A 57,671-nucleotide genomic window follows, 5' to 3' on the forward strand; every position below is an offset into this window, starting at 1 on the left:
CAGGTTCCCGAACGCGTCGTAGTCATACGTGTCCGTCACCGTGCCATACTGGTCATACAGCTGGCGCACGCTCCCCTTCCCATCATACCCGTAGAAGCTCGGCACCCAGTCATTCCCAGACACCTGGTCCATGCTCACCAACTGATGTCCCCACACATACACCCGCATCACGTCGAGTTGCGCGGTGTTCTGCGAATTCGTCGCCAGTTCTTCGACGACCTGCGCGTAACCGGTCGGGTTCAGGTCATCCACCAGATACCACGTGGCGACGCCGTTCACGGTCTTCTTCACGCGGTTGCCATCACCGTCATACACGATGGTCACCTGGCCATTGCCGCGATCCACCAGCATGTCCTCGGAGTCATACTTGTCATTCACCGGCACAGAGGTGCTGAAGGCGGACCACACGTTCGTAGAGGTGAGCGTGTTGCCGTTATGATCGTAGGTCTCGCCGTTCAGGCGGTCGTTCGCATCATAGGTGAAGGCCTGCAATGGCAACTGCGGCAGGTTGGAATTGCGGGAGAGGCGGTTACCGGTGGCATCGTATCCATAATCCACGGTGCCAGCACTCGGCCAGCCAGGCACATTCACCGTCTCATTCGTGAGACGATACGTGGCGTCGTAACCATAGGTGACCGTGCGGCCCGAAAGTTCCTGCACACTCTGGCGATGGCCAGAAGGCAGGAGTGTGTAAGCGTAGCTGGAAACATTCGTCAGCACCGTACTGGCAGTCAGATTCGTCAGGCGATCCAACGGATCGTACTGATGATAGTGGTTGATGCCGTTCGGATAGGTGAATCCCTGGAGATTGCCGACTGGATCAAACGTGTAGGTGGTTCGGCCCGTGTGCTGATCCACCACCGCGTTCATGCGGTTCAGCAAGTCGTATTCATACTCCACATCCACGCCGTTCACGCGGGCGGACTGCATCGTGCGCAGATTGCCGTTCAGATCGTAGGTGTAGTTCAGCGTGCCGTGCGGAGCCGCTTTTTGCAGCAGACGGTCACGCAGATCGTAACCATACGTGGTGGTGCCGAGGGCATCCGTCATGCTCTGGCGCGCACCCGTGACAGTGTAGCCATACTGCACCGGCGCCTGACCGAACACGGCATCCGGGATCTTGGAAGTCAGGCGGTTCAACGCATCGTAGACGTACGTCGTGGTCCGGCCATTAAAGTCCGTGCGGTTCGTCAGGTTGCCATTGAGATCGTAGCGGTAGATCTCCTCCTTGTTATCCGGCAGGATGCGCTTGGTGCGACGGCCCATCGAATCATACTCATAACGCGTGATGCGATTGCTCGCATCGATCTGCGCTGTCATCTGGCCCTTGGCATCAAACTCGTAACGGGTCACCTGGCCCAAGGAGTTCGTCACAGAAGTCATGCGGCCCAGGCTGTCGTAGCCGAACCAGGTGGACTTGCCGGATTGATCCGTCACTGCCGTGCGACGGCCCAGATCATCATAGAAGGTATGCGCCTCCGTCAGGTCAGGGCGTATCGCACTGACCGGACGTCCCAAGGTATCGTAAACGAAGTAGTTCGTGCGGTTGTTCGCATCCACAGAAGCCACCACGCGGCCCATGGGGTCATAGGCGAAGTAGCTCGTCTCGCTCAGAGCATTCGTGACAGCCACCACACGACCCGCTTCATCATAGCCGAAATGAGTGCTGCGGCCCAAGGCATCCGTCTCCACGATAGCCAGACCACGGGTATCGTACGTAGTGGTGAAATTGGCGCCATCAGCATAGGTGACACCCGTGCGGCGGCCCATGGCATCATAGGTGAAGGTGGTGGTGCGGTTCGCCGCATCCGTCATCGTCACCATCTGATCCAGCACATCGTAACCGAATTGCGTGACTTGGTTCAGCGCATTGGTAATGGCGACAAGGCGGCCCTTCGTGTCATAAGCAAACCATGTGGCATTGCCGTTTGGATCGATTTGGACGGTCTTCTGGCCACGAGCGTTGTAAACCCATGAAACGCTCCCGCCATCCGGATACACGACGTTGGTCCGACGACCGAGGGAATCATAGCCATACGTCAGCGTGAAGTTCGCCGGGTCCGTCTGCGAGATGAGCTGGCCCTTGGAGTCGTACGCAAAACGCGTCACCTGGCCTAGGCTGTTCGTGCGAGCCACCGTCCGGCCCAAGGCATCGTAACCGAGGTAAGAATTATTCCCCGCCTCATCCTTCACGGCCACCACACGGCCCAAGGCATCGTATGTCGAGACGATGGATTTGCCATCCGGGCGGAACACATGCGTCTGACGGCCCAAGAGGTCATAGGCATAGCCCGTCACAGCACCATCCGCCGCCGTCTGCGTGAGGACTTGCCCTTCGCTATCATAAGTGAAGGAAGTCGTGGCACCCGTTGGCCCAGTGACCAGAACCATGCGGCCCAGCTTGTCATAGGCATAATGCGTCTCATTGCCGGCACGATCGATCTTCGTCATCAACCTGCCGCAATCGGAATACACATCCTGTTCATTGCTGCCATCGGGATGATTGGTGCGGATCTTCCGGCCACCGTTGTCATAGATGTAACGCGTCACCTCATTGTTGGCATTTGTGACGCTGATCAGCCTGCTGCCCGCATCATAACCATACTGCGTGACATATCCTTGCGGATCGACCTTCATGATTAGTCGATCGCGCAGATCATAGGTGTAGAACGTCGTGGCACCGGCCTGATCGGTTTCCGATATTTTCTGGCCGGTAGCGTCATAAGCTGACGCCGCGAATGTGCCATCCGGGAAGATCACCTTCGTGCGGCGGTTCATGATGTCGTACTCGAACCGCGTGATATCGTTGTTCGGCGCGACCTCAGTGATCACATTTCCCGCCTCGTCATACTCATATCTGCGCACTTCCCCGAGCGCATTGGTGATCGCGATCAAGCGTCCGAGAAGGTCATAGCCGCGGTAGGTCTTGTTCCCGAGCTGGTCCGTCTCGCTCATCAACACCCGTCCATCATACGTATAGGAGCTGGTGCTGCCGTCCGGATGCATGCTGTTGGTGTGACGATTCAGGAAATCGTATTCGAACGCCTTGGTTCGTCCGAGCCGGTCCACTTGTGCCACCACCGCACGATGTTCGTTATAGGTGTAAGTGGTCGTATTGCCGTAAGTGTCCGTATCGGTGATCCGGTTTCCGGCACCATCGTAGGTGTAGGTGTTCGTGGCTCCGTGACGGTCGATCTCCATGATCAATTCACCGCCCAAGTTGTAGAACGCCTGGATATGGCAGCCATCCGGGAATGTGGTGCGCGTCAGCTTACCACGCGGATCATACTCGTAACAGGTCTGGCGACCCAACTCATCCGTGGCACAAGCGACACGGCCTTCCGCATCATAGGTGTAGCTGATGCTGGTGCCATCCGGATTGATCTGCTCGGCCAGACGTCCCATCGTGTTGAACTTGCGCTGGGTCGGGCGACCTTTCTTGTCTGTATGAATCTCCTCATCCGGCAGATAAGCGATCTGCTCGGAAACTTCCCCTTGAGGATCTGGGAACAGAGTGGTGACAGGACGACCTGCCGCATCGTAGTAAAGCCTGACGCGAACCGGCTGGGTGCTGCCGCTGGACAAGGCGAAGCGGCCCATTTTACCAGTGGAAACAGCCTTGTTTTTGACACCGAACGACAGCAACTGCAACTGCTGCGGTGCTGTCCGATACGATGTCATGGAGAGCATTTTCCCATTGGCATCGATTTCATAATTTATCTCATAGCCGAGCGAATTCACTTCATTGGTAAGATTGCCGAAACCGTCATAACGGAAGGTAGAAAGACCCCCTTTAGGATCGGTCATGGTCACCACCTTACCCTTCGAGTCATAGGTGAACAGCGTTAGTTTTCCTGCGGTATCGCTGGAGGACAACATGTTGCCCTTGCTGTCATACGTGTTGGTAACGGTGCCGGAAGAGTCCTTCATTGTGAGCACTTTTCCGTAAGCGTTATAAGTGAAGTGCGTGGCCACGCATCCGCATGCTTCATTGGTCACCGCGATGCGATTATCCAAAGCATCATAGGCATAGGTCATGCGACGTCCCAAGGGATCCGTCTTGGACAGGAGATTGTCATTGAGGTCATAGGTCGAGACCGTCTCTGCACCTATTGCATCGATAAAGCGCGTGATGTTACCACGTTCGTCATACTCCTTCATGGTCACATGACCGAGGCGGTTGGTCGTGTAATCTCTGCGATTCACGAGGTCATGATTGTGTCCTATGGAGAATCCGTCTGCATCCGTTTGAACAATCAGGCGTCCCGCCGCATCGTAATCATTTGATGAGCTCTGAACACCGCGTTTATCTGTCACCGTGAGCAGATTATGCTTCCCATCATACGTGAACGAGTTCGTCTCCCCTGCCCGGTCGATGAACGTCATCAGATTCCCGTTCGTATCGTACTGGTAATGCATCTCATTACCGGCGGCATCCACGATGTTCGTTATCATGCCCGCCACATTGCGCTCAAAGATCACGCTCTTGCCCGTGGAATGCAGGATGCCATTCGCTGTGAAAGTCAGCGTGTTATTGTTCGGGTCCGTGATGCTCCGCAGACCATTCGTTTCACTGATGATGTAGGTGTAACCCTCCTTCGTCTTGAACTCGAACAGGTCAGGATTGAAGTAGATATTATCTGCCGCACCCGGAGGCGGATTCAGCAACAGTTCATAACTCAACAGCGGACCAAACCCCGGATTGTCTCCGGCATAAACCACCTGATCGTCCGGATACAACTGGCCGTCAATTTCCACCAACGGCGTCAACGTTCCTTGGGTGCCTTGGAACGGCAGGAACTTGATCTTCGGATAGATCAACGGCAGGCCGAATTGTCCCGAAGGACTCGGCACGGCACCGAATTTGTAGACATTACCATCTGGGAACGTGACCGTGACTACGCGAGATTTGGTGGTTCTGATGCCATACACAGGGAACAACCCCGGCTCCACCGTCTGTTCCCAGTTGATGCCCAGGTGACGGTTCTTTTGCAGGCGGATGTTGTTGATGTCCATCGTCCAGCCCACGCCGAAGTCACCCGTCTCCTTGTTACGACTGTCGTAACTGCGCGTGATGGTGATCGGGATGCCCGCCACCGGAATCGTCAGATCGTTGAACGAAAACGCGAAGTTACCGATCTTCATATTCCGGTCGAACACCACCGTGATCGGTTCCGTTGTTGAGGTGCGGTTCCGCACATCCATGGCGCGCACACGCAATTCATAGATGCCGTTCAATGAGAGCGTCGGGTCCAGCGTACCCAAGGTGCCGTTCACCACAGACACCGTGTTGCTGCTCAGAGTGATCCACGCATTCGCGTTATTCGGCGAAATGGCGCGATATTCCAATACAGAGTAAGCTAGGATGGCGCTGTTGGCGGTGCCGTTCACCACTGTGGGTGCGGTGACTTCAGTGGCATCCGCCGGAGAGGTGATCTCAACCACGGGAGGTCCGTTATCCACATACACATAAGCATGAGCGACCGCTGAAGTGCTTACCAAGCCGTCATCATCTGTAGCCACCGCAGTGAATGCATAAGCACCTTCCCCGAGGCCGTTCAACGTCACCGAGTAAGGCGCGTTCGTGAACACACCGAGGCTGGTGTTGCCCTGGAACAATTCCACTTGAGCCACCGCACCATCAATGTCAGTGGCAGTGGCGGTCACGGTGATATTGGCCGCTCCGCCGGATGAAACCGCCACCAGCATGGGATCAGCCGGACTGCTCAATGACACCACCGGTGCCACGCGCGGATCGGCCAGCACCTTGATCGTCACCGTATCATAGTCCAAGTATTCCCCATCGTAGGCAGTGAGCTCGAATTCATAGACACCCGGCTGCGTGAACTGCACCGTGGTGACCGGCGCGTTTGTATCACCGATGACCACCGGTGCCGGACCGGAGACATAAGTCCAGTCCGTGTCCAATGTGCCGCCCACCGGACGACCGTCATCATAAACGGCGCCATTCAACGTCGCAATATGGGGCAGGTAATGAGTGCGGTTTGCCCCGGCAAAGACGAATGGCGCGTCGTTGCGCGGTGTCTGGCATTTGCCTACGCTACCTGCAGCGTGCAAGGTCCCGATCTCGGAAACACTCAACTCGCGATTGTAGAGGGACACTTCATCCAGCGCGCCCCAGAACGGACGGCCTTGATCCAAATGACCTCCCAGGTAGAAATCTCCCGTCGTCTTGACCTTGAAGGAGCCGCGGTTCTGGGAGAACCGCTCCGCGCCGTTCACATACATGTGGGCCATGCCGCTGGCGCTGTTGTAAGTCAGCACCACATGCTGCCATGTGTTGGCAGAGAGCGGTCCGCCTGCCGTCATGGCATGATTCACTCCGTTCGTCTGCATGAGATGCCAGGTAAAGCTGCTGTAGTGATACAGCATCGTGCCATCCCGCCAGCCCATCACCATGCGCGGCTCCCAAGAATTATAAGCCGTTGTCCCTGGATTGAACCAGAACTCCACGCTGAACGCATCGTTAGTGCCGATGTTCACACCCGCCGAAGCCGGGATGCGCACATAGTCATTCGCGCCATCGAAGGAAAACGCGCTCGCCACCTTGCCCGTCGTGTAGCTGGCACCGTTCGCGAGGATGCCATCCATGCCTTCCGTGATGTCGCGTGCATGCTTGTTCGCCGGCCACCAGCCCACGAGTCCGCTCAGTTCACCCACCACACAATTCGTATTCACGCGCACCTCCACCTGATCAGTCGTGCGTCGTTCACCATCCGTCGCCGTCAACTCCAGCAGGTAAAGTCCGTTCGTGCTGAAGGTCGCCGTGCTGGTCAGCGCATACGGTGTTCCAAACGCGACTTGCCCAGGACCAGAAACCATGCGCCACACCGAGGTGACATTGATACCCGATGGCAAACCATCATCGCTCACCTGTCCCATCAAGGTCGTTGTGTTCAATCCATCTGTGAATGCGAAGTCCGCTCCCGCGAACACCACCGGTGCTGCATTACCATTCTCCGGACACTTGCCCGCCGCACCTGCCATATATAGATTCCTGACTTCATCTTCATTCAAAGCCCGGCCATGGATGGCGAATTCGTCAAGCTGCGTCAGAGAATGATTGCTCTGCGATGGCGGCGTCCCCAGATAGAGCTGTCCTCCAGTACGCAAAGTGATATTTCCGATGACCTGTTGCCTGATAAGATTGCCGTCGATGAATATCTGGTAAATCCCAGTTGAACGATCATAGGTGGTGGCGATATGACGCCAAACACCCGCCTGCATCTGGTTGCCACCCTCCACCAACACTGAAGTATTGGTGATTGTGGTCAATGCAATGCGGACGCCCGTATACGTCCATAAGGCGCACCCATCGCCTCCCGGTCCGGTCCAGAGCACAGACGGACGCGCTTCCCACCAATTCCCGGATACTGCGGCAGGCTTGATCCAGAACTCCATCGTATATTGGTCCATCTGTCCGATGTCGATGGCCGGATTTGCCTCGATCCGCACATGGGACGAAGGACTCATCGTAGACAGCGAGCCGCCTACCATGCCATTCGTCAGCATCGCCCCGCTGTAATAGGCGGCCTCCAGACCTTGCACCACATCACGGTTGCTGTCATTGAAAGGCCACCACGCTTTCAAGTCTTCCGCTGGGCACGTGAGACATTCTGCGCCCACACGCACCTGCACCAAATCCTTGTTCTCCACCAGACCATCGTTGGCGGCGAGTTGCAGCACATACAGACCTGGTTGATCAAAAGTTACCGCCGTCACCTCTTCATTGGACGCAGCGAATATTGCGTTGCCCGGTCCGCCCACCTTTGTCCACTGCTTGATCAGATACCCTTCAGGCATCGTGTCATCCTTGGCTGAACCTTGCAGCAAGGCAGGTGCATTGGTCGATCCCAAGACGAGATCCTGTCCCGCATTGACCACCGGCGGCAGATTGATTCCCGGATGTGCTTCACCGCGAGAACCTGCATTGAAGATATTGTAGACCTCTTCACCTGACAGCTCGCGCCGGTAGAGACTGATCTCATCCATCACACCATTGAAAGGCGACCCGCCAGACCGCGTGCCGCCCAGGAACAAATCTCTTCCCGTCTGCACCCGGAAACTTCCGATCTGAGTGCTGCTGACCATTACACCGTTATTGTAAACCCGCCCTATGCCCGTGTTCCGATTATAGGTGATCGCGATATGAACGAACTGACCCGTCGGGATACTCGGCCCCGGGAGCGAGCGCGATACTCCATTCGCATCATACAGGAAGACCTGCAGTTCCCTGCTGAAGCGGATGCCGATCTGTGCGCCTATGGAGCTGAAAGAACTCCAATGCAACAGCGCCGGACTGAAATTACTGGGAATGGAATAAGCATTGAGCCAGAACTCGATCGTGAAGGCATCTGCATCTCCTATGTCATGGCTGGGATGTGCGAACACCTTCGCGAAGTCATTCACACCATCGAAGTAAAAGCCCTGCCCTACTTTGCCCGTTTGGTAACTCGCACCATTCGCCAGATAGGCCACGTTGCCAGCCAGAATATCTATGTTGTTGCCATCAGCCGGCCATAACACCGCGAGTGCATTTGTGCTCGTGTTTTCAGCAATCGTTTCCACCCGCACCTCGACGACATCTGAATACACCACTGATGAGTCATCGGCCGTCAGCTTCAGCAGATAGATGCCCGGCGCGGTGAAACTCACCGATGTGACCGGCGCGTTTGAATTCGCGAAGGTTGCTGTGCCCGGCCCGGAGAGCTTGCTCCAAGCAGACAGGATCGTGGACGCCTCCGGCAGCCCATCATCCTCCACGTAGCCGTTTAACACCAACGAACTCGCTCCCGCCAGCACCCGGTCAGGACCGGCATCCACGACCGGCCCGCGGTTTCCATCCTTCGGACACTTGCCCGTGGCACCCGCTGCAAAGATCGCATAGATCTCCTGCTCCGTCAGCGCGCGACGGTACAGCGCCACTTCGTCCAGCAACCCCTTGTAACGTGCCTGCCCTGCTCCCGGATATCCGCCCATATAGAAATCATACGAAGTCTGCGGCTCGAAGATGCCAAGGTTTAAGGTATTGTTCAGCACCCCGTTCAAAAAGACCGCCGCTAAGCCGGTCGTCTTGTCGTACGTCAATGCCACATGATGCCACACTCCTGCCGACCAGCCACTCAGACTGATCTTGTGACTTACATTGTTCGTGTCGTAGATGTAGCAGTCCAGATAGGCCAGACTCGGCTGGAACTGATCGATCAAAACACCCGGCTGCGTTCCATTATGCCATGCCAAGATCGGCACCCGGCGCAAGTCATCTGACTTCGCCCAGAACTCCACCGTGAACCCGTCAGCCTTGCCCACATCCAGGCTCGGGCTGTTCACCGCACGAGTATGCGCCACTGTGCCGTCAAATTTGAATGCCGCCCCGACTCTTCCTTGATCGAAAAAATTGATCGTCGGCAGCACCAGCTGGTTGCCGTTGATGTGATCAGCCCCGTCACCATTGCCCTGCCACCACGCGGCGATGCCATCCGGCTCCTCGATTGTACACAATGTTCCCACCCGCACCTCGATCTTCCGTTTCTGCTGATACTCACCGTCATCCGCCACCAGTTCGAGGATGTAGATGCCGTTCGTCGTGAACGTCGCCTGCGTCACCGCGTTCGAGACATCCGCGAACAGTGTCGTGCCCGGACCGAATGCCTGTCTCCACCACACGCGCAACGGCGTCGTGAGCGGTAGCCCGTCATCACGCACCTGGCCTGTCAGTTGCAACACATCATTGGTTGAACGCAGGAACCGGTTCTCGCCTGCATCCACCCAGGGTGAACGGTTATACGGCGTCAGCGTGACCGTCACATCATCGGTCTGCACATCACCGAAATTATCCGCCGTCAACCGCAGCACATACACACCGTTCGTGCTGAACGTGGTCTTCGGCTGGATGACATTCAGATTGTCAAACGTCACTGTGCCCGGCCCTGAGATGACCGACCAGCTTACAGAAGGATTGATCGCATTTGTATGTGGCGAACGGCCGATTGCCCCCTTCATCAACACCGGGTCCGGCCACAGCGCATGGATGTCCGCACCGGCGCTCGCCGCCCAAGCCTGCACCGCTGGTGTGTAAACATAACCCGCCGTTCCCACTGTCAGATCATACAGGACCGGTCCTTCACCCGAGCTCGCCGGGATGAACTCCGCCTCCACCTTCAGGTAACGGCTCCGCACCGTCGGTGCCGCCCCTTCAAATTCTACCGGCTCCGCGGCTCCGTACGAAACACCGTTATGGCTGCTCGCCACGCGTACGACGATCTTGCCATCGTTATAGATCAGGCCGTTCCAAGTCACCGGGCCCCACGCCGCATTCGTCAGTGCCGAGTCGAATACCGCCGTCCAGCTGCCTCGTTGCGTGCTCATCGTCTGGGAGCCGCCAGAGAAGTGCGAGTAAGCCCAGGTTGAGGAACCCAAATAGGTGGTCGTCAACTCCAACTCGCCCACCGGAGTTTCTCCATCCGCACCGAGTGGTCCGCCCATAGGGTTGATCCGCTGCAACACACCCGTGCTGGAGCTTACCCACAGCCGTCCTTTCCGATCGAAAGCCACCGCCGTCGGTCCATGGTTCGCCACTTCCACCGTGCCCACCAGTCGGCCATCCTTCTTCAAGTGGCCAACCGTATTGCCGCAATGCGAGTGCGCCACCCATACATCACCGGACACCGGATCGATCGCCATACCCTGCCCCCAGCCGCCGCCATGATAATAGCTGCCGATCTCTTCTCCCGACGGCGAAAACTTTCTGACATAAGAGGACGGCTCATACGTCACCCAGATGTTTCCGTCCGGGTCCTGCGCCACATTCCACGAACCGTCCGGCTGGATGTTCCACTGCGCTGGATTCACACTCGTGATCGGCAGACTTGTATCCCACCTCAAGAAGCGTCCTGCAGAGTACAGTATCCCGTTCTTGTCCGTGAAACCGCCGTAGCCGCCACGGCCGATGCTCGTCTCCGTGCGGATGATCTGGCCCGTCTGCGCATTGATCAGGTCGAAGACATTCAATGAATTGCCGCCCGCCCAAATATTTCCATCCGGGTTCATCGAAAGATGCCGGATCGTCCGTCCATTCACCTTCACGTAGAAGACGATCAATTCATCCAATGCCCCATTCACTGTCGTACCGGTCCACGCCCGCACATCCCCGCTACCCAAGGACGTATCCAGCACGCCGTTGTTGTTGCGGTCCACCCAGCGTCCGCTCTCCGGCGTCGCGATCATCGCCACGCTGTTATCCTCCTGGTTCGCCACCCACAGGTTGCCTTGGCGGTCCACCCACGTGCGCGAGGGCGATACCCGCGCCACACTCGTCGGCGCGGTGCGATACTCGCCCAATACGCGCCCCGTCTCCGCATCCACGCGTACCACCGTATCCTTGCTCAAAGGCACCCATACATAATTGAACGAAGTCTCATCCACCACCGGCTTCAGTTCACCCGCCACCGTCTGGCTCAAATTCGTCAATGTGCCGGAACTGAAATCCGCGCTGCTCGTCCATGTCTTGCCACGTGCGAACGGCGTGACATAGAACATCACGCTCGTCACCGCTGAAGTCGATACCCCGTCCGAGATCTGATACTCAAAACGGTCCCAACCGAACGTGTTCGTATTGGCCGTATAAGTCAGGTTCGTATTCGCACCGCTCAACGTCCCCAGGAACGGCGGATTCACCATGATGAGTGATACCGCATCACCATCCACATCGTAAGCCAGAAGCCCCACATGCACTGACTGCCCTTCCATCACCAGATTCGTCCGGCTGAAAGTCATCGGCACGTCATTCACCGGCGTCACATTGATAGTGACGGTCGCCGGTTCAGATTCATCCTGTCCGTCAAAAGCGCGGAACACAAAATGGGTCTGTCCCGAGAAGTTTGTCACCGGCGTGAACACATAGTTGGTGACATTGTTCTGCAACGTCCCGAAGTAGGGCCCTTCTGTGATGTTCAATGTCAGAGGATCGTTGTCCTCATCTGTCGCCAGCAAGGTGAATGTCACCGAACCGTCCTCCAGCAGCGTAAGCGTTTGCGGCATCGCGACCGGCTTCACATTACTGTTCAGCACGAACACAGTGAACGTCTGCGTCGCACTCATGCTCGGCGTCCCATCGTCTGCCACCACCACGTTCACCACATTTGTGCTCGGCCCCTGCGTCAACGTCGGCACCCAGGAGATGATGCCATTGGTCGCATTGATGTTCATTCCTGCCGGAGCATTCATTCCTAGGCTGAACGTCAGCACATTTACCGGGAAATCCCCATCCGTCGCCACATTCGTCACCGATAGCAACTGCCCCTCGATCACCGTATGATTCGTTATCGCCGCCAGCATCGGCGCACTATTTGTCTCCAGCACAGTCACCGTCAGGAACACGCTGTTGCTTAATGGCGGCACGCCATCATCTGTCACCACCACTTCGATCACATTCGTACTCGGCCCCTGCAGCTCGCTCGGCGTCCAAGTGATAAGCCCCGTGTTCGCATCGATGCTCACCCCGGCAGGAACACCCGAACCCAGCGAATAGACCAGTGTATTCACCGGCATATCCGCATCCGTCGCGCTGTTCGTCACGCTCAGAAGGTGGCCTTCGAAGATTGTCTGCTCGATCGGCATCGCCAGCACTGGCGCACTATTCACCTCCAGCACCACCACCGTGAAGCTCTGCGTCGCGCTCAGGCTCGGCGTACCATTATCCGTCACGATCACGCTCAAGACATTCGTGCTCGGCCCTTGCGCTTCCGTCGGTGTCCAGGTGATCACACCGCTGTTCGCATCGATCGCCACACCGCTCGGCGCACCCGCACCTAAGCTGAACAGCAACGCATTCGCTGGCAGATCGGCATCCGTCGCCGATGCATTCACCGTCAAGAGCTGCCCTTCCGCCACCGTCTGGTTCGCGATCAACGCCAGCACCGGTACCGCATTCGTTTCCAGCACCGTCACGATAAAGGTGTTCGTATCGCGCCGGATCGGCGTGCCGTTATCCGCCACGATGACTCGGATCAGATTCGTGCTCGGTCCCTGCGCCTCGCTCGGCGTCCACGTCACGACACCATTTGTCGCATTGATTGTCATTCCCGCCGGAGTGTTCGTTCCCAAGCTGAACGTCAACGTGTTCGCCGGGATGTCCGCATCACTCGCCACATTGGTTATCGAGAGCAATTGCCCTTCGTAAATCGTCTGGTTCGGCACATCGACCAGCACCGGCGCACTGTTTACCTCTTGCACCGTCACCGTGAATGTCCGCGTATGGCTCAATGCCGGAACACCATTATCCGTCACCCGCACCGTGATGCTGTTCGTGCTCGGCCCCTGCTCTTCAGTAGGTATCCATGTGATCGCACCCGTGACCGGATGAATGACCATCCCGCTCGGCACCATACCGACAAAGTCATAGCTTAAACTGTTCGTCGGAACATCTGCGTCCGTGGCAGTGACTGCGACATTAAGTGTTTGCCCTTCCAACACCGTCCGGTTCGTGATCACCGCCAGCACCGGCGCTGTATTCATCTCCAGCACCGTCACCGTGAAGAACACATTCGTGCCCAACGCCGGCACGCCATCATCCACCACCATCACTTGCACCAAATTCGTCGTGCCACCCTGGGATTCCGAGGGCGTCCAGGAGATCACACCACTGGTCGCATTGATCACCATCCCCGCAGGAGCATTCGTTCCCAAGGTGAACGTGAACCCGTTCATCGGCACATCCGCATCCGTCACCAGATTAGTGAATGTCCAGAGCGTGCCCTCATTGATCGTCTGGTTGACCGGAGCCACCATCACCGGCGCGCTGTTCGTCTCCAGCACCACCACCGTGAAACTCTGCGTCGCGCTCAAACTCGGCACACCATCATCCGTCACGATCACGCTCACCAGATTCGTCCCCGGCCCCTGCACCTCGGTCGGCGTCCATGTGATGATACCGTTCGTCGCATTGATCGACATTCCCGCCGGAGCATTCGTCCCCAAGCTGTAAACCAGCGCATTCGCAGGCAGATCACTGTCGCTCGCCGAGTTCGTGATCGTCAGCGTGAAGCCTTCGATGACCGTCCGGTCCGCAATCGGCGCAAGCACCGGCGCCTCGTTCGCCTCCAAAATGTTCAGCCAGAAACCGCCCTCAGCCGTCTCCGGCGGATTCCCGTTGTCCGTCACGAAATACTGCACGCGCATCATCACCGTGCCACCATACTCCTCACCCGGCGTCCACGTGATCACCGCGTTCGTAGGATTCATCACCATGCCCGGAGGTGAATTCGTTCCCAACGTATAGGTCAGCACTTGCGCAGGCAGATCCACATCCGTGGCTGTGTTCGTTACCATCAACAACTGCCCTTCATAGATCGTCTGGTCCTGGATGAACCCGAACACCGGACGCTCGTTCAACTCCAGCACCACCACCGTGAAAGTCTGCGTGGCGCTCAAGCTCGGCACTCCATCATCTGTCACGATCACCGTGACGATATTCGTGCCAGGCCCTTCACTTTCGCCCGGTGTGCCAAAAATCATCCCGTTCGTACCATGGATTTGCAGCCACGACGGTGAACCTGCCCCCAGCGTGAAGCTAAGCTTGTTCGTCGGCATGTCCACATCCGTCGCCACCACATTCGTGATGAGCAGGAACTGCATTTCCACCAATACCTGATTCGTGATCGCCGCCAGCATCGGTGCCGTGTTCGCCTCCAGCACGATGATCTGCGTCGCCTTCGTGTCGCTGAAGGCGGGAACGCCATCATCCGTCACCGTCACCAGCACATTGTTCGTGCTCGGCCCTTGCGCCTCCGTCGGCGTCCACGTGATCACACCCGTGGTCGGATTGATGCTCATTCCCGCAGGCGCATCCGCCAGCGTGAACGTGAAATTATTCACCGGCACATCGCTGTCTGTCACGACGTTGTTCGTCACCACCAGCGTCTGCCCTTCCGTCACCACATGATCTGTCACCGTCAGCACCGGGTGCATGTTGCTTTCCAGCACCGTCACCAGGAAATTCATCGCGGCGCTCAAGTTCGGCGAACCGTTATCCGTCACGATGACCGTCACCACATTCGTCGTCCCGCCATCCAGTTCGCCCGGCAACATCGTGATGAAACCGTTCGTCGCATTGATGCTCATCCACGTCGGCGCATTCGTCCCTAAGCTGAACGTCAAGCTGTCGCCATCCACATCCGTCGCCACTGCCACGTTCTGCACCCATTGAAACTCATACACCACCGAGTTCGTCATCGCTCCGAACACCGGCGCATGATTCGTCGCCAGCACTGTCACAAGGAAAGTCCCGCTGTCACTCATCGGCGGCACGCCATCGTCCGTCACTATTACCGAGATGAGATTCGTCGAAGGCGCTTGCGTCGATGTCGGAGCCCACGTCACCACACCATTCGACGGATTGATCACCATTCCCGCCGGAGCATTCGAGCCCAAGCTGAACGTCAAACCGTTCGCTGGCACATCCGCATCCGTCGCACTATTTGTCAGCACCAGCAACATTCCTTCGATCACCACCTGATTCGTCGCCACCGTTATGACCGGCGCCGTGTTCTCCTCTTGCACGATCACACTGAAAGTCGTCGTCGCGCTCAATGCCGGTGTTCCATTATCCACCACCATCACCGTCACCAGATTTGTGCTGGGCCCTTGTGCTTCCGTCGGCGTCCATGAGATCACACCCGTATTCGCATTGATCGTCATGCCCGACGGCGCATTCGTGGTCAGGCTGTAAGTGAGCGTATTCGCTGGAATATCACTGTCCGTCGCCGTTGCCGCTACCGTCAGCAACTGCGCCTCCACCACCGTCTGCGTTCCGATCGCCGCGAACACCGGTGCCGCATTGGTTTCCTGCACGAACACATAGAACGCATTCGTCCCCACCTTCGCCGGCATGCCATTATCCGTCACCACCACCCACACCGTGCGCACACCCGGCCCGATCGCTTCACCCGGCACCCAGGTGATCAAACCGTTCGTCGCATTGATGCTCAATCCCGGCGATACATTGGTGAAGAGCAAGCTGTAAGTCAGCGTGTTCGCCGGAATATCGCTGTCCGTCGCCACCGTCTGCACCGAAAGAAGTTCCCCCTCAAACATTGTGCGATTCGTCATCGCCGCCACCACCGGAGCAGTGTTCGTCTCCAATACCGTGATCAGAAAACTGTTCGTATCGCTCAGGCTCGGAACCCCGTTGTCCGTCACGATCACCGTCACCAGATTCGTGCTCGGCCCCTGCGCCTCCGTCGGCATCCACGTGATCACACCATTCGTCGCATTGATTGAAATCCCCGTCGCCGTTCCCAAACCCAGACTGTAAATCAGCGCGTCACCATCCGCATCGTTCGCCGCCACAGTCAGCGTCAGCAACTGCTCCTCCACCACCACTTGATTCGAGATGCTCGCCAAGACCGGCGCATTATTCGTCGCCAACACCGTCACCGTAAAAATCTTCGTATCGCTCAAAGACGGCACCCCGTCATCCGTCACCGTCACACTCACCGTATTCGTCGTATTCGCATAACCCGCACCCGCTGTCCAAGTCACTGTTCCGTTCGTCGCATTGATTGCCATTCCCGGCGGCGCATTCGTGCCCAATGAATACGCCAGCACATTTGCTGGCAGATCACTGTCCGCCGCACTGTTCGTCACCGTCAGAAGCTGTCCCACGTAAACCGTCTGATTCGCGATCGCCGCCAATACCGGCGCACTGTTCGTTTCCAACACCGTCACTGTGAATGACCGCGTGCTGCTCAATGCGGGCGTTCCATTATCCGTCACCGTCACGCTCACCGCATTCGTGCTCGGCCCCTGCGCTTCCGTCGGCGTCCACGTGATCACCCCGTTCGCATCCACCACCATGCCTGTCGGTGCACCGCTCAAGCTGTAGCTGAACACCGTCGAATCCACATCCGTCACACTGTTCGTGATGCTCAAGGCCGTCCCCTCGGTAACCGTATGATTCGCCACTACCGCCAGCACCGGCGCATCATTTACCGATGTCACCGTGATGCTCACCGTCGCCGTGCCGGAATCCACCGTCCCGTCATTCACCTTGAACGTGAACGAATCCGACCCGAAATAATTCGTCGCCGGCGTGTAAGTCAGGTTCGGTGCCGTGCCGCTCAGCGTGCCATGACTCGGCCCGCTCACCACCGTGTAAGTCAGCGCGTTGCTCTCCGGATCGCTCCCCGTCAGAGTGATGCTGGTAGCCGTGTCCTCATTTGTCGTCACGCTCAACGCATTCGCAGTCGGCGCTTGATTGCCCGTCCCCGTCATCGTCGCCCACTGCAGCTTGCCGTTGGAATTCACCGTCAACCGGTCCGCCTCCACCGTGCCTGCGATTGTGCATCCAGAATTGATCGTCACCGTGCCGCTTGGCGCGATGACATGCCCGTACATCGTGTACGCGCTGTTAAAATTAAATCCTCCGTTCGAGATCTTGATGATCAACCATTCCGGATGCGCACTCGTTCCCATCGCTCCGTTCGCACTGAACCCGTTCTTCACCCGTATCTCCACCGGCCCGACCACTTGAATGTCCGCGCTACCGTTCAGATTCAGGCTCTGAAAACTATACACCACCGCCGTCGTCCCATTCGTCACGCCCAATCGGAAACCCGTCCCGCTGTTCGCCGTGAACGTATCATAAGTACCCGGCGGCACATAAAAGACTCCGCCACCATTCAAGCCCAGATTCTTCAACGTGCTGAAATCTCCTGCGCTATCACTGGAAGAATTGATATAAACACTCCTCGTGCCCGAAGAACTCGGCGGCGTGCTCACACTCGTCAATGTCCCCGGTGTCGTCCGAACCACCAGATTACCCAATGTCGAACCGCTGTTTAGCGTGATCCAATACCCCGATGGCGAAGCACTCCCTGTATTCGTGATAGTCCCGCCAAATGTCGGCGACCCGTTGATATTCAATCCCGGCGTTCCCGGCACCAGCAAGCCTCCCGTGATCACCGCGCCGCTGTTGAAATTGAGCCCCTCTCCCTGGAACTGCCACACCGATCCCTCGATGCGTCCATTCACTGATGGCGCATACTTCACCTTTGCCGCCAGATTTGTTTGCGCCCTCGCTGATTCCACCCCACCACCCAAAATCATCGTCAGCACAGCCGCCCGTATCAGCGCTCGATTGAAAACCATTCTCCCCAATGTGATCATAACTCTCCTTGCTTTTTTCACCAAGATTTCGCACCAGTCATCAGCTGTCCGCAAAACCTCCTGCCGCACTGCCTCTGCACCAGAGCACACCACGACACGGCTTCTCTGTTCTCAAAAACTTATTTTTCAGGACATTATTGTTTTGTCCTTTGTGCTCCACCTCAGAGCACACCTCACATGAACAGCAATACTCCCTCATCACTCAATCAGTCAAACGATTTGCCTGAGAACAGGCTGTAAATCTGTTATCTACGAGCGACATTTCCCTTCCAAGTGCCTGTCATGGTTCAACTTTCAATCATCTAAAAAATCTTTAAATAAACCCCTTCCTCCCTTTCATTTTGGTCATCTGAATCGAAATCTCCTGGGTTTCCCTCACCCTCGCATCACCCTGCACATACCTCTCTCATCAGCAGGCCCAGAGTCGCTTAGGACGAGTTTTTAAAAAACATCATCGAGCAGATCGGCGTGTGCATGGCTTGTTGAAATTTGCAGCGGAGGAGCCACTTTCCCAATGCCCTTGTGACTCAGTTGGAATGAAAGCCACCATAGATTGCATGCAACTTGTTTTCTACCGATCGGCCACGGAACTCTTAAGACCGTCCTGCCCATATTTCCTGTCCACAACGTCCCCGGTTCGCTCATAAAATGGGACACGGAAAGCCTCCCCCCTTTTTCCCTGCAGAAACTTGAGACTTTACGTACACAAATCCGCTTTCCATCTTGTTCGCCAAGGATTTCCACACACCCTCATTCTGCACCTGGTTCTCCACCATCAGCACGGCGGCCGAGGCTCCAAAAAACCCATAGATATTATCCCTGCCGCATCTCGCCAGAAAAGAACAACGTCAGCTCGCTCATGGTCTATACGCCTCATCACACATCACGCTGTTCGCGGGAATTTTTTTTGAATTTTAGCTGGTAAAAAGATTGAATAAACACAAAAAAATCGCCATCAATAGAATCTGCCGGGCACGCATACGTTTCTTCAGCGGGGTTCCCCACCCCCACCTCCTTGGCGTTTGCGGCCCGGCAACTTTTTTCTCCCTTCACTCCAAGCTACGCGAATCACCGCCACCTCTCTTTTTCAAAGTTGAAAGTTCGTTGTCTCATAAATCCTATCCATCCCATAAAACCCATCTCTCCTTTTCGCGTATTTAACGTCGAAACTCAAAACTAGGAACCAGAAACTTAATCGCCCTTCTCCCTTTTTTATCCCTCCCCACCCGCCTGTCGCAACAACTCCACCCCTTCCTTAAAAGAGTTCTCCAACGCCAGCGCCAAAGGCGTCCGCCCCTCTCGATCCTTCCGGTTCACCTCCGCACCCGCCCGGATCAGCTCCGCCAAAATCTCCGCATGCTTCTGAAACACTGCCTCATGTACCGCCGTGCTGTAATACCGCTCCGCCTCCGTGGCCGTGCGTTTCGCCGCGAACCAATTCGCTATACTGTTAGGATCAGCCCCCTTCGCGAGAAACAGCTTCACCACCCGCAATTCTTTATGATTCACTGCCAGATGCAACGGCGTCCGCATCCCATTCATCCTGTTCAGATCCACTCCCGCCTCCACCAGCATCTCGATCACCTCATATGCATCTGGAATCCGTGCGATTAACTCCGCACGTTTGACTCGTCCTTCCTCGTAGTTTTCATTACACGCGTTCGCACAAATCTTCAACGTGCTCAGATGACTCAGCGCACACTCCAACGACCCCTTTCCTTCATAGATCCCCTCGTATTTCGTCGCCACCACATTCACTTGCGCACCAGCCTCGATCATCGCCCGTAAGACCTTTGCGTCTCCCTGCGCCGCGGGCAGCACCACCGCCCGCCCAAACTCCTTGCAACCATGCGCGATCAGCAACGAGATGAACTCCGCACTCCGTTCCCCACCTTCCGCTCCCAATGACGCCGCGCAAACCCCTCGCTTCGTCAACAAGTTAGGATCCGCCCCCGCCTTCAGTAACAGTTCAAAAACCTCCAGATGCTTCTGCTCCGCCGCCGCCATCAGCGCCGTCATGCCCGAATCCCCCTCATCATTCGAGCCCTCGCGCTCATTCACATCCACACCAGCCTCCAGCAACATCTGCGCACAACCCACACACCCGCTATACCCCGCACTCACCAGCGGCACCGACGACCGATGCTTCACCCCTCGATGCCCCGCCGCCAGCAACGCCCGCATCACATTCTCCATCTTCAGCGCAGCCGCCAACGCACACGGAGTCTCCGGCACACTCCACTCATTCCAACGCACCCCTCTATCCGGCGGCACCTTATGCGTCGCCAGCAGATGCAACACCAACTCCGCATCCCCCATCTCCATCGCCAGATAAAATCCCGGTATTAGATACATAACGCCCTCGGTTCGTACAACTCCTGATTACCCGCAAAGCCTGAAGAAATCCCCCAAACCTGTCCAGCCAAGTGAAAAACTCACCGTATCAAACAACCATGTAAAAATGGAAAGCTTCTACCGACCCTAGCAATCAATCTGAGGGCCAAAGGCCCGGCTTCATAGCAGCGTGGGGCAGCGCCCCACGAAATGGTCCCAAAAGGTCGGAGCGCTGTAAGCGCGATTCATGCACCGTAATTACCCGTCACAAATTAATGAAACCGCATTAAAACTATTTTTGGGGAAATCTAAAGAGAAGAGTGGTGCACCTGTCAGGAGTCGAACCTGAAACCTTCTGATCCGTAGTCAGATGCTCTATCCAATTGAGCTACAAGTGCAACCAACGGGACCGAAACGCTACAAAACCACCCCCAACCCTGCAAGCGATTATTTCACGATTTTTTAACCCCTGCTTTTGGAGCGCGGATTGTTCAACTCCGAAGCCACGTCCAACCGCCTAACTCATTGCCAATCAAACTAAAGCATCCGTCGAAACCCGAGCTCCATCACCTCTCACCTTGGAGAGTGCTAGGCTTTTCCTTTCTCCCACGTCGAAAGCGTCCGGTATAAATCTGCCTTGTTACCTGAAGGTTAGCTGTTAAACTATTCGTGAATCTCCCCTGAGCCAGCGTAAACAATAAGCCAGATGCAAACCATCATTATTGCCGTAGTAGTGAGCTTCTTGGCGATAAAGATTCATTTTTGGTGGCGCATACGCTCACTACGCCGCCAAGGTATCTATCCACCAGCCGGGCAAGTCACCATGGCGGACGTCGAGCGTTTGTCGAAGACGGGTTACCGTGTTGAGGCGATCAGATGCTATCGGGAACTGAATCCCCAACTTGGCCTCGCTGAAGCCAAAGCAGCGGTCGAGGCCTTGAAGCAATCGTAATCCCAGATTTACTTTCGCTTACTTCTCCTATTCGCTTGTCCCCATTCGGTTGAAAATCTTCCCATCACTTCTTCACCTCTTCCTTCTTCCGCAGAAACTGCACCTTCGCACTCAACTCCGGGGTCAGAAACTTGTCCGGGTTCCGCACCTGCACCTTGATCTGCAGCGTCCCCTTCTGCCGATTCGCCTCCGGCGCGATCTCCGCCACATAACCCGCATAGCTCTTGTCCGGATACGCCTCCGGGCTCACCTTGCACTCCTGCTTCAGATACACCTTCGCCAAATCCTGCTCATTCAGATCGATCTCCACCTGCAAGTCATCCCCCTGCGCCACCGCGATGAGTGCTGTGCTCGGCCCACGCGTGCCGCCGAAGCTCTGCGGTGTCACCAACTCATTCGGGTCCACCAACTTCTCCAGCACCACGCCATTGATCGGTGACCGGATGATCGTCCAATCAATATACGTCAGCAGCAATTCCCGTTGCCCCTCGATCTCCTTGATCGCCGCTTTCGCGGAATCCACCGCCAGCCGCGCATCATCCTCTGCTTGCTTGGACTCCACATTGATCTTTGCCAGTTCACCCGTGCGCTTCCACGCCAGCTCCGCCTTCTCGATATTCACCTTCGCCATCGCCATGCGACCATCCGCCTCACGCAACCGCGCGCGATACTCCGTGTCATCCAACAGCACCACCACCTGCCCATTCGTAACGGAATCGCCCTTCGTCACCCCGATCCACTTCACCATCCCCGTGAACCGCGGACTGATTTCGATGCGCTCGCGATTCACGATATACCCGCTCACCGTCAGCACGGAACCATCCTCCGTCGGCACACTCGCCACCGGCGCGGCATTGGTCGAGGCAGAAGCATTCCCACCCTTCGCATCCATCGGCTTGCCGCCACCCATGATACGGCGCGAATCCGATTCCCGCGGCCACGCAAAAAAGATCGCCACCGCCGTGATGATTAACACCAATGCGAAGATCATCCCCACCGCGCCCTTCGGACGCTGCCGGACCTCTTCATCGATTTTCAGGCGGTTCGCCTGGTCAGGTTTCATACCGATTTAAGTGCTGAGATCACCGGGATGCGCGAAGCCCGCCACGCCGGCAGCAAGCTCCCGACCAAGCCGATGATCACCGCGAAAACAAGTCCCTCGCCCAGTAACGCAGGCGTGGGACGAAAATCAAAGATCACTTCGCTGAACGTATCAAAGTTGATCGTGCCAAACGTATAACCCGTAGCCGTCACCCACGCATACGCACCCGATACGATGAGACACCCTACCACACCACCGAGAAAAGCGAGAATCGCCCCCTCCATCAAGAAGCTGAACAAAATCGCCCGCCGATGAAAGCCCAACACGCGCAACGTCCCCACCTCACGCGTCCTTGCGCCCACCGTCGCATACATCGTGTTCATCGCGGAGAACACCGCTCCCACCGACATGATGAACGCCAGCGCCACGCCCAGAAACTTGATCGGCCCCGCCGTCTTCGTCTGGGTCCGATAATAATCCGTCTCCCGCTCCAGCCGCGCCGCGATCTGCTTGCTGCCCTCCAGCTTAGCCTTCAGCTTCGCCGCCGTCGCTTCATCCGTTGGCCGCACCAGCACGCTCGTATAATTCTCCCGTCCAAAAATGTTCCGCGCCTCATCTGTATCCATCCACACCTCGGAATCAAACGCACTCCGTCCACCATCCATCCATCCCACCACTTTCAGATCTGCCCCCGGCACATGAAATTCCTCACCGATCTGAAAATTCTTGAACCGCGACGCCAGCTTGCGGCTCACCACCACCTCGCGCTTGCCCGGCACGAACCACCGCCCCTCCACCAGTTGCACCTGCGGCCGCAATTCCTTCCCCTTCTCCATGATCCCGCGCACCAGCACATTCGCCTCGCCATTGCCTTCCTTGCGCGGCAGATTCACCAGCACCATCGTATCCGCCGTGAGAATCGCCTTCCCCTGCCCATCCTTCGCGATCTCCTCCATATATTGCAGATAGCGGAACTGCTCCCGCGTCACCTGGCTCACCGATTCGGACGTCGCGCCCTTGCGCACGATCAGGAAATTCCGCTCATCCCCCGTGTTCGCACTGTTCTGCTCCAAGCCCACCGCCATCGCTTGCAACATCACATACACCGCCACCACCAGCCCGATGCCGAAGATCGTCGCGATCGTCGAACGCCAGCGCACGATGACGTTGTTGAAATTATATTTGAGCGGCATTGCCATGGTTTTAATCCAGTGTCTTCAAGCCTTGGATCACACTCATCCGCGCCATCGAGATCGCCGGCACAATGCTGCCGATGATCCCCAGAATCGCCCCCACGCCAAACCCCGTCGCCATGATGCGCGGCGTCAATTCAAACGCCACAAACATCCCCTTCGTCACCGCCGTGATATTGATGTTCGAGAACAGCATCCACGCGCCACCAATGCCGATGACCGCACCCGCAAACGCGAACCCAAAGCTTTCCGCCAAAATGAACGCGAACAATTCATGCCGCCGAAAACCCAATGCCTTCAAGATCGCCAATTCCCGGAACCGCTCACGGATCGCCATGCTCATCGTGCTCGCCGTCACCAGGATGAGCGAGAACACCACCACGGTGCAGATGACACCGATAAACACCTTGATATTTCCCCACATCGAGATGAACCCCAGCACGAATGACCGCTCCGTCTCCGCCAGTACTTCCGCCGACGTGTTCTTGAATTCCTTGTTGATGCGCTCCACCACCAGCGGCACCTCCTCCAATGACTTCGCCCGCACCCACCATGTCCCCACGATGCCCTGCCGCCCGCACGCTTCATCCATGTAATCGTGATGGAACAACACATTACGATCATCCGGCGTGCCCTGATAGATGCCCGCAATGGTCAGTTCCAGATCCGCCTGCCAGATCGTTCCCACTAGCTTCATCTTATCGCCGATCTTAAAACCATACATATCCGCCGTCTTGATGCCGATGATGCACGATGAGCGATCATGTATCCAATTGTTCAACTGATCCATCGGCAGCTTCGCTTCGCCAAAAACATTCGTGAGCTGGATCGGGTCCATCGCGAACTGCGCAAAAGACGGGATGTCCTCATTCCGGAACTTACCACCAAAGAACGTGAAAGGCGTGATCGCCGCCACTCCGGGAATGCGCTCGATCGTCGCACGTTGCCGATACGGCAACGTGTTCGCCAGCGACACCCGATGCCGCACCGCGATGCGCATCGCCGCATCCGCATCCTCCATCGGTGTCGTCAGTTCACGCAACAGCACCATCAACGTGACGAGCAAAAACAAGCTCACCGCCACGCTCAAAATGGAAAGCAATGCGCGACGCTTGTTGCGCAAGGCATTCTTGATGATGAAGGTGCCGATCGTCACCGCGTCTCCTCCCGGATCAGTTCGCCCTTCTCCAGATGGATCGAGCGCGAGCCATACGCCGCCGCCTTCGGATCATGCGTCACCATGATCACCGTCTTGTCTCCGCTCTTCGCCAGACTCTGCAAAATCCCCAGCACCTCGTTTGCCGAATGTGCATCCAAGTTACCCGTCGGCTCATCCGCCACAATGAGACGCGGATCAGTCACCAGCGCCCGCGCGATCGCCACACGCTGCTCCTGACCGCCCGACATCTGCCTCGGCAAATGCCCCGCACGATCCGCCAAGCCCACCATCTCCAGCGCGATCTTCACCTGCGCCCGCCGCTGCCTGCCACTCAACCCCGTGAGCAAGAGCGGCAGCTCCACATTCTCAAACGCCGTCAGCACCGGGATGAGATTGAACGATTGAAAAACGAAGCCGACATTCTGATTCCGCCAATCCGCCAGTTGCGATTCATTCAACTTCGTCACATCGATGGATTCAATATGGCACTTCCCACTCGTCGGCCGGTCAATCCCCGCGATGATGTGCAAGAGCGTGGATTTCCCCGAACCGGAAGGCCCCATCAACGTAAGAAATTCACCCCGCGCGATATCCAGCGAAACATTGTCCAGCGCCGTGACATTGATCTCCCCCTGCCGGTAAATCTTCGTCAAATTCTGGATGCGCACCACCACGTCTTTTTCCATAGAGCAGGAAAGGAATATGGTAGAACCCCGCCAAAAGCAAACCCCCTTAAATCTTTGCAGAAACGTAACTCCTGGCCATTTCCCCACCTAATAGCCAACTCCTTGGAACGCAGATGTTTCTTCCTTCTCTCTGACGGGAGAAGGACTGAGGATGAGGGTGCCCCCGTGCGACGTCATATTAGACCTATCAGTCCTATAAGACCTATTCCCCTATTGGCCCGCCGGTGCAACCGGCGCTCATCTGCGTCCATCTGCGGTTACTTCCCTGTTCGCGTATTCCGCGTATTTCGCGGTTTATCCCCCTACTTCCCCGCCAACAACGGCGGCAACGGACAATCCAGCCCATCCGCCACCGCCCGCAACAACTCCGCCTCACGCGATTGTATCTCCCCATCACTCGCTACCGCATGCGCGCATGCATCCAACACCTGTTTCTTCACCATCGGCGACGCCGACGCCAACCGGTCCAACGCCGCATCAATGTGCGTCAGGTTAGCCTTACCCACCGGTTGCAACTGCAGATTCACTGCCTCCGCCCCCAACCGACTCACACCCATGCGAAACGCCTTCGCTGCTTCTTCCGGTGAAGCATGCCCCACAATCGCCAATCCCGAGAGCAACACCTCACAGTCCGGCAGCAAAGGCTGCAGCACGTAATACTGCACAACCGCCTTCTTCACCTGCCGGTAATGCGGCCACAAATGCCGCTTCAACATCCGCTGCAAGGAATACTCGAACAGATCGATCTGTTGGTCCGCCGCGATCAACGCCTCCACATTCCCCATGAACGTCTCGAACTGGCTCTGCGACATGTGCCGCAACGCCGGCATCGCCATCTCGATCAACGGCAACCGCGCCTCCGTCTTCACCGCTTCAAAGGATGGACGCAGTTTGTTCAGCTCCGCGAACACACCCGCATCCGCTCGTGCTTGCAAGGTACTCACCTGTTTCGCCCGGCAATTCTTATCAGCGCTCAACAGCAGCCCATAAACCAGCGCCCTTGCTCCATATCCATCATGCGCCGCCGCACGCAACGGCTCCGGCATCTCCGCCATCATGGCCAGCGCCCAGATCACGTTCTGCGGCTGCACCGTGCCCACCTGCCTCACGACATCTGTGGGCAATATCGGCGGCATCGGAAACGGCATCGGCGGCGGACGATGCCGCGGAGCCGTCGGTGGCTCCATCTCCTCATCATCCACATCGAAACGACCACCCCGACGTTTCTGCGACGGATACTCGACACGCGGAAAATTCCCATCAAAACGCGGCTCGATCGCTTTGATCCGATCCACTAACGGAGGATGCGTCGCCGTCAGGTTCGAAAAACTCTCCGCCAATGCATTGCCAAAGAACATATGGCTCGCCTCCTCCGCATCCGGCGCCGTCACCACCGACCCGCGTCGCCCCAACCCACCAATCTTCTTCAACGCATTCGCGATCCCATCCGGATTCCGCGTGAACTGCACCGCCGAGGCATCCGCCAGATACTCCCTCTGTCGCGACACCGCCGCCTTGATCAGCCGTCCAAAAAAGATGCCGATATAACCTACTGCGAACAGCACCAAACCGATGAGAGGCAATGGATTGGCTCCTTTCTCACGCGCCCCCAAACGATAACTACGACGCCCCGTCGTCTCCAGCAGGATGCGCCCGATCATCGCGATGCACAGGATGCCGAACAGCACGCCCATCATGCGGATGTTCAGCTTCATATCACCGTTCAAGATATGGCTGAACTCATGCGCGATCACCCCTTGCAACTCATCGCGGTTCAGCAACTGGATGCACCCTCGCGTCACGCCCACCGCCGCATCGCTCACCGAATTGCCTGCCGCGAACGCGTTGATCCCCTCCTCATCATCCATCACATAAATTTCCGGCACTGGCACACCCGAAGCGATCGACATCTCCTCCACGATATTCACCAGCTTCCGCTCATCCGAATCCCGCGTGCTGCCATCGATCAAACGCCCGCCAAGCGCTCGCGCCACCGCCCCACCACCGGAACTGAGCTGCGCCATCTTGAAAAGACTGCCCAAAACGACCACTGCCGTCGTGCCGCCCGCCACCATCATGAAGAGTCCGGGTTGCCACATCGTGCGCTCCGCACCTGTTTGCGGGTCTATCCTGCCCAGTTTGATTTGGATGAAAGCCAAGATGAGATAGATGACCGCGATCGTCCCCACTACCGCCGCGCCGAAGTACAGAACCAGCCGCCCGCTGTTCTTCCGCGCCTTTTCCTGTGCCGTAAAAAAATCCATAGCTCGGAAAGAAAGCTAACAGAAGCAGAGAACCAGACCAGTCCAACAAAAGAAGATTTTTGGAATCCAGATAAGCAACCATTTGTCTTTTGACGCCCAAATCATGTTAGGCCATATTGATATCAATCCAAGATTGCAATGGGCCTTATGAACAAGGAAATCTCCAAAGTTCGGTTTAGCTGGATCGAGTTTTCCTGCTTCCTCCTGCTCTTTTTCGCGACCTTTCGGATGACTTATGCCATAGCATTCGTTCTTTGTATCCTTGCTTATTTGAGTTTCAACTGGCACCGCAGCAACCACTTGATCCACTCAGCAACCGCCTTGATAGGAATCGCCTTTTTACTGCCCATTGACATCCATATACCCGGCGTAAGTAGTCCTATATTGGAAAGCACTCACAGGGGGCCAAGACTGGTAGAAGTAGGATACGGTTTCCCGCGCCTCGCTGAAGGTAAAGAATTCGCTGCCGTAGGCTGCGCCCAGCCATTGTATCCCGACAAATGGCGTCTCGTTTGGTTTGAGGAAAAATAAATATACCGCTCACTTCGGCAGCAGCCCCGCTTTCTCATACACCCTCGCCAGCTCCACCAACAACCTCTCCAATTCCTTGTCGTAATCCACCCCCTTCATCGTGGATTTCTTCTCCCGCAGCTTGTTGATACCCAACTCCAACTCATCCCGCTTCACTCGTAACTCAGCCGGCATCTTCTGCTCCTCCGCACTTCGCACGAGATGAAACTGATGCGCGCGAAACCCATCCAGTTCCGCATCATTGCGCGCCTTCTTCGTCGCTCTCACCCCACGGAACCAATCAGGAGGAGTACCCAATCCATCACCATTGTCATCCAATAACGAATGCTCCGTGGCGATGCGTCCCTCCGTTTTGTAAAACTCCGCCGTTTTCCGTGCCGCCATCAGATACGCCTCCAGCAGCGAAGTCTGCCCGTCCTTGTCCAGGTCCGCTTCCTTGTCCACGATCGCTTTTGAGAGATGCTCGCCGAAGCGCGTGTAGTTCTGCTCATACCCGCTCTTCGTCGCCGCGATGACCACACGCCCTGAGCCCGACAGCTTAGGCAGATACGGCGCGCTCGCCGCCGAAGTATTGATCACCGCCATCGGCCGATGAAACGGTTTCAACCATTCCGTCAGTTCATCCGAATTGAAATCCGGTCCGCGCAGGTTGAACTTCGCTTCCCTGCCGTCAAAAGTCCCATGCCCCAGCATCACGAACCACAATTCTCCCGCACCTTCCTTGGGTTCAATCTCCAGCTTCTTCTGCAACTCCTCGCGATCCTTGCCTTGATCCGCTTCCAACCCCACCGCGATAAAATTGGCATCGGCCTTCTTCGCTGCCTCACGCCACTGCTCCGCCCACTTGCTGAACTGCATGCCGTAAACCTCTTCACCCGCCGCGCCCACGACGACAAATACCGTCGGCTTGTCCGCACTGGCCGCCTGCGCGATCCCCAGCGCCAACAGCCACACACAACCGGCCAATGTCATCCACAGTCTGCTCATGCCAATCCAGATTTACGCCGCAAACCCCATTCCGCCAGAAAGCACGCCAGCGCCAGCAGGAATACCCACGAGGTATGCCACAGTGGCTGGGCGGTCGTTTCCATCACCGGCGCCTTGCGCGTCGGCAGCTTCGCCGCGAACGCCGCGAGCTTGTCCTCATCGATCACCTCGCCGCCCGTCTGCCGCGCGATCTTTTCCATCAGCTCACGATTCGGCTTCAGCGAGGCGAACTCTTCCGCCGCAAAATCACTCGCCCATGCCGTCAACGCTGTGCCTGCGGTCACTGCATTCGCATCCGTCGCCACCGCCGTGGCCATATAACCGCCCGCTTCACGCGGAATGAAAACCGTTTCGTACAAGCCCGGCTCATTGAGCGAAGGTTCCGCCGTCAGCTTGATCTCCGGCAGCAACGTCACATTTGTCGCCGTCGGCAAGGGCAGCGACTTGATCATCACGGACACTGTTGCGTTATCTAACGGCTTAAACACCGCATCCCTCGCTCTCACCTTCAAACGCACCGCACCATGCCCTTCATGACGTGCCGCTTCTGCACGAATCTCCACCCGCTCTGGCACATCCGCGACCAACCAGCGCAGCGTCTGCCGCCACGCCTTTTGCAAGTCAGCCATCATGAGCTCGTCATGAAATCCCCAACGCCACAAATCACCGATAGTGATCGCTGCCGAGCGGCCATAACCGAACTTCTGCGCTACCAACGCTGGAAATTGTTCCCCGCCATCATCACTCACCGTTGCCAACACATTCGCGCCCGGCTTCACCGCTCTCGTATGATTCATCACCTGCAGTGGCGGCATCGAGCCATAACGCTCGTTCTCATCCGCTTCACTCGCCCGCAACCGCACCCACGGTTGCAACCACCCTTCACGTGTCAGCGCGAGCTTCAGGTTGCTCACCGGTGTCACCTCCGCGTTGCCATCCAGATAAACCGGTAACATAGCGCCGATGGGCGTATTGTCATACTTGCCCTGGTTGAACGATTCCTGACCGCCCAACATCAGGAAACCACCGCCGCGATCACCCACAAAGCGTTGCACCAGACTCATCTGATCTTGCGTGAAAAACTCCGACTCCAGATCATCCAATATGATCGCGTGATAGCGATACAGGTCCGCCGGGTCCTTTGGAAAACCATCGCGCAACTCCGCTTCATCCTTCGCGTTCAAACGGATCAACACCGGCTGATCATATCGCTCCGTCTCCTCCGTTTTGCGATCAAACCCGCGGAATAGCGGATTGCTCGCCTCACCCACGCGCGATTTGAAATTGAACTTTTCGCGTTTGGCCACGCGTACCAATCCCATCAATTCAAGCTGCGGATCATCCCACACCGAACGGTTCAGGAATTTGAAATCCCAGTTCGGACGACCGGACACATAAAGGATGCGATACGGCCCCTCACCACGCGTGATGGCCACAAGCTGCTGATTGTTCAGCAACGTCGCTTCACTCGTATGCTTGTCTCCCAGTGCGGTCACCGTCACCCAATACAACGTGTTACCAGGTGCGATGGGCCGTTCCAGAAAACGGAAGACTAACGGCTGCGCATCATCCTTCACCTCCTGCGTCTGCCCTTTCACGCGCTCTAGTGCGGATGTGTTGGTAACGGAAAGAGAGGTCGTATTTGTGCCGCTCGGACTCACTTCCACCACCTTCGCCACGATGCTCTCCCCCTTGTATCCCGTCACACTGACCTCCACTTGCATCGTCACCGGCGCATCTTCAAACGATGTCTGCGTCACCGACACCTTGCGGATGGCCAGATCACGCTCTGGCTCACCCTTGCCGATCACAACCGGATAGACCGGCGGCAACCCGGTGAAATCCATCGCATCATCTACATCCGTGGCATTGCCATCCGTGAGCAACAGCAAACCCGCCACCGGCTGACCACGATAACGCTCTCCCAAAGTCTTCACTGCGTAACCAAGCGAAGAAGCATCTCCCTTGAAATCCAACGCACTGAAATCACTCACCGCCTGCAAACGCGAATCGACGAGGAATGGTCGCAGCTTGAAACTTTCATTAAGCCCACCGAGCCACCCCTTCTCCGCATCCGCCAGCATTCCTTGCAGACGTTCGCCACGTGTCTGGCTCGCATCGCGATCGCGGATGAGCATTCCTTGGCTGTTATCCGCCACCACCAGCAATTGATTCGCTCCCGGCACCGCGCGCTCGGAGGACCACATCGGCTCCATGAGACAGAGCGCGAGCAGTGTGATACCGAGAACTTTTAATCCCACGCACGCCAGCCGCAGACCTCCGCGAATGCGTGTATTCCGATATCCCCACACCAGCAGCAGGGCAGCCACGAACAAAAAACCGGCCGCCCATGGCAGCCAGTTTTTCGCAGAAAGAAATATCGCCCCCCAGAACATCAATCTTCACCACCCAGTTTTTCGTAATAACGCCGCACCAGTTCGCTGAACCGGCCCGGCACCGGATCGCGGTCGATGGGCACCAGTGCATCCTTCGATTCCCGTTTCGCGATCTCCTGCTGGAGCTTCGCCCGGATGTCGGCCATCGGCTTGGAGATTTCCGCCTGCACCAGATCCCACTGCGGCTCCTTGCTGTGCCGCTTGAAATCCACCCGCACTTCGCGGGCGCGATCACGCACCCGCGCCACTTCCGCGCGCAACTCTGGCGAATCAATCGACTCCTCCACCTCACGCAAGCGATCGCTCCACTGCGTGAACTGTTCCCCGGTCAAGGGGCCGCTTTCCATTCCGCCACCCCGTTCATTGAAGAAATTATCGAGGCGATTGCCACCGCCTTCGTTGCCTCCACCGGGTCCGCCATTGCGACCACCAGCCGTCTGCTGACCGCCACGCTGGTTGCTGCCTTTCTGTCCGCCCTGACCTTGGCCCTCACCCTGTTGTTGACCTTCGCCTTGACCCTGCGCCTGGCCTTTACCTTTGCCCTTCCCCTTGCCACTGCCTTCCCCGCCCTCGCCTTCCGCTTCGCTTTGACCCTGCCCTTTTCCTTTTTGATTGCTGGCCATTTGCTTTTGGCCTTCTCCTTCACCTTCACCCGGTTGTTGGCCCTCGCCTTGTTTGCCTTCACCCTGCTTGCCCTTTTGACCGCCCTGACCAGATTGGCCGCTCTTCGCCTGCTCACCACCGGGCTGCTTGCCTTCCCCAGCTTTGCCACCTTGAGCTTTGGGCTCGCCATTGTCTCCGGGCTGTTGTCCCTCACCTTTTTTCTGGCCTTGTCCACCAGCCATGGCCAACTGGTTTGTCCCGCCCGCCAGACGATTCGTGGAACTGCCGTTGCCTGCAACCGCAACGCGATTCGTGGAGGACGCATCACGCTTACCGCCCGCTTGCGCCAAGCCCGGATTCCCTTTCGCGATCTCCTTCTCCAACTGATCCGAGAGATTCCGTAACTGCCGCTCTGCAAAACGCATCGCCTCCACTTCATCCCCCAGCACACTGCCCGCCGCGCGCTCCACACCTTGCCGCAATGTATCGAGTGAAGCGCGCGCCTTCTCCTCATACTGCTGTGACTGCGGGGCGAAACCGCGCTTGAACAGTTCTTCCGTCATCTCCAGCAGGTTTTCCGTCTTTTCCTGCTCCACCTTGCGGACTGTGTCGTAAAGCTGCTTGGACAGGAGCGGCTCGGAGAACTCTGCGGATTGCGTGACTTCCTTCATCTCCTTCACCAGCTCGTTGTAACGCTCCCGCTGCTCTTTCAGTCCTTCAGTGACACTTTCCTTGTTACCACTATCGGTCAGGCTCTTGCGGCCGCCCTGCTTGTCATTCCGCATCTGCTGCGCCAGCTCTTCCTGTTTCTCGGAAAGTTTGCGGGCTTCGTCACGCATCTCACGCATCGTCTCAGCGAACTCGTTGGAAGTCTGCTTGCGCATGTCCTCCTTCATCTGCTCCAGATCTTTTTGCGCGCGATTGCCCGCCGCCAAGGCCTGCGAGACCGCTCCCTTGTCGATCTCCTCGGAAGCCCGCCGGATATCCTCACGCGTCTGGTCCAGTTGATTGCGTGCCTCGGCCATCTCTTGCGGGTTCTTGCTCTGTTCCATCTTCTCGCGCAGTTCGTCCACGTCCGCCAGCATCTGGCGCTCTTCCTCGCGCAAGCGCTTCAACTGCCGTTCCAGTTCGGCCTTCTGTTCCTGCGTCTTGGCTTCCTGCAAAGCCGTCTGCAACTCCTTCAACCGTTCATTGAGATCATCCTGGCGTTGTGCCAGTTCGCGCAGGCGGTTCAGGAACTGCAGCTGTTCCTTCTGCTGCTCATTCTGCATCGGCGAGGCTTGTTTCTCTTTTTCATAACGGTCCTCTGCCTGCCGCATTTCCAGCTGATCAAGCTGCTTCTGCTTGCCGCCGCCTCCGCCGCCACCCTTTTTCTTGCTCTGGCTGACTTGGGCTTCCCGTGGTTGCAGCTTGGCCAAAGCACGCAGAGCCCCTTGTTCTGCCGCCAGTGCTTGCGGCAAGGGCGTGGTGGAATTCTTCTCTTCCGCACGGCTCAAATGCTCACCCGCCTTCTTCATCTCCCTCATCGCCTGATCGATGAACTTGGACAAAGTCGGGTCGGTCATTTTTCCCGACTGTTCTTCTGCCTTCTTGAGCATCTCTTCCTGAGAAAGGCGGATGGCTTCGATATCCTTCTGATAAGAGCCGGAGGGAGCAGGCTTCGTCTCACGACGTTGCACCTTCCACGTGGCGATCACGATCTGCTTCTGGAGATTGCCCAATGCTTCAGCAGAACTACCACCACCGCCACCTTCCTCGTCATTGGATTGGCCTTCACGAAAAATCTCATCAAACGCGCGGACCTCGGCAAAATAGATGTCGCTGTAATTCCGGCGCAAATTTCCATCCGGCCCGAAATCATCCGCCCAGACGAAGTAGGAAACGACTTCATCCGGCTCAACGGTCAATGTCTCCATCGCCAGCAGATGCTTGAAGCCTTGCTTCACATTGGCCGGGGCATTGGTGCCCAGCTCCACAAACTTGGGTTCCTGACCCGCCAGGCTGTAGGCCAGACCGTAGGCCTTCAATCCGAAGTCATCGGATAACTGCGCTTCGAAACGCATCTCCTCCAGCGGGGACACACGCGGATCACCCTTCGGCGTGATCATCTTCATGTCCGGCGCCTTGTTCGCGATGGCATTCAGACTGATCTCGCTCGGGGACTTGTTCGTCCGCCCATCGGTATCGCGCAGCAGCAGCTTGTAACGCTTGGACGTTTCCAACGGAAACTTCGCCACCCAGACATTCGATTTCGTGCCCTCCGGTGTGAGTAACAGCTCTTCGCCTTTCGAAGTCCGCAGCTTGGCCTCGACCACTGGTTTGTTAAGCTGGAAGACGTATTCCATCTGCGTGCCTTCCACCGCACTGATGCGCGTGGTCTCTTCGACTTTTCGTTCCGTCAGGCCGGTGTATTCAGGGAACTTCAGCGTGGCATCGGCGCGCACGAGCGATGGGTGCTCATAGACCTTCACCGCGAATTCGCGCGTCTTCGTCTTGCCATACTCGATCTCATACTTCATGTCGCCCTGCACCGCAGGCAGGCTCGCGCCGAAGACGGGATCGTTCAGATTCTTGGTGAGTGTGATGCGTTGCGGCTGGCCGGTAGCCGGCGTGATGACCAGCGTGGCCTCCACCGGGACTGTCCCAGGGAAACGCGCCAGCACCACCATGCCGGAACCACGCTCCACCTCGGCATCACCGGGCGTCACTTCGATCTCACCCGATTGTTTGGAAGCATGATGAGTGCTTTCTGGTGCGGCTGGCAGGAACGACACGGCGGTGACTGAAGCGATGGCCAACATGAACGCGGCAGAATTCCACACACGCGCCCGGCTCAAGGCATCCTCCGTCTCCACTCCCCAAGCCTGCTCCTCGCACCGTTCACCGATCTCTTTGAACAGCCGCTTTTGCAGGAAGCTGTATTCCCCGTTCGAACCATCCGGCTTCTGCTCGATGGCCGCGAGCAAGGATGTTTGCAGTTCGGGATGCTTCTTCTCCAGTTGCCGCACGAGCCAGTGATAATCGAACGATGCCTTACGCAGTTTCCAAAGAGTGACACAGGCTCCCAGCGCACCGGCGATGATGGCGAATATCCAAGCCTTGTTTGAAGTCCAGCCCGTCGCCTTATGCTGCCAGAGCATCAAGACACCCAGAACGGCGACGCCTAACCAGCAGAGAGCAAGCCCGCGCCAACGACGCAAGGCCTGATGCCGGGCCAGGATCGGGTCCAGTCTTTGTTTCAGTTCGGCGGCGATCATGCGGGCGCAGTCGTTTGGGCCGGGCGCGTCAGGCGCGCGGCGAGCCAGGTTTCCACCAAAAGCACGGCCAGTGCGGCCACCACCAGCCAGCGCCACAGCTTTTGACGGTTCTCAAGCTCCGCGTGCTTCAACTTTTCGGTGCGCGCTTGAGTTTGCTGGGCTGTTGCTAGACTTGAACTATGGACCGGAATGCCCAGCCGTTCAAGCTCTTCCACCGGCAACGGCGCCGTCCGGCTTTCTTCCGCAGGAAGGTTCACCGCGAAGCGCCAGTGCTTGCCATTATCTTGAACGTCATAAATGCCCGGAAGTTCCGCTGCGGAAAGTGTTTTACGTCCGCTAACATCCTGTTTTTCACCATCTGGACGGGTGACTTGAGCCTTGGCCGTCGCATCTAATGGCACTGGAATCTCATCCCCCACGGCGAACTGAGCCCGCCGGGAAGTCATAGCCCCGCCCTGCTCCAAGAAGGAATAGAGCAGCGGCACGAATTTGGAGGAAAGTGCGAGCTGGCTATCCGCCGGATGCCATCCGCTGGTGAACACGAATATCTGTCCTTTGTCAGCATTCACGGAAAAGAGCGCGGGCTTCTCATCATCGAACCGTGCCAAAACCTTGGCACCCTTCACCCCATCCAAATTCACCTCACGATACTTCCAGAAATAGATACGTGTAAAATCGCTGAAGCGCGGATCGGCAAACGGCGCGAACAAAGGATGTGTGAAGTCCACCTGTCCCAGCAGCATATGGCGCGAGGAGACATGTTCTTCCACCGGCAGATTCGACACCTTCAGCAGATCCGCCACGCTCGGCGCCATGCCCTTGTCCTTGAGCACCACGATCACCGTCTTGCCATTCTCCGCCATGCGACGCAGCTCCGCATTCTGTCCCGCCGTCAGCGCTTGCCCTACAATGATCAGACGTGCCGCACCCAATTCAGCCGCTGTCGGGAAATTCGCTGTCGTGCGATTGGCGACATCCAGCGCCAATGACCGCGTTGTCTGTAAACCGCGTTGCACATAGAAGAGCAACTGTTTGGTATCCGCCGGTTGATCTTCCCCGATGAACAATACCGTCGCTCGATCCGCCTCCTGCTTCACCGCGTGGACGGTGTTATCGAAAAGATCATCATCCCCCGTCAGCACGATCTTCTCCGATTGCATGTTCTCCACCGAACGCTGCACTGCCACCACGCGGCTCTGCCCCGCCGGCACATGCACATTCACCGGCACACCGGCGATCTGACGTCCATCCGTCGCCGCCCAGCCCACTTGAAACTGCTCCTTCCGCGAATCCGTGGCATTGCTCACGCGCACCCGCACGACCTGTTCGCCCGCAGATTGCGTAGCGGCCTCTTCCCCCTCCGCTACGATCTGGACGCCCGCATTGCTGCGTTTGCCGAGGTCCAATTTCTCAAACTCCACCTTCACGCCTTCCGGCCATTGCATGCCTTGCAGACCATCCAGCTTCGCGCCTTCCTGCAGGTCTGTCACCACGATGATCTCGCGCTGGATGCTGGACGTCTTGAGCTCCGACCGCGTCGCCTCTTCCTCCAACGCTTCCGCAGCCGTAGCCAGCGCATTGCCCAAATGCGTCGTGCGCCAACCAGGTTTCGTATCGTTCAAGCGCTGCACCGCCACTGCCTTGCGCTCGCTATCTTGTGCCAGCCGCCATTGCTCAAAGCTCACCATGGCCTTGGCCTGTTGATCGAACGTGTAGAACGCGAACTGGTCCGTCGGCTTTGCATCTGCCAATAGTTTCTCCACCTTCTGCTTCGCTTGAATCCACACGCCATCGCGCTGCATGCTCGCGCTCACATCCAGCAGGATGACGCGTTGACGCGCCAGATTACCACCCGCACCCGCGCGCGTCGCATCATTGAAGAACGGGCGGGCAAATCCCAACGCCAACAAGCCCAACACCAAACACCGCATGAGGAGTAACAGCCAATGTTCCACACGACTGCGGCGCGTCAGCTTCGGTGGCGTCGGCTGGAGAAAAAGAAGTGAACTGAAGGTGAACCGGTCATTCGTCGTCCGTCGCACGAGATGGAAAATGATGGGACCGGCGACAGCCAGCGCACCGAACAGAAACAATGGCGTCAGGAAGTTCATCCGTTAGTCCCTCCCTTGCGCTGCTTTACCACCTTGCCGCGTTGCATGCGTTCTCGCAGATAATCGAACAAGGCAATGTCCAGCGGCTTATCCGTGTAAACCGGTCGAAAACCTACCCCTAGCTTCTGGCAGATCGCTGCCAATGCTTCCTGATGCTTCTGCATCTTCTGCAAGTAATCCGCCCGCACCTGATCGGGCTCGATGTAAAGCTCGCGTCCTGTCTCCACATCGAGAAAGAACGATGCCTTCTCAAAATTGAAATCGCGCTCCGATGGATCAAGCACCTGAAACACCATCACCTCATGACCGCAAGCCGTGAGTTGCGTTAGGCTCTTCTCAAACGTATCCAGCGGCGTGAGGAAATCTGACATCAGCACCATCAGCCCACGCTTACGCACAAGTTCTGCGATACGTTTCAACGGCATCGACAAATCCGTTTGCGTCCCGCCAGCGGGCTTTTCCAAGGCGAGCATCATGTGCCGCAAATGCCCTGTGCGATAACGTGCCGGAAGATATTCGCGGATGCGTTCATCGAACGTCAACAAGCCGACCGCATCACCTTGTCCGTAAAGGAAGTAAGCGAACGTCGCGGCCAACGTGTTCGCATACTGCGCCTTGCTGTAGGTCAACGAGCCGTAGCTCATCGAGCGGCTGTTATCCACGAGCAGATAGCAGCGCAGATTCGTCTCGTCCTCGAACTTCTTGATGTAATAGCGATCACTCCGTGCGTATAACCGCCAGTCGAGATAACGCGGATCATCGCCCGGCGTGTATTGGCGATACTCGGTGAACTCGACGGAGAAGCCGTGATACGGACTGCGATGCAGACCGTTCCAGAATCCTTGCACCACGATGCGCGCGCGCAGCTCCAGATTCCGGATCGCCATCAGAGCCTGCGGATCAATGAACGAAGCCGCCTGCTTGGGCGTTGTCGCAGCAGCACTGTTTACGGCTTCGGGCATCGTATCTTACTGGGCGTTGGGTGCAGGCGGGCTGACGGCATCCAGCAGTTTATTGATGAGCTTGTCCACAGTGATGCCTTCGGCTTCTGCGCGATAATTAACCAGCACACGATGCCGCAAGGTCGGTCGCGCTACTGCTTTAATGTCTGCCACCGTCGCATGAGTGCGACCTTGCAAGAGTGAACGCGCCTTGGCGCCAAGCACGAGGAATTGCGCGGCACGCAAACCCGCCCCCCAACTCACCCACTCATTCACAAATGACGGCGTGTTCGGCTGTCCCGGACGCGAAGCTGAAGCCAAGCGCACCGCATAGCGCACAACGTCTTCTGCAATGGGCACCTTCCGCACGAGATCGTGAAAGCGTTGCACATCCTCACCGTTGAAGAGCGCCTCGATCGGTTCCGAGCGACGAGCGGTTGTTTGCAGCACCACCTTCACCTCATCGTCTTCCGGCAGGTAATCGATCACCACGTTGAACATGAAGCGGTCCAACTGCGCTTCCGGCAGCGGATACGTGCCTTCCATCTCGATTGGGTTTTGCGTGGCCAGCACGAAGAACGGTTCGGGCAGCTTGTGTTTCACACCCGCCGCCGTCACTTGATGCTCTTGCATCGCTTCCAGCAAAGCGGCTTGCGTCTTGGGCGGCGTGCGGTTGATCTCGTCCGCCAAAATCATGTTCGCGAAGATCGGTCCGGGCACGAACGCCATGTGGCGCCCCTGCTCTGTCTCTTCCAGGATTTCCGTGCCCGTGATATCGGCAGGCATCAGATCGGGTGTGAACTGGATGCGTTGAAATTTCAGGTGGAAGACTTGCGCGATGGATTTCACCAGCAGCGTCTTGGCCAAGCCCGGCGCGCCAGTGATGAGGCAATGACCACCTGCGAAAAGTGCGATGAGAATTTCCTCCACCACATCTTTCTGCCCGATGATGACCTTGGACAGCTCGGCATCGATGCGCACCTTGCCATTGATGACCTGCTCCACGAGCTGTTCCTCAGTCGGTTCCGTTCCCGGTATTGGCGGTGGGGCTACCACCTCAGACGATGTTTCCACTTATGCTTCCTTTCCCGTGTACGTGTTCCACCAGTGATTGAACACCGGCAGGGGTGAAATGTTTTGAAGATGGACGCGAGCCGTTCCGGTCGTATTCGTGTCTCTGTTTTTCCATTCGCATGCCGGTGAACTTCAATGCGTCATCGCGTAGAAGATGATGTTGATGCCGAGCGGAAAGGCCTTCTTCTCGGAGAACTCGCGGAAATAATATTCGTTCTCGCCTTCGCGCTCCCATCCGTCGCCATTGTCCGTGTTATGGCAGATCATCACCATCATGCGGCCCTTGTCATCCGAGATGGAACGGAAATGGACTTCCTTGGCATCGGGCCGTTCCCATGTGACACCGCTATACTGGCTGTCCGTGCCGGTCCCCACATTCGGCACTTGCATGTGATTTTTCTCCAATTTCAGGTCGAACACACAATGGAAGATGGGATGATCCATCGGTACATCCACCACTTCGCGATCAGGGAACACGCGTTTGATCTCGTAGTAAAAATTCTCCCACTCAGCTTCACCCCAAAAATCATCCACCATCAAGAAACCGCCATTGAGCAGATACTTCCGCAAGGCCACGACTTCTTCCTCGCTGAATTGCAAAGCGCCCGGTTCCACAATGTAGCAGAACGGATAGTTCAGCAGATCCGGATTGGTGATCTCCAAGCTGATGGGATTGGGATTCACCTTGAGTGAAGTCATCTCCTGCAGACGATAGGACAAATTCAACTCAGCATCTGGCGCATCCGTGGTCCAGCGTCGTCCACCATATCCGCCAAAGCCATAACGACCGCCGCTGGAGGTGTATTGGATGCGTACGAAGGTGAAGACATCCTTGGAAAGCTCCTTGTTCACCTCCCACACCGGGACACCGGCACGAGGATCACTGCTGCGGCTATCGTAAGGAGAACGCATACGCCCCCCGGAACGCTGGGCAAAAGTGACGGCTGCCGTAGTGATGACAAGAGCGACGAAGATAAACCAACGTGATGCCCGCGAACTGAAGCGCCGAGGGGCGCTCGCTGGGCTGGCCTGTGATGTGGGCTCCGGCATATCGGACTTCACGGCGTATCCATCTGGTATCGGGTAAACCAAACGGGCTGTCGCTGAGATTTAACTACGCCGGAATCAGGTCAGAAGCAAGCGGGGAGAACGGGTATTTTCTGAATGACGAATGACCAAGCACCAATGACGAGGGAATGAGCAATACCCAATGACTAAAATAGCGGCTTAAGTCATTGGCCATTCCTTGGTCATTCGGATTTCGTCATTGGTCATTTCTTTCTGGCTTATCAAGATACTCCCCCGGCGGCAGCTCCTCATAGCCCTTGAAATGCTCGGGCTTGAGCGGTTCAGAGATCTTGTTTTCCTCGTCGAGCCACTTGCCGAGGTCGAGCAAGCGGCAGCGGCTCGAGCAAAAAGGCCCGAACTTACCCTCAAACCACGCCCCGCGCTTCTTGCAGGTCAGGCACTTCACTTCTGGTAACGGCTTGTCACTCATGTGTTCTATCTGCTGCTGTTCTTTTGCGGCTCGACCCTTTGCTTGTCCAGAGATAATACTACCACAACCTATCCACCAATCCTCATGAAAGCCCGCAAAACTTGGCGCGAAAAATTGGCTGACGATAAAGATCTGCCCAAAGTCGTGCACATCAAGCCCGGGGACCGCGCCCGCTGGAAAGGCGCGACGCTCGTCGTCCCCGCCCCGCGCGAAGTGGATGCGTTGATGCAAAAGGTACCAAAAGGAAAACTGGTCACTATCAACGAACTTCGCACTGCGCTTGCTCGCAAACATGGCACCGAGGTAGGCTGTCCCATCACCACCGGCATCTTTTCCTGGATCGCCGCACATGCCGCCATGGAGGATGAAACGGCTGGAAAGAAACGCGTCACACCTTATTGGCGGACACTCAAGGTGGGCGGTGAATTGAATCCAAAATATCCCGGGGGGATTGAAAACCTCCGTCAACGATTGGAGGGCGAAGGCCACAAAGTCATCCAAAAGGGAAAGAAGTTTCTGGTGGAAGATTATCAGAAAGCGATGGTTCAGCAGGAAAAGCTGGTGTGACGGAGCGTGCCCGTCCTCGGGCACAGCAACGTCCATAAGCACAGGTGAGCTAGTTTCGCCTGAGTCTGCCGCATGAAACGACTTTCTTATGCGCTCAAATTTCTGTAAGCCGCTTGCAGCATTTCACCTTGCTGTGCCCGGGGCCGGGCACGCTCCAGCAGTCTTTACGTTTCACGCATTACACGTTACGTATCACCCATCATGAGTCACGAGTTGCAGGATTTTCAGAAGGATGTTTTGGAGCGGAGCCAGCAGGTGCCCGTGCTGGTGGATTTCTGGGCGCCTTGGTGTGGTCCGTGTAAGATGCTGGGACCGATCCTCGACAAGCTCGCCACGGAAGCTCATGGCCGCTGGGAACTCGTGAAGGTGAACACCGAGGTGCATCAGGAACTCGCGATGCAATTCGAGATCGCCAGTATTCCGGCGCTGAAGCTTTTCGTGAACGGTCAAGTCGTGCATGAACTGGCCGGTGCCTTGCCGGAGGCTGAGTTGCGTCGCTGGCTGAACAAGAACCTCCCCTCTCCTTCCGCTGGCATTGTGAAAGAAGCGCGGCGACTGGCGAGTGAAGGCCAGTTCGCTGAGGCGATGAATCAACTCGAAACCGCACTCGACCTCGACTCTGGCGACGAAGCGGCAGTTCTGCTCATGGCTGAGTGCCAACTGGCGGCGAACCCGTCCGCCGTCAGCGGCACTTTGAAAACCATCACAGAATCCTCAGACAATGCGACCAAGGCCAACGCGCTCAGGGAACTGGCCCGACTGCGCCAGTCCGCCAAGGAACTTCCCACGGGTAAAGGTAAAGCAACATTCATTGCCGGATTGACCGCCTTGGAAACCTTGGATTACGTCACGGCTTTGGAGAATTGGATCAAAGTCATCGAAACAGACCGCAAGTATCACAACGAGGCGGCCAAGGCAGGCTGCAAGGGCATCTTCCAGATTCTGGGCATTCGGCACCCTATTTCCGAGCGGTTCCATCGCGCCTTCTCCAGCGCAGTCAACTGCTAGCGGCGTGACTGCTTATCGCCCAAGGTGTTAGGCGATGTTATTTTTTGCCATTTTTCTCCTGAGAACGGCAAACAACCTGCTATTTGGACATGTATGTTTAGCTGGTTGCGCAAGACACTGAACCCGGAAGAAGAGATTCGCCAGAACCAGGCCAAAGCAGCAGCAGGTGATGCCGAGGCCCAGTTCCGCGTGGCTGTGTATCATATCGAGGGCAAATTGGGCGATCCCGATACGATGCAGGCAGCGCAGTGGTTTAAGCGCGCTGCAGAGCTAGGTCACCGGGATGCGCAATACAATCTCGGCGTGATGTATTCCGTGGGCCGCGGCGTTCCGAAGGACTATCCCCTCGCCCTCAAATGGTTACGCATGGCCGCCGAACAGAATTGCCCGGATGCCCAGTATCTTTTAGGCAAGTTCCTCGCCCTCGGTAAAGGGGCGAAAGGCACACAGCCAGAAGCTTTCCGTTGGCTGGATCTGGCTGCGGAACAAGGAAATGAAGAAGCAAAAGGCTTGCTCGCCACCTTGCGCCCTCAATCTGCCGAAGCGGTGAAGGCGTAGTTTTGTTCCGAGTATATTCCGGACTCTCAGTAGTCAAAAGGTTTCAGTTGCAGCCTCCGCAGCGGATGCTCATCTTTGAGGAAGCCCAAGCTGACTATGAGCGCACAAGTGATCCACTTCTTCAGACCGGAAGACGCCTATGGTGGCTTCTCCAATCACTCGGCTCATGCTATAGAACTGCACGGCAAGCGCTGGTCCACGACGGAGCATTATTTTCAGGCACAGAAATTCGTCGGCACCGAGCAGGAGGAGAAAATCCGGTTGGAGCCGTCCTCGCAGGTCGCAGCGCAAATGGGGCGCGACCGCTCTTTCCCCATTCGCAAGGATTGGGAAGCCGTGAAGGAAAACCTGATGCGGGAAGCGTTGCTGGCCAAGTTCACCCAGCACGCGGACTTGAAAGCATTACTGCTCTCCACCGGCGATGCGCAAATCGTGGAACACACGCCCTCTGATGCTTATTGGGGCGATGGCGCGGATGGTTGCGGCAAGAACCGGCTCGGCATCTTGCTGATGGAAATCCGCCAAAAGCTCCGCGAGGGAAATTAAGAAAGTTTGGGATTTTTCGATTCAGGGGTTAAAGGAGAGGCAGTCATGGGTGAAGCGGGCAAAGGCAATTTCACGCTCCCGGAAGAATTGGAGCGTATTTTACTGGAAACAGATGCGTTGCAGGAAGCGTATCTGGTGGGTGGCTGCGTACGCGACTGGTTCCTCGGCTCGGCTCAGAAGGATTTCGATATCGAAGTCTTCGGCATCACCTATGAGCAATTGGAAAAAGCACTGCGCAAATGGGGGCGCGTTGATCTGGTAGGTCGTTCCTTCGGCGTCGTGAAGCTGACGATGCGTTCGGGTGCGACTTATGATTTCTCACTGCCGCGCCGGGATTCAAAGATCGCTGCTGGCCACAGAGGCTTCACCATCACCTTCGATCCGGACATCACTCCGAAAGAAGCGGCTGCACGGCGTGATTACACCATCAACGCGCTGATGTACAGTCCACGCAAAGGCGCGTTGCTGGATCACTACGGCGGTGTGGCAGACCTGAAGCAGCGTGTTCTCCGGCATACGAGCGAGGCATTCACGGAAGATCCCTTGCGTGTGTTGCGCGGAATGCAGTTTGCCGCACGCTTCAATCTGACTGTCGCGCCTGAAACAGTGAAGCTGTGCCGTAGTATCAAGGATACTTACCGCGAATTGGCCGTGGAACGTGTGCGTGAAGAGTGGTTCAAGTGGGCATCCAAGAGCGTCACGCCTTCACGCGGTCTGCATTTCCTCCGCGACACTGGCTGGATCGAACATTTCCCCGAGGTGCTGGCATTGATCGATGTGCCGCAGGAGCCAGAGTGGCATCCTGAAGGCGATGTCTACACGCACACCAGCCTGTGCTGTGATGCCATGGCGCGCCTGTCTCTCTGGCAACAGAAGGACGAAACCTCTCGTATCGTCTACATGCTCGCGATACTCGCGCATGACTTCGCCAAGCCACAGACCACTTCGCGTGCTCTAAGAGATGGCGTATGGCGCATCGTCTCACCGGGTCACGAAGAGGCGGGCGGTCCGATAGCTGAGAGATTCCTGGAACGCATCGCGGCACCCAACGCGATCCGTGAACGCATCATTCCTTTGGTTGTGAATCATCTAGCACACTTGAACGCAGCTTCAGCACGAGGGGTAAGGAGATTGGCAAAGCGTTTGGTGCCAGAGACGATCGAGGGATTGTGCCTCGTCATCGAGGCCGATCACAGCGGGCGTCCACCGAAACCGCCCGGTTTGCCGAAAGGCGGCCAAATGTTGCTGGAGATGGCGGAAGAGATGAATTTGAAAGCATCGGCTCCCAAGCCGATCTTGCTGGGACGTGATCTCATCGCGAAGGGCATGTCACCCGGCAAACAATTCGGTGCGATCTTGGAAGCCGCGTTTGAAGCGCAGCTCGAAGGTAAATTTACCGACCACGCCGGAGCGCTGCAATGGCTGGAAGAAACCTTGCGTGCCGAATGACGCCGATTACTTGGCGGCAGGCTTGTTCAGCTTCTCCGCGCGGTCTTTCGCATCCGCCAGTTGCTCAGGCGTCATCTCTTTTTCCAGCAGTGCGAGGATTTCCTTACCAAAACCCCGTGAGCTCGCGAGGCTGATCCAACGATAGGCTTCCACCAGATCTTTCTTCACCCCCACACCTGTGCGATAGAGCGAGCCGAGACTGATCTGAGAAAAGGCTTCACCTTGTTCTGCCGCTTTCTGATAAAGCTCGGCAGCCTTAGCCGGATCACGATCGACAGCGATACCGTTCTCGTAGAAGCGCCCCATGTTGGCGATGCAGTTCAGTTCGCCCGCCTCCACACCGCGTTGATACCAGTACATCGCATCCTGATTGCTCTGGCCGATGCCATGACCGCGCTCGTAGCAATAGCCCATCTTGAAATAGGCTTTGGAATTCTTGAGCTGGGCGGCATTGCGATAATATTTGAATGCCTCGGGCAGATCACGGATGCCGGCTTCACCCGTGAAATAGAGATCACCCAAGCGCATATTGGCTTCGCTATCCCCGGCTGAAGCGGCCTTCTGATACATCTTCACCGTTTCAGCGGCGTTGTTGCCAGTGGATTCCTTGGCGCGCGCGACTTTGAAGGCGGATTCTGCGATACCACCTTCCGCCGCCGCGCGATGCCATTTCAAGGCTTGCTCCTTGTCTGCTGCCCCGCCCTTGCCTTGTTCGAACATCATGGCGGCTTTTGCTGCCGCGCGGATGTGGCCGTTCTCAGCGGCTTTTACATACCATTCACGGGCCTTGGCCATGTCTGAACTTTCCATGACCAGACCAAGGAAAAATTGGGCGTCGGGATAACCGGCCTCAGCCGCACCTGTGATCAGGGCCGTGGCCTCTCCCTTCTCTTTTTCCGAAGTGGCTATGTCCAGCAAGTGCATGCCGCGCTCGAAATTGTTCACTGCCGCCATCTTCTTGGGATCGATCGCTACCGGACCAGGTGCAGGCAAAGACTTCGGTTCCGCAGCGGAAGCATTCAGCATCGGCACGATCAAGCACAAGGAAAGTAATGGGCGCCACATACGGATAGAGTGAACTTGATGCAGGGTAAAATCAAGTTTGGCAGAGACTTTAGGCCTCCTTGACTTTCACCTTATATCCTTTGATCTGAGTTCGTTTCAACTTGGCCACGATGCTGTTCGCATGCTCCGCTGCCACATCCACAAAAAGGTGTTTCTCGCGGATATCCACCGTTCCAATCGCCTTTGCAGACAACCCGGTCTCGCCTTGGATCGCCTGAACCACATCGGCGGCCGTGACACCCATCTCTTCACCCACGCTCATGTATAGACGCGTCTGGTTATCTGGCGTCTTGCGGCTCGCCTTGGGTGAACGGAAAGGCATAGGATTCTCGATCAACTCCCGTTTTTCGGGTATACGCATCATCGGCTTCACCTTCGTCGGCGTGCCCGGCGGAATTTCTGATTTTTGGACCGGCTTTGCTTCTGCCTTGGGTGCGACCGGTTTGATTTCTTTAACCTCGGTTTTGACCGCAGGTGTCACTTTAGCAACCGGAGGAAGTTCTTCCGCTTTAGGCTCAGGCACCTTGGCATACGCCTCTGCCGCTTCCTTCACCGCTTCAGCGGTCGCTGCGATGGTTGTCGGCTTGGGAGTAATCATCTTCGCTGGCGTCGAAGGCCGGGCGATAGGTGCTGGTCTTACCGGGCGCTCCATCGGCGCCCGGGCTGGACGCTCATCGTATCGGTCACCATACCCGCCGCGATCCTGACGGTATCCTCCACGTTCTTCACGGTAACCGCCACGATCCTCGCGATAGCCACCACCACGACGATCATCCCGTCCACCACCGCGATCATAGCCGCCACGCTGTTCCTCTCGCTCCACTGGCTGCTGCGCGGGTTGTTCATCCTCACCTTGTAAATGATGAATAAGCGCGGAGGCGATGTCGGTAGACGTAAATCCTTCTTCCAGCAAACGCTCGATCAAATGATCCTGCTTCTTGTATTCGCCGCTCGTCAAAGTCAGGCGCAGCTTCGTCAGGAACACGCTCGCCTTGGCCTGTTCGACTTCCGTTTGCGTCGGCACACGACCGCGCTGGATGCGCATCTTCGTGTAACGCTCGATGTGCTGGATCTGAAACAGTTCGCGTCCCGAGATGAACGAGATGGCACGACCACTACGACCGGCGCGGCCTGTGCGGCCAATACGGTGCACGTAGTCTTCTACGTCATACGGCAGGTCGTAATTGAACACCACCTGCACGTCGTCCACGTCGATGCCGCGTGCGGCCACATCCGTCGCCACGAGAAATTCCAAACCCGATTTGCGGAACTTCTGCATCACGCGATCACGCTGGTTCTGGTTCATGTCACCATGCAGGCGGTCGGCAGAATAACCCTGCGCATTCAGGTGATCCACGAGGTCATCCACCATGCGCTTGGTGTTGCAGAAAATGATGCCCAGCTTGAGATCGTGGATGTCAATCAAGCGCGTGAGCAACTCGATCTTGAAGCGGCGGTCCACCTCGTAATAGGACTGCTCCACCGTCGGCACAGTCATCGCCTTCTGCTCGATTTTAACGCTCTGCGGATCCTTCGCAAACTTCTTGATCAATTCCTGGATCGGCCGCGGCATCGTAGCGGAGAAGAAAACCGTCTGCCGTTCTGCAGGCAAGGCTTGCAGGATGAACTCGATGTCTTCGCGGAAACCCATGTCCAGCATCACATCCGCCTCGTCCAGAATGATCATCTTGAGCTTATCGAGGCGCAACGTGCCACGGCGCATATGGTCCATCAGACGTCCCGGTGTGCCGATGACGATCTGCGCGCCCTGCTGCAAACCGTAGTACTGACGTTCGTAAGATTGCCCGCCGTAAATCGGCAGCGCCTGGATGCCACGCTTGAAAAGCGTCAGTTTATGGACCTCTTCCGAGACCTGCACGGCCAGCTCACGGGTGGGGCACAAGATCAGGATCTGCACGCCACGCAGTTTGACATCCACCTTCTCCACTGCCGGGATGGCAAAGGCCGCCGTCTTACCGGAACCAGTTTGCGACTGGCCCACGATGTCCTTCCCCTGCAACAGTACAGGGATGGCCTCGGCCTGAATCGGTGAGGCTTGTTCAAACCCCAGCTTATCGATGGCCTTCAACAGTTCCGGGGACAAACCCAGCTCAGAAAATAACTTCGGTGTCATGCGATCAAATATCCAACAAGAGAACCACTTTACAGTATGCCGGGATGCATAGGGAGACAAATCTTACGGGGTCAAAAAACCCCTATTCAGCATTGCGACACACCCATTCCTCCCTTACATAACCTCTATGCCACTGTTCGACAGCTTGCGCCGTATGCTCTCCCCCGAGGGCAAAAGCGGCGCTGCGGCTGCCAAGCTCCCCACTTGCCGGGGTGCGCGCACAGTGGATTACCTGTCCAAGACGGGTGAATTTTCCATCGAAGCCCGCTACCTGCTTGACCTCATCTTGCTGGATGCGATCGCTGTAAAAGCCAGCGATGTGCATCTGGATCCTGCTGAGGACCATATGCTTGTCCGCTATCGCATCGACGGCATGTTGCATGATGTGGTGAAACTGCCGAATCACCTGAAAGGCTCCCTCGCCAATCGTGTGAAGGTGATGGCAGACTTGAAGATTTACGAGAGCCGGGTGCCGCAGGAAGGCAAGGCCAAGGCCGATCCGGCCATGGGTGGATTCGAGATGCGTGTCTCGCTCTCGCCGATGGTAGCGGGAGAAAAGATTTCCATCCGCCTGTTCCGACCGGGTGAACAGCGCTTCAGTGTCCAGGCTTTGGGTTTTGATCCGGATACGTTGCATCAATGGGTAAACCTCATCTCCCAGCCGCATGGTTTGTTGCTGCTGACCGGGCCCGTGGGTTCAGGCAAGACCACTACTCTTTATTCCACGCTCACGCACTTGGTGAACACTCAAGGCCAGCGTCTGAATATCACCACCGTGGAGGATCCGGTTGAATCGGTTTTGCCGCGCGTGAACCAGGCCACCGTGAACGTGGCGCAAGGGTTCACCTACCCCATCGCCTTGCGTTCTATTCTGCGACACGATCCGCAGGTCATCATGATCGGTGAGATACGGGATGAGGAGACGGCGGGCATCGCTGTGCGCGCCAGCCTTTCAGGTCATTTGGTCTTGAGCACGGTGCATAGCGGCACAGCGGCGGGTGCGTTTGCGCGAATGGCAAACTTGCATGTAGACCCGCAACTGCTTGCTAGCGCCACGATAGGCGTGATGAATCTGCGTCTCGTCCGCCAGAACTGCACACAATGCGCCATCCCCTACGAGCCCGGCCCGATGCATATGGCGCGCTTGGAAGGATTGGACCTGGATCGCGCATTCTTTCGTAAAGGCACCGGTTGCGCTGCTTGTGGCTTCACCGGCTTCCAAGGGCGCCTGCCCATCACGGAATTGCTGGTGAAGAATCCGGAGATCGAACGCCTCATCGCCGCGAACGCCCCTAGCCAGCAGATCCATGACCTCGCCGAGCAACACGGCATGTGTTCTTTGGCGGCCAGCGCAGTCTTGCGCACCTTCAATGGTGAAACGACTTTGGAAGAGATATCCAATCTCCTCATCGCGTAATTTTACGCGTTTTGGGAATCATCTCTCTTGCGAAATCCTCACGCAAAGGCGTATCGTCCGATAGCCTTCGGACAAAGCCACGCCATGAAATGCCTCGTAGTAGCCGATCTGCACTACGCCCTAAAACAATGGGATTGGGTGCACCGTGCCGCTGACAGCTTCGACCTCGTCATCATCGCCGGAGACCTGCTGGACCTGAGTTCGCTCGTGGAGCGTGAGGCTCAATCCATTGTTGTCCTGAAATACCTCGACCGGATTGTCCGCAAGAAACCTCTGCTCGTGTGTTCCGGCAATCACGATGGCACCGACCACAATGCAGAGAATGAAGCCATCGCCACGTGGCTTGAGGAAGCGCGTGAGGGCGGCACGCTGGTGGACGGTGATTCATGGGAGAAAGACGGCTGCCTGTTCACCATCTGTCCTTGGTGGGATGGTGATATCACACGCAAGGAAGTCGGAGAATTGCTCGCGCGCGATGCGGCAAAGCCCAAGCAACGCTGGATCTGGATCTATCATGCTCCCCCTGATCATACGAAAGTGAGCTGGACCGGTCGTGATTGGGGTGGCGATGCGCACCTTGTAGAATGGATCAAACAATATCAGCCAGACATGGTTTTGAGCGGGCACATCCATCAGTCCCCTTTCCGTAACGAAGGCTCGTGGATCGATAAGATAAACGGCACGTGGGTTTTCAATACAGGACGTCAGATAGGCCCTGAACCCGCCTTCATCCTTCTGGATCTGGAAAACAGGCAGGCGACTTGGACATCCCAGGCGGGACAGGAGACGATGGCCTTATAGGACGGGATTACCCGGACTTTTTCTTCGACTTCCCTTGATGATGCAGCAAGCTTTCCAGCACTTCATCCACCATGCTCATGTGATCTTTCTGATCTTCGAACTGGTGTTTCAAGTCTACCAGATAGCGCGTGAGATTGTTTAGCCTCCGCGCCAGTGTTTCAGCGACGATGATCGTTACTTCTGGATGTGCATCCAGAAACTGGCGTGCATTCTCGGCCTCCAAGAACTTGCAATCTGTCAGGCACTTGACGGTGGCCATGTGCGGCTGATGGAGCAGGATGGACATCTCGCCAAAGATGGACCCAGGTTCAGACACACGGCTTACCTGCACATCGCCTTTGCATATCTCCACCTTACCCTCTATGAGGATATAGAGGTGGCCCGTGCTCTGGCCTTCGTGCAAAACCTCATCGCCTGTCTTATAGGATACCTGCGGCAGTGCCTGGCAAGATTCCAGCATATGGCTCATAACACCGCCAAGGTGAAGGACCCGTTTGACAACGTCAAACGTTGCTTCACCGGGATAGTTAATTGGAGAGCGTCAAAGCAAAACCGCGCATGAATTCATTTCATGCGCGGCTGCCTTAAACATCTTTCAGAGCAATCAGAACCGCCACACCAGATCCACCGTCACGCGGTCTTTGAAGATGTCATTGCTCGGCGCAAAGCCACGCTCGTAAGCGAATCCCAAATCCACGTTCTCGAGAACCCGCGAACGGAAACCCACTCCCCACGCAGCTTGCGTGCGACCACCGGCATTCGTGCTGCCGAAGTTGATCAGATCGAAGCCCTCGGAATTGAAGGGCAATTGGTTACCTTCGGTGAGCGTAGTCACAGCATTGATGGTGGTGAATGGGATGAACCATCTACAGGTGAAGTAATCCGCCATCAGGCTGTAACGCACATTGGCTGTCTCTTTGTCCATGTCGATCGGGATGCGTGCTCCGAGATTACCGGTCAGGTGGAACTTGTCCCACCCCTTGATGGCCGAGACAAACAGGTTGAACTCACCAGACGCATTCCCTTGGAACACATCTTGATTGCCGGAGGGCAGTTCAAAGGTCAGGCCTGGTGTGATGACCGTTTGCTGCTCGTCATTCTTATAAACGGCATACTTCACACCGAAGCCGATGTCCGCCCAGCCATTCTGCGCAGGACCGACCTCAGGGTTGAACTCGATGAAGCCGTCCTTAGTGGCGATGATGGCCAGCCGGTCATTCACGGCGTAGCGCAATTGCACGGCGTATACACGCACATCCACGTCAGTCCCGAGGAATGCATTATCTAGACGGTGGTAGGCGAAGATCGGGCGAACCTCACTTTGAATCAAAGGTGATTCAAAGAAAATGGGATTCGTCACCGGCGCGATCGCCTGTGCGGTCCAGTCCTCTGCGTGCACAGTTGTTCCTAGAATCAAACCTGCTGCAGCAGCCATTAATTTCAGTGATGTTTGTTTCATAAATCAACAAACTTCACTTATACTCCTAGAGATCCGTTCTCTACCCTCCGCTTGTCGCTTCCCTGCTTTCTCTTGGGACAAAATAGGATGGCTCTCACGCCAAAATGGGTCAGCGAAAATGTTTGAATAGATGCTTTTAAAATGCATCTATATTGATATGAACGTCAGTTTGCTGGAACGCATGGGTGGACGACCGGTTCTCCTGAACCTGTTACGCCATTTCTATGCCGATGTCCGTCAACACGTACTGATCGGCCCTATCTTCACCGCACATATCACAGATTGGCCGGCGCATCTGGAGAAGATTGCGGATTTTTGGAGTACCATCGCCGGTGGTCCGCCCGCTTACAGCGGGCCCATGGGGGCCAAACACATGCCTTTAGAGCTAAAGGAAGAACACTTTCAGGCATGGCTGGGCCTGTGGGAACATAATTGCAAAGTCTGGCTGGCTGCCGATTGCGCAGCGGAAATGATTCAATTTGCCCGGAGCATAGCCCTGCGTCTGCGCTTGATCAGCGGTGTCACCATCCCCGCAGACAGCCTTGGTGCCAGCCTGACTTTCGGTACGAGGCCGTATGGACAGAAGCCTTCCGTTAGGCTTCAATCCGGCCCGACATCATGAATCTGACCTTATTCTCTGATTACTCGCTTCGCATTCTCATGTATGCAGCTCTCAATGGTGGCAAGCAGTTCTCGGTGGATGACGTGTCGAACGCCTACAAGCTCTCGCGCCATCATGTGGCCAAGGCGGTGAACTTCCTTTCGCAGGAAGGTTACCTGGCCGCCAAGCGTGGTCGCGGGGGTGGGATTCTGCTGGGCAAAGCACCTTCGGAAATACGCATCGGCCAGTTGCTGCGCCGTAGCGAAGCAGGAACTCCGTTCATCGAGTGTTTCGATGTGGCCACGAATACATGTCCGCTCATCAAAGGCTGCATGCTGAAGGGGGCTCTGTTCGAAGCGTGGAATGCGTTCTTCGATACGCTGGATAAATACACGCTCGCCGATTTCGTAAAACGACCCGAGCGCCTGCAACAGGCGTTGGCGATCACTACATGAAGTTGCTGTTACATAGTTTCATTCTGTTTTTAAGTTCTGTCATAGGCACATACGCCCAAGGCACCGAAGAATACGAACAAGCACCCATCCGCTACTCTGCCACCGCCGCAAAGGACGCCACGCAAAAACTCGAGGCTAAATTCGCTTCGGGTGAATTAAAATTTTCCTCCACGGATAAAGAGAATGTCCGTCTCATCTTGCGTGAGATGAATGTGCCAGTGGAAAGTCAGGTCATCGTTTTTTCCAAGACCAGTCTCCAGCGCGGGCTCATCTCCCCCCAGCATCCACGCACGATTTACTTCAGTGACGATTGCTACATCGGTTGGGTGCCGGGTGGCTTGGTAGAGGTAGCGAGCTTCGATCCTGAACTGGGCCCGGTCTTTTATACTTTCGATCCGCGTCCTCTCGCCAAGCCCGAACTGCCCCACTTCAAACGCGACAATGATTGCCTGAGCTGTCATGGCGGCTCCTTCGTGCGCGGCATCCCAGGTGTGTTTGTCCGTTCGGTGAATACCACGGAGACCGGCGATCCCCTGCTCCAGTTCGGTTCCAAGGTGGTGGACCACACCACCCCATTCAAAGACCGCTGGGGCGGTTGGTATGTGACGGGCACGCATGGTGATTCCATACATCAAGGCAATGTTTTCGCAGTGGATAAGAATCGCGAACTCCAGGTGGACTACCACAAGGGTGCAAACATCACCGGGCTCTCACGTTTTTTCCCGGTGGAGAATCTGCTGACGGATTCGAGCGACATCGTCGCCTTGCTTGTGCTGGAGCATCAGACCGCGATGCACAATGCGATCACGCGTGCTGCTTACAACTCACGGCGAATGCTTGCGTATCAACGAAATCTGCAGACGGACTTGAAAGAGCCTGTGACCGATGAGCCCAGCTACGACAGCGTGAAGCGCGTCTTCGACAGCTCAGCCCGGGATGTGGTGGATCATCTGCTCTTCAAGGATGAAGCCATTTTACCCGAAGATGGCGTAAAAGGTTCCAACGCGTTTCAGCAAGTATATGAGCGAGGCGGTGTCCGCACGAAAGATGGCCGTTCATTGCGCGACTTGCGGCTGGATCGTTACCTCTTCAAATACCGTTGCAGCCATCTTATCTATTCGAAACAGTTTCTCGCTTTGCCGAAGCAACTCAAGCAACGCATCTATGCGCGCTTGGAAAAAGCGCTGGATGAGAATGATCCAGATTCACGGTATGATCATCTCAGCAAGCAGGAACGGATTGGTATCCGTGAGATTTTGCGGGAGACGCATCCGGATTTAAAAGTTACTTGGCAGAAGCAGACGGCGCCGAAGTAGCAACTTTGGACCTCGGCGGCTCGCCACGATGCGGTGTCGGGGTTGTTCTCCCCAAGAGAACCAGACGCAGTCCAAAGGTATCAGCTACTGTTTTGCAAAATACTTCAGCATCTTCTCCAATGCCTTCGAGCGATGGCTCAGCTTGTTCTTCACTTCTTCGCCCAATTCTGCAAAGGACTTGTCATATCCAACCGGGATGAACATGGGATCATAGCCAAATCCGCCGCCGCCAGCGGGCTTGGTATCCATGCGGCCTTCACATGCACCTTCGAATACCAGTGTGGCCGTTTCCAATTCATCCGCTGCGCAAGGAGGTGAGGAACATTTCTCCTCTTTCACCAATGGCGTGAGTGCCAGCGCGCAACGAAAACGCGCACTGCGTATTTCCGTTGGCACACCTTGCATAAGACGCAGCAACTTGGCGTTATTTTCGCCATCTGGGGAATTGCCCGGCTTGCCGGAATCCAGATTCGCGAATCGCGCGGAGTAGACTCCGGGGGCGCCGTTCAGCGCATCCACTTCCAAGCCGCTGTCATCTGCGAGCACATAGGCCTCACCCGAAATTTGGGATAATTTCCCGGGCGTCTCCAGAAGCCAGTGCGCCAAGCCCGCTGACTTCAACGTGGCGTTGCCTCCAAACGTGGTCGCGTTCTCTTCGATCGGCGGCGCGTCAGGAAACTCGACCAGGGAAAGGCAGCGGAAAGAGGGACCGAGGATCTGCTGGATCTCTTCCGTCTTGTGTTTGTTGCGCGTGGCCAGAATCAAAGTGATCACGCTTTAAGAAAATCCGAAATACGCCGGGAACCAAGTCTAAAGCGCAGTCGCTTACAACTGTGTCACCTTCACATTCACTAAAAAGAATCCGCTCTGGCCGTTGCGGCTCACATACACAATCTGGCTGGTGCCGCTGGCGGTCACTTCAGTGGTCACGATCGTCCCAGAGGGATTTATGGAGAATGGCACCACGTTTTCCGCCCCGGTCAACTGTGCACGAAAACGGATCTCATACTTTATCCCTGGAGTGGATGTAAAAGTGAGTTCAAGACGATCTGCGCCTGAGGCGGTCACTACTGTCACCCTGTATGCCATATCGGGCAAACTGATCTCCAGCAAACCATCCGACGCTTGATGAAGTGACTCATACTGCGGCAGAGATCCGCCTATCGCCGGCCCCATGTAAGCAATTCCTTCGTGATTGAAGAGCGAGCCGTGATTTGTGCAACGAAAGTTCGTGCCATTGGGAACGACCGTGCCGCCGGCATGAGGACATTGGGCACGCATGACGCGATAACCTTCCGTCATCCGGCTGATCAGCACAGGATAGTTTGTATCGTAGGCAAGCCCGATGAAACCGCCTACTGCTCCGAGCACGGGGAAATCAGAGGGCTTCACCGTCAGCTTTCCATCGGTAGCCGATGACATGAGAGCCAGCACCGGTTGCGCCCATGTTTTGGAGCCCAAGCGACAACTTGCGAGACCGGTGAACAAGCCAGCAATGAAATCTCTCCGGTTCGGCAGGCAAGGCTTGGTCTGGCAAGGCAGCATGCTCAAAAGCATGCCTTGCCCCTTGGAATTCCAGCAAGGCACCTCCGGTCACATTCGGGTGACAATTGGCTGTCAAACCTTTCCCCAAAAATTAGCACATACAAAAAACGGGTGCCCCAGTGTCTAGTGACTGACAGGACCAGACGCGAATCATGCGCTCAACCAGGGGGCCATAGGCAAAAATTTATGATTGGCCCCCGGCATGGTTTCCTTAATCCTCTGGCACCCGATAGCAGCAATTATGGCAGCAAATAAAAGCCCGCAATCCGATACCGGCCTTAAAACTTGGCAATGTCTCGCGCTAGCCTTGGCCGGCCTGCTCGTCCTGCTGCTCATCTCTTTCCATGACGGTCTGGGGGAAGGAATGGTGCATTTCAACAATGACGCCCCATATGGCATGATCAAGGCGCGGGAGGATTCGGCCATTGCTGGACTTACCGGGTATTGGGAAAACCTGAACTGGGTGGGCATTGAGCAGCCCAGCGGCCAGCCAGAACTGGGCAATGCTTATTACTTCCTCACCGGAACCGAGCTGTTCTGCAAAACGTTCCCGGCTTTTTCCCTCTTTTTTCTGGGGTTCTGTGGCTGGGTCTTGTTCCGCGCGCTCAAGTTTCATCCCGTGGTATGTTTTGCGGGAGCAGTAGCGGCGGCTTATAATACCAACTCCTTTTCCAATGCTTGCTGGGGCTTGGGCACCTGGCCGATCGCCCGCGGTATGGTCCTGCTTGCGATCGCTGCCCTGTTCAGCTACCGCGAGAAGCCGCATTGGTCCAAGCTGGTGCTCGCAGGCGCTGCCGTGGGCTTCAACATCATGGGTGCTTTCGATACGGGGGCGATTTACAGTCTCTATGTGGCGGCCTTTGGCCTGGCTCTGGCCTTCAGCAAGGCGAGCGAGCCATTGCTCAAGCGCAGCGGCAAAGGCATACTACAAGTCGGGGTGGTGGCCGTTTGCGCGTTCCTGCTTTCTGCCCATACCGTCATGAACCTTATCGGCACCCAGGTGCAAGGTGTCGTCGGCATGGAGCAGACGGAGCAGGCTAAACAGGAACGCTGGAAGGGCGCCACACTTTGGAGCTTCCCGAAGATCGAAACCCTCAGGCTCGCTGTGCCAGGCATGTTCGGTTATCGCATGTCAGAAAGTCAGACAGCCAAGCCTGCTGATTACTGGGGTACAGTCGGAGCGCAAGACGATGCTCCCTATACCCGCTATTCCGGTTCTGGCGAATATGCTGGCTTGCTGGTATTGCTGCTGGCCGCATGGGCTTTGGGGCAAAGCCTGCGACGCGATGGAAAAGAGCTTTCCGGCGATAATGACAAATATGTCATCTGGTTTTGTGCGATCGCCGGCTTCATCGCCCTGCTCCTCTCATACGGGCGCTTTGCACCGTTTTACCAGATCATCTACAAACTGCCTTTCTTCTCCACCATCCGGAATCCCATCAAATTCACCAACCCTCTGCACATCTCGCTACTGATCCTGTTCGGCTACGGGCTGAACAATCTGGTGAAATCCTACTTCTTCACCAGCAAAGGAGA

At 56.5% G+C, this 57,671-nt stretch carries 34 protein-coding genes and 1 tRNA gene (1 of these 35 running past the window's edge); 13 read left to right on the plus strand and 22 right to left on the minus strand.

Going from position 1 to position 57,671, the window contains the following annotated elements; all coding sequences use genetic code 11:
• The 3 genes from VGH19_14745 to VGH19_14755 form a co-directional block, all read right to left on the minus strand.
• The coding region (locus VGH19_14745; protein ID HEY1172625.1) for a putative Ig domain-containing protein at positions 1-18,168 on the minus strand (18,168 nt) is incomplete at its 3' end.
• 1,230 nt (positions 18,169-19,398) lie between these two features.
• Positions 19,399-20,541: an ankyrin repeat domain-containing protein gene (locus tag VGH19_14750; protein ID HEY1172626.1), complete on the minus strand. Its 1,143-nt coding sequence runs from the start codon at positions 20,539-20,541 to the stop codon at positions 19,399-19,401.
• Positions 20,542-20,841: 300 nt separating this feature from the next.
• A tRNA-Arg gene (locus VGH19_14755) sits at positions 20,842-20,918 on the minus strand.
• A 308-nt stretch (positions 20,919-21,226) separates the two neighbouring features.
• Here VGH19_14755 and VGH19_14760 point away from each other — a divergent pair.
• Entirely contained in the window at positions 21,227-21,472 is a 246-nt protein-coding gene (locus VGH19_14760) for a hypothetical protein (GenBank protein ID HEY1172627.1), read from the plus strand.
• 64 nt (positions 21,473-21,536) lie between these two features.
• Here the strand turns inward: VGH19_14760 and VGH19_14765 are convergent, their stop codons facing one another.
• From VGH19_14765 to VGH19_14785, 5 genes are all read right to left on the minus strand, one after another.
• Positions 21,537-22,535, minus strand: coding sequence for an efflux RND transporter periplasmic adaptor subunit (locus tag VGH19_14765; GenBank protein HEY1172628.1), 999 nt, complete (start codon positions 22,533-22,535; stop codon positions 21,537-21,539).
• Positions 22,532-23,713 (minus strand): ABC transporter permease, encoded by a 1,182-nt coding sequence (locus tag VGH19_14770; GenBank protein HEY1172629.1) that lies wholly within the window; start codon positions 23,711-23,713, stop codon positions 22,532-22,534. Before VGH19_14770 ends, VGH19_14765 begins: the two co-directional genes overlap by 4 nt.
• A gap of 4 nt (positions 23,714-23,717) precedes the next feature.
• A complete protein-coding gene (locus VGH19_14775) occupies positions 23,718-24,863 on the minus strand; it encodes an ABC transporter permease (GenBank protein HEY1172630.1) in 1,146 nt (381 codons plus the stop codon).
• Positions 24,860-25,552 (minus strand): ABC transporter ATP-binding protein, encoded by a 693-nt coding sequence (locus VGH19_14780; GenBank protein ID HEY1172631.1) that lies wholly within the window; start codon positions 25,550-25,552, stop codon positions 24,860-24,862. Before VGH19_14780 ends, VGH19_14775 begins: the two co-directional genes overlap by 4 nt.
• A 302-nt stretch (positions 25,553-25,854) precedes the next feature.
• A complete protein-coding gene (locus VGH19_14785) occupies positions 25,855-27,816 on the minus strand; it encodes a M48 family metallopeptidase (protein ID HEY1172632.1) in 1,962 nt (653 codons plus the stop codon).
• A 147-nt stretch (positions 27,817-27,963) separates the two neighbouring features.
• Between VGH19_14785 and VGH19_14790 the strand changes: the two genes are divergently transcribed.
• Entirely contained in the window at positions 27,964-28,347 is a 384-nt protein-coding gene (locus tag VGH19_14790; protein HEY1172633.1) for a hypothetical protein, read from the plus strand.
• 9 nt (positions 28,348-28,356) lie between these two features.
• Here the strand turns inward: VGH19_14790 and VGH19_14795 are convergent, their stop codons facing one another.
• The 8 genes from VGH19_14795 to yacG form a co-directional block, all read right to left on the minus strand.
• Positions 28,357-29,334: a hypothetical protein gene (locus tag VGH19_14795; protein HEY1172634.1), complete on the minus strand. Its 978-nt coding sequence runs from the start codon at positions 29,332-29,334 to the stop codon at positions 28,357-28,359.
• Positions 29,331-31,664, minus strand: coding sequence for a glutamine amidotransferase (locus VGH19_14800; GenBank protein ID HEY1172635.1), 2,334 nt, complete (start codon positions 31,662-31,664; stop codon positions 29,331-29,333). Before VGH19_14800 ends, VGH19_14795 begins: the two co-directional genes overlap by 4 nt.
• A gap of 65 nt (positions 31,665-31,729) precedes the next feature.
• Positions 31,730-35,590, minus strand: coding sequence for a hypothetical protein (locus tag VGH19_14805; protein ID HEY1172636.1), 3,861 nt, complete (start codon positions 35,588-35,590; stop codon positions 31,730-31,732).
• Positions 35,587-37,701 carry a BatA domain-containing protein gene (locus VGH19_14810; GenBank protein ID HEY1172637.1) on the minus strand — a complete coding sequence of 705 codons (2,115 nt, stop codon included), beginning with the start codon at positions 37,699-37,701 and terminating at the stop codon, positions 35,587-35,589. The genes VGH19_14805 and VGH19_14810 overlap by 4 nt, the downstream gene beginning before the upstream one ends.
• Positions 37,698-38,663 carry a DUF58 domain-containing protein gene (locus VGH19_14815; GenBank protein ID HEY1172638.1) on the minus strand — a complete coding sequence of 322 codons (966 nt, stop codon included), beginning with the start codon at positions 38,661-38,663 and terminating at the stop codon, positions 37,698-37,700. Before VGH19_14815 ends, VGH19_14810 begins: the two co-directional genes overlap by 4 nt.
• Positions 38,664-38,669: 6 nt before the next feature.
• Positions 38,670-39,716, minus strand: a complete 1,047-nt coding sequence (locus VGH19_14820) for a MoxR family ATPase (GenBank protein ID HEY1172639.1) — start codon at positions 39,714-39,716, stop codon at positions 38,670-38,672.
• A 132-nt stretch (positions 39,717-39,848) separates the two neighbouring features.
• The gene (locus tag VGH19_14825; protein HEY1172640.1) at positions 39,849-40,778 is read right to left on the minus strand and encodes a DUF4159 domain-containing protein; all 930 of its coding nucleotides are present in this window, start codon (positions 40,776-40,778) and stop codon (positions 39,849-39,851) included.
• A gap of 202 nt (positions 40,779-40,980) precedes the next feature.
• On the minus strand, positions 40,981-41,214 hold the full coding sequence (gene yacG, locus VGH19_14830) for a DNA gyrase inhibitor YacG (GenBank protein HEY1172641.1): 234 nt from the start codon (positions 41,212-41,214) through the stop codon (positions 40,981-40,983).
• Positions 41,215-41,298: 84 nt separating this feature from the next.
• Between yacG and VGH19_14835 the strand changes: the two genes are divergently transcribed.
• The 5 genes from VGH19_14835 to VGH19_14855 all read left to right on the plus strand — a co-directional run bounded on the left by VGH19_14835 (position 41,299) and on the right by VGH19_14855 (position 45,342).
• Positions 41,299-41,781, plus strand: a complete 483-nt coding sequence (locus VGH19_14835; GenBank protein HEY1172642.1) for a hypothetical protein — start codon at positions 41,299-41,301, stop codon at positions 41,779-41,781.
• A 201-nt stretch (positions 41,782-41,982) separates the two neighbouring features.
• Positions 41,983-42,789 (plus strand): thioredoxin, encoded by an 807-nt coding sequence (trxA, locus tag VGH19_14840; GenBank protein HEY1172643.1) that lies wholly within the window; start codon positions 41,983-41,985, stop codon positions 42,787-42,789.
• Positions 42,790-42,882: 93 nt separating this feature from the next.
• The gene (locus VGH19_14845; GenBank protein HEY1172644.1) at positions 42,883-43,347 is read left to right on the plus strand and encodes a tetratricopeptide repeat protein; all 465 of its coding nucleotides are present in this window, start codon (positions 42,883-42,885) and stop codon (positions 43,345-43,347) included.
• A 96-nt stretch (positions 43,348-43,443) separates the two neighbouring features.
• The gene (locus VGH19_14850; GenBank protein HEY1172645.1) at positions 43,444-43,893 is read left to right on the plus strand and encodes an NADAR family protein; all 450 of its coding nucleotides are present in this window, start codon (positions 43,444-43,446) and stop codon (positions 43,891-43,893) included.
• A gap of 45 nt (positions 43,894-43,938) precedes the next feature.
• Positions 43,939-45,342 (plus strand): polynucleotide adenylyltransferase, encoded by a 1,404-nt coding sequence (locus VGH19_14855; protein HEY1172646.1) that lies wholly within the window; start codon positions 43,939-43,941, stop codon positions 45,340-45,342.
• 6 nt (positions 45,343-45,348) lie between these two features.
• Here VGH19_14855 and VGH19_14860 read toward each other — a convergent pair whose 3' ends face one another.
• Both VGH19_14860 and VGH19_14865 read right to left on the minus strand, forming a co-directional pair.
• Positions 45,349-46,407, minus strand: coding sequence for a hypothetical protein (locus VGH19_14860; GenBank protein HEY1172647.1), 1,059 nt, complete (start codon positions 46,405-46,407; stop codon positions 45,349-45,351).
• A 49-nt stretch (positions 46,408-46,456) separates the two neighbouring features.
• Positions 46,457-48,541 (minus strand): DEAD/DEAH box helicase, encoded by a 2,085-nt coding sequence (locus tag VGH19_14865; protein HEY1172648.1) that lies wholly within the window; start codon positions 48,539-48,541, stop codon positions 46,457-46,459.
• Between the two features lie 127 nt (positions 48,542-48,668).
• On the opposite strand from VGH19_14865, the gene VGH19_14870 reads away from it, so the two are divergent.
• Both VGH19_14870 and VGH19_14875 read left to right on the plus strand, forming a co-directional pair.
• Positions 48,669-49,958 (plus strand): GspE/PulE family protein, encoded by a 1,290-nt coding sequence (locus tag VGH19_14870; protein ID HEY1172649.1) that lies wholly within the window; start codon positions 48,669-48,671, stop codon positions 49,956-49,958.
• Between the two features lie 84 nt (positions 49,959-50,042).
• Positions 50,043-50,759 (plus strand): metallophosphoesterase, encoded by a 717-nt coding sequence (locus tag VGH19_14875; protein ID HEY1172650.1) that lies wholly within the window; start codon positions 50,043-50,045, stop codon positions 50,757-50,759.
• 7 nt (positions 50,760-50,766) lie between these two features.
• On the opposite strand, the gene VGH19_14880 is transcribed toward VGH19_14875, so the two are convergent.
• Positions 50,767-51,228, minus strand: coding sequence for a cyclic nucleotide-binding domain-containing protein (locus VGH19_14880; GenBank protein HEY1172651.1), 462 nt, complete (start codon positions 51,226-51,228; stop codon positions 50,767-50,769).
• Between the two features lie 135 nt (positions 51,229-51,363).
• Positions 51,364-52,218: a hypothetical protein gene (locus VGH19_14885; GenBank protein HEY1172652.1), complete on the minus strand. Its 855-nt coding sequence runs from the start codon at positions 52,216-52,218 to the stop codon at positions 51,364-51,366.
• Positions 52,219-52,375: 157 nt separating this feature from the next.
• Between VGH19_14885 and VGH19_14890 the strand changes: the two genes are divergently transcribed.
• From VGH19_14890 to VGH19_14900, 3 genes are read left to right on the plus strand one after another with little or no spacing between them, the layout of a single operon-like run.
• A complete protein-coding gene (locus tag VGH19_14890; GenBank protein ID HEY1172653.1) occupies positions 52,376-52,840 on the plus strand; it encodes a group III truncated hemoglobin in 465 nt (154 codons plus the stop codon).
• Complete coding sequence (locus VGH19_14895; GenBank protein ID HEY1172654.1) at positions 52,837-53,274, plus strand: Rrf2 family transcriptional regulator; 438 nt, start codon at positions 52,837-52,839, stop codon at positions 53,272-53,274. Before VGH19_14890 ends, VGH19_14895 begins: the two co-directional genes overlap by 4 nt.
• Positions 53,271-54,590 carry a hypothetical protein gene (locus VGH19_14900; GenBank protein HEY1172655.1) on the plus strand — a complete coding sequence of 440 codons (1,320 nt, stop codon included), beginning with the start codon at positions 53,271-53,273 and terminating at the stop codon, positions 54,588-54,590. The genes VGH19_14895 and VGH19_14900 overlap by 4 nt, the downstream gene beginning before the upstream one ends.
• A gap of 84 nt (positions 54,591-54,674) precedes the next feature.
• On the opposite strand, the gene VGH19_14905 is transcribed toward VGH19_14900, so the two are convergent.
• Both VGH19_14905 and VGH19_14910 read right to left on the minus strand, forming a co-directional pair.
• The gene (locus tag VGH19_14905) at positions 54,675-55,364 is read right to left on the minus strand and encodes a non-canonical purine NTP pyrophosphatase (protein HEY1172656.1); all 690 of its coding nucleotides are present in this window, start codon (positions 55,362-55,364) and stop codon (positions 54,675-54,677) included.
• 51 nt (positions 55,365-55,415) lie between these two features.
• On the minus strand, positions 55,416-56,135 hold the full coding sequence (locus tag VGH19_14910; protein ID HEY1172657.1) for a Rieske 2Fe-2S domain-containing protein: 720 nt from the start codon (positions 56,133-56,135) through the stop codon (positions 55,416-55,418).
• 241 nt (positions 56,136-56,376) lie between these two features.
• On the opposite strand from VGH19_14910, the gene VGH19_14915 reads away from it, so the two are divergent.
• On the plus strand, positions 56,377-57,671 hold the 5' portion of the coding sequence (locus VGH19_14915; GenBank protein ID HEY1172658.1) for a YfhO family protein. 1,408 nt of this gene lie beyond the right edge of the window; 1,295 of the gene's 2,703 nt are visible here — the first part of the coding sequence; it begins with the start codon at positions 56,377-56,379; its stop codon lies off the right edge, out of view.

This window comes from Verrucomicrobiia bacterium, from assembly GCA_036405135.1.
In the GTDB taxonomy this organism is placed as follows: Bacteria; Verrucomicrobiota; Verrucomicrobiia; order Limisphaerales; family JAEYXS01; genus JAEYXS01.

Bases quoted from the DNA above. Each gene is read 5' to 3' on its own strand.
- VGH19_14870 (HEY1172649.1), top strand. From the start codon at position 48,669: ATGCCACTGTTCGACAGCTTGCGCCGTATGCTCTCCCCCGAGGGCAAA.
- VGH19_14760 (HEY1172627.1), top strand. From the start codon at position 21,227: ATGCAAACCATCATTATTGCCGTAGTAGTGAGCTTCTTGGCGATAAAG.
- VGH19_14835 (HEY1172642.1), top strand. From the start codon at position 41,299: ATGAAAGCCCGCAAAACTTGGCGCGAAAAATTGGCTGACGATAAAGAT.
- VGH19_14855 (HEY1172646.1), top strand. From the start codon at position 43,939: ATGGGTGAAGCGGGCAAAGGCAATTTCACGCTCCCGGAAGAATTGGAG.
- VGH19_14765 (HEY1172628.1), bottom strand. From the start codon at position 22,535: ATGAAACCTGACCAGGCGAACCGCCTGAAAATCGATGAAGAGGTCCGG.
- VGH19_14885 (HEY1172652.1), bottom strand. From the start codon at position 52,218: ATGAAACAAACATCACTGAAATTAATGGCTGCTGCAGCAGGTTTGATT.
- VGH19_14910 (HEY1172657.1), bottom strand. From the start codon at position 56,135: ATGCTGCCTTGCCAGACCAAGCCTTGCCTGCCGAACCGGAGAGATTTC.
- VGH19_14875 (HEY1172650.1), top strand. From the start codon at position 50,043: ATGAAATGCCTCGTAGTAGCCGATCTGCACTACGCCCTAAAACAATGG.
- VGH19_14900 (HEY1172655.1), top strand. From the start codon at position 53,271: ATGAAGTTGCTGTTACATAGTTTCATTCTGTTTTTAAGTTCTGTCATA.
- VGH19_14865 (HEY1172648.1), bottom strand. From the start codon at position 48,541: ATGACACCGAAGTTATTTTCTGAGCTGGGTTTGTCCCCGGAACTGTTG.
- VGH19_14850 (HEY1172645.1), top strand. From the start codon at position 43,444: ATGAGCGCACAAGTGATCCACTTCTTCAGACCGGAAGACGCCTATGGT.
- VGH19_14895 (HEY1172654.1), top strand. From the start codon at position 52,837: ATGAATCTGACCTTATTCTCTGATTACTCGCTTCGCATTCTCATGTAT.
- VGH19_14750 (HEY1172626.1), bottom strand. From the start codon at position 20,541: ATGTATCTAATACCGGGATTTTATCTGGCGATGGAGATGGGGGATGCG.
- yacG (HEY1172641.1), bottom strand. From the start codon at position 41,214: ATGAGTGACAAGCCGTTACCAGAAGTGAAGTGCCTGACCTGCAAGAAG.
- VGH19_14805 (HEY1172636.1), bottom strand. From the start codon at position 35,590: ATGATCGCCGCCGAACTGAAACAAAGACTGGACCCGATCCTGGCCCGG.
- VGH19_14880 (HEY1172651.1), bottom strand. From the start codon at position 51,228: ATGAGCCATATGCTGGAATCTTGCCAGGCACTGCCGCAGGTATCCTAT.
- VGH19_14810 (HEY1172637.1), bottom strand. From the start codon at position 37,701: ATGAACTTCCTGACGCCATTGTTTCTGTTCGGTGCGCTGGCTGTCGCC.
- VGH19_14790 (HEY1172633.1), top strand. From the start codon at position 27,964: ATGAACAAGGAAATCTCCAAAGTTCGGTTTAGCTGGATCGAGTTTTCC.
- VGH19_14785 (HEY1172632.1), bottom strand. From the start codon at position 27,816: ATGGATTTTTTTACGGCACAGGAAAAGGCGCGGAAGAACAGCGGGCGG.
- VGH19_14770 (HEY1172629.1), bottom strand. From the start codon at position 23,713: ATGGCAATGCCGCTCAAATATAATTTCAACAACGTCATCGTGCGCTGG.
- VGH19_14815 (HEY1172638.1), bottom strand. From the start codon at position 38,663: ATGCCCGAAGCCGTAAACAGTGCTGCTGCGACAACGCCCAAGCAGGCG.
- trxA (HEY1172643.1), top strand. From the start codon at position 41,983: ATGAGTCACGAGTTGCAGGATTTTCAGAAGGATGTTTTGGAGCGGAGC.
- VGH19_14780 (HEY1172631.1), bottom strand. From the start codon at position 25,552: ATGGAAAAAGACGTGGTGGTGCGCATCCAGAATTTGACGAAGATTTAC.
- VGH19_14890 (HEY1172653.1), top strand. From the start codon at position 52,376: ATGAACGTCAGTTTGCTGGAACGCATGGGTGGACGACCGGTTCTCCTG.
- VGH19_14860 (HEY1172647.1), bottom strand. From the start codon at position 46,407: ATGTGGCGCCCATTACTTTCCTTGTGCTTGATCGTGCCGATGCTGAAT.
- VGH19_14845 (HEY1172644.1), top strand. From the start codon at position 42,883: ATGTTTAGCTGGTTGCGCAAGACACTGAACCCGGAAGAAGAGATTCGC.
- VGH19_14795 (HEY1172634.1), bottom strand. From the start codon at position 29,334: ATGAGCAGACTGTGGATGACATTGGCCGGTTGTGTGTGGCTGTTGGCG.